At 58.4% G+C, this 57,245-nt stretch carries 50 protein-coding genes and 2 riboswitches (1 of these 52 cut by a window edge); of the genes, 26 read left to right on the top strand and 24 right to left on the bottom strand.

Going from position 1 to position 57,245, the window contains the following annotated elements; all coding sequences use genetic code 11:
- Window positions 1-123 precede the first annotated feature (123 nt).
- Window positions 124-2,877: a LuxR C-terminal-related transcriptional regulator gene (locus tag ACESQ2_RS10735; RefSeq protein ID WP_373170393.1), complete on the bottom strand. Its 2,754-nt coding sequence runs from the start codon at window positions 2,875-2,877 to the stop codon at window positions 124-126.
- A gap of 253 nt (window positions 2,878-3,130) precedes the next feature.
- Here ACESQ2_RS10735 and ACESQ2_RS10730 point away from each other — a divergent pair, with 253 nt between their 5' ends.
- The 4 genes from ACESQ2_RS10730 to lpdA are packed head-to-tail and all read left to right on the top strand — an operon-like array spanning window position 3,131 to window position 8,035.
- The gene (locus tag ACESQ2_RS10730; protein WP_162557587.1) at window positions 3,131-4,090 is read left to right on the top strand and encodes a thiamine pyrophosphate-dependent dehydrogenase E1 component subunit alpha; all 960 of its coding nucleotides are present in this window, start codon (window positions 3,131-3,133) and stop codon (window positions 4,088-4,090) included.
- An 11-nt stretch (window positions 4,091-4,101) separates the two neighbouring features.
- Window positions 4,102-5,121 carry an alpha-ketoacid dehydrogenase subunit beta gene (locus ACESQ2_RS10725; protein ID WP_014229353.1) on the top strand — a complete coding sequence of 340 codons (1,020 nt, stop codon included), beginning with the start codon at window positions 4,102-4,104 and terminating at the stop codon, window positions 5,119-5,121.
- A 3-nt stretch (window positions 5,122-5,124) separates the two neighbouring features.
- Window positions 5,125-6,654: a 2-oxo acid dehydrogenase subunit E2 gene (locus ACESQ2_RS10720; protein WP_373170392.1), complete on the top strand. Its 1,530-nt coding sequence runs from the start codon at window positions 5,125-5,127 to the stop codon at window positions 6,652-6,654.
- A complete protein-coding gene (gene lpdA / locus ACESQ2_RS10715) occupies window positions 6,638-8,035 on the top strand; it encodes a dihydrolipoyl dehydrogenase (protein ID WP_032749104.1) in 1,398 nt (465 codons plus the stop codon). Before ACESQ2_RS10720 ends, lpdA begins: the two co-directional genes overlap by 17 nt.
- Window positions 8,036-8,079: 44 nt before the next feature.
- On the opposite strand, the gene glgX is transcribed toward lpdA, so the two are convergent.
- From glgX to treZ, 3 genes are read right to left on the bottom strand one after another with little or no spacing between them, the layout of a single operon-like run.
- Window positions 8,080-10,149 (bottom strand): glycogen debranching protein GlgX, encoded by a 2,070-nt coding sequence (glgX, locus tag ACESQ2_RS10710; RefSeq protein WP_373170390.1) that lies wholly within the window; start codon window positions 10,147-10,149, stop codon window positions 8,080-8,082.
- Window positions 10,150-10,154: 5 nt separating this feature from the next.
- Window positions 10,155-12,698 (bottom strand): malto-oligosyltrehalose synthase, encoded by a 2,544-nt coding sequence (gene treY / locus ACESQ2_RS10705; RefSeq protein WP_224260184.1) that lies wholly within the window; start codon window positions 12,696-12,698, stop codon window positions 10,155-10,157.
- The gene (gene treZ / locus ACESQ2_RS10700; protein WP_224260185.1) at window positions 12,695-14,482 is read right to left on the bottom strand and encodes a malto-oligosyltrehalose trehalohydrolase; all 1,788 of its coding nucleotides are present in this window, start codon (window positions 14,480-14,482) and stop codon (window positions 12,695-12,697) included. The genes treY and treZ overlap by 4 nt, the downstream gene beginning before the upstream one ends.
- 144 nt (window positions 14,483-14,626) lie before the next feature.
- Between treZ and ACESQ2_RS10695 the strand changes: the two genes are divergently transcribed.
- Window positions 14,627-15,154, top strand: coding sequence for a GNAT family N-acetyltransferase (locus tag ACESQ2_RS10695; protein WP_025108366.1), 528 nt, complete (start codon window positions 14,627-14,629; stop codon window positions 15,152-15,154).
- 116 nt (window positions 15,155-15,270) lie between these two features.
- A complete protein-coding gene (locus ACESQ2_RS10690; RefSeq protein WP_025108367.1) occupies window positions 15,271-16,155 on the top strand; it encodes an SDR family oxidoreductase in 885 nt (294 codons plus the stop codon).
- Window positions 16,156-16,208: 53 nt separating this feature from the next.
- Here ACESQ2_RS10690 and ACESQ2_RS10685 read toward each other — a convergent pair whose 3' ends face one another.
- Entirely contained in the window at window positions 16,209-16,439 is a 231-nt protein-coding gene (locus ACESQ2_RS10685; RefSeq protein WP_004850864.1) for a hypothetical protein, read from the bottom strand.
- A gap of 318 nt (window positions 16,440-16,757) precedes the next feature.
- On the opposite strand from ACESQ2_RS10685, the gene ACESQ2_RS10680 reads away from it, so the two are divergent.
- Window positions 16,758-16,919 (top strand): YqaE/Pmp3 family membrane protein, encoded by a 162-nt coding sequence (locus ACESQ2_RS10680; protein ID WP_004102047.1) that lies wholly within the window; start codon window positions 16,758-16,760, stop codon window positions 16,917-16,919.
- Window positions 16,920-16,976: 57 nt separating this feature from the next.
- On the top strand, window positions 16,977-17,417 hold the full coding sequence (gene ivy / locus ACESQ2_RS10675; RefSeq protein WP_046877563.1) for an Ivy family C-type lysozyme inhibitor: 441 nt from the start codon (window positions 16,977-16,979) through the stop codon (window positions 17,415-17,417).
- An 88-nt stretch (window positions 17,418-17,505) separates the two neighbouring features.
- Here ivy and nqrE read toward each other — a convergent pair whose 3' ends face one another.
- A complete protein-coding gene (gene nqrE, locus ACESQ2_RS10670; RefSeq protein WP_009652200.1) occupies window positions 17,506-18,117 on the bottom strand; it encodes an NADH:ubiquinone reductase (Na(+)-transporting) subunit E in 612 nt (203 codons plus the stop codon).
- 120 nt (window positions 18,118-18,237) lie between these two features.
- Entirely contained in the window at window positions 18,238-19,773 is a 1,536-nt protein-coding gene (locus tag ACESQ2_RS10665) for a cyclic diguanylate phosphodiesterase (protein ID WP_046877562.1), read from the bottom strand.
- 269 nt (window positions 19,774-20,042) lie between these two features.
- Between ACESQ2_RS10665 and ACESQ2_RS10660 the strand changes: the two genes are divergently transcribed.
- The 5 genes from ACESQ2_RS10660 (at window position 20,043) to ACESQ2_RS10640 (ending at window position 26,176) form a co-directional block, all read left to right on the top strand.
- Window positions 20,043-21,371 (top strand): glycoside hydrolase family 10 protein, encoded by a 1,329-nt coding sequence (locus ACESQ2_RS10660; RefSeq protein ID WP_025108371.1) that lies wholly within the window; start codon window positions 20,043-20,045, stop codon window positions 21,369-21,371.
- 51 nt (window positions 21,372-21,422) lie between these two features.
- Window positions 21,423-21,875, top strand: coding sequence for a nuclear transport factor 2 family protein (locus tag ACESQ2_RS10655; RefSeq protein ID WP_373170386.1), 453 nt, complete (start codon window positions 21,423-21,425; stop codon window positions 21,873-21,875).
- A 125-nt stretch (window positions 21,876-22,000) separates the two neighbouring features.
- Complete coding sequence (locus ACESQ2_RS10650; protein WP_224260186.1) at window positions 22,001-22,423, top strand: hypothetical protein; 423 nt, start codon at window positions 22,001-22,003, stop codon at window positions 22,421-22,423.
- A 16-nt stretch (window positions 22,424-22,439) separates the two neighbouring features.
- Complete coding sequence (locus ACESQ2_RS10645; RefSeq protein WP_219675080.1) at window positions 22,440-25,547, top strand: multidrug efflux RND transporter permease subunit; 3,108 nt, start codon at window positions 22,440-22,442, stop codon at window positions 25,545-25,547.
- A gap of 11 nt (window positions 25,548-25,558) precedes the next feature.
- Window positions 25,559-26,176, top strand: coding sequence for a TetR/AcrR family transcriptional regulator (locus tag ACESQ2_RS10640; RefSeq protein ID WP_049070663.1), 618 nt, complete (start codon window positions 25,559-25,561; stop codon window positions 26,174-26,176).
- A gap of 57 nt (window positions 26,177-26,233) precedes the next feature.
- Here ACESQ2_RS10640 and ACESQ2_RS10635 read toward each other — a convergent pair whose 3' ends face one another.
- Together ACESQ2_RS10635 and ACESQ2_RS10630 are read right to left on the bottom strand one after the other, a co-directional pair.
- Window positions 26,234-26,794 (bottom strand): RNA polymerase sigma factor, encoded by a 561-nt coding sequence (locus ACESQ2_RS10635; protein ID WP_014229338.1) that lies wholly within the window; start codon window positions 26,792-26,794, stop codon window positions 26,234-26,236.
- Between the two features lie 5 nt (window positions 26,795-26,799).
- Window positions 26,800-27,225 carry a hypothetical protein gene (locus ACESQ2_RS10630; RefSeq protein ID WP_224260188.1) on the bottom strand — a complete coding sequence of 142 codons (426 nt, stop codon included), beginning with the start codon at window positions 27,223-27,225 and terminating at the stop codon, window positions 26,800-26,802.
- Window positions 27,226-27,279: 54 nt separating this feature from the next.
- Here ACESQ2_RS10630 and ykgR point away from each other — a divergent pair, with 54 nt between their 5' ends.
- A complete protein-coding gene (gene ykgR, locus ACESQ2_RS10625; protein ID WP_224260189.1) occupies window positions 27,280-27,528 on the top strand; it encodes a small membrane protein YkgR in 249 nt (82 codons plus the stop codon).
- A gap of 60 nt (window positions 27,529-27,588) precedes the next feature.
- Here the strand turns inward: ykgR and ACESQ2_RS10620 are convergent, their stop codons facing one another.
- Window positions 27,589-28,731, bottom strand: a complete 1,143-nt coding sequence (locus tag ACESQ2_RS10620) for an alpha/beta fold hydrolase (protein WP_224260190.1) — start codon at window positions 28,729-28,731, stop codon at window positions 27,589-27,591.
- Between the two features lie 168 nt (window positions 28,732-28,899).
- Between ACESQ2_RS10620 and ACESQ2_RS10615 the strand changes: the two genes are divergently transcribed.
- The 9 genes from ACESQ2_RS10615 to ACESQ2_RS10575 all read left to right on the top strand — a co-directional run bounded on the left by ACESQ2_RS10615 (window position 28,900) and on the right by ACESQ2_RS10575 (window position 38,854).
- On the top strand, window positions 28,900-29,934 hold the full coding sequence (locus tag ACESQ2_RS10615; protein WP_014229335.1) for a LacI family DNA-binding transcriptional regulator: 1,035 nt from the start codon (window positions 28,900-28,902) through the stop codon (window positions 29,932-29,934).
- A gap of 184 nt (window positions 29,935-30,118) precedes the next feature.
- Entirely contained in the window at window positions 30,119-31,042 is a 924-nt protein-coding gene (locus ACESQ2_RS10610; protein ID WP_009652232.1) for a sugar phosphate isomerase/epimerase, read from the top strand.
- A 14-nt stretch (window positions 31,043-31,056) separates the two neighbouring features.
- Window positions 31,057-32,229 carry a Gfo/Idh/MocA family protein gene (locus tag ACESQ2_RS10605; protein WP_224260191.1) on the top strand — a complete coding sequence of 391 codons (1,173 nt, stop codon included), beginning with the start codon at window positions 31,057-31,059 and terminating at the stop codon, window positions 32,227-32,229.
- A gap of 152 nt (window positions 32,230-32,381) precedes the next feature.
- A riboswitch (TPP riboswitch) is annotated at window positions 32,382-32,483 on the top strand.
- A 69-nt stretch (window positions 32,484-32,552) separates the two neighbouring features.
- Window positions 32,553-33,248 (top strand): TenA family protein, encoded by a 696-nt coding sequence (locus ACESQ2_RS10600; protein WP_224260192.1) that lies wholly within the window; start codon window positions 32,553-32,555, stop codon window positions 33,246-33,248.
- Window positions 33,245-33,973: an ABC transporter ATP-binding protein gene (locus ACESQ2_RS10595; protein ID WP_224260193.1), complete on the top strand. Its 729-nt coding sequence runs from the start codon at window positions 33,245-33,247 to the stop codon at window positions 33,971-33,973. The genes ACESQ2_RS10600 and ACESQ2_RS10595 overlap by 4 nt, the downstream gene beginning before the upstream one ends.
- Window positions 33,970-34,710 carry an ABC transporter permease gene (locus tag ACESQ2_RS10590; RefSeq protein ID WP_032719074.1) on the top strand — a complete coding sequence of 247 codons (741 nt, stop codon included), beginning with the start codon at window positions 33,970-33,972 and terminating at the stop codon, window positions 34,708-34,710. Before ACESQ2_RS10595 ends, ACESQ2_RS10590 begins: the two co-directional genes overlap by 4 nt.
- Before the next feature lie 24 nt (window positions 34,711-34,734).
- On the top strand, window positions 34,735-35,670 hold the full coding sequence (locus ACESQ2_RS10585) for an ABC transporter substrate-binding protein (RefSeq protein WP_014229330.1): 936 nt from the start codon (window positions 34,735-34,737) through the stop codon (window positions 35,668-35,670).
- A gap of 307 nt (window positions 35,671-35,977) precedes the next feature.
- Complete coding sequence (locus tag ACESQ2_RS10580) at window positions 35,978-37,363, top strand: diaminobutyrate--2-oxoglutarate transaminase (RefSeq protein WP_009652210.1); 1,386 nt, start codon at window positions 35,978-35,980, stop codon at window positions 37,361-37,363.
- A 9-nt stretch (window positions 37,364-37,372) separates the two neighbouring features.
- Window positions 37,373-38,854, top strand: a complete 1,482-nt coding sequence (locus ACESQ2_RS10575) for an aspartate aminotransferase family protein (protein ID WP_162557315.1) — start codon at window positions 37,373-37,375, stop codon at window positions 38,852-38,854.
- A 342-nt stretch (window positions 38,855-39,196) separates the two neighbouring features.
- Here the strand turns inward: ACESQ2_RS10575 and ACESQ2_RS10570 are convergent, their stop codons facing one another.
- Entirely contained in the window at window positions 39,197-39,985 is a 789-nt protein-coding gene (locus ACESQ2_RS10570; protein WP_286114188.1) for an SDR family oxidoreductase, read from the bottom strand.
- Between the two features lie 116 nt (window positions 39,986-40,101).
- On the opposite strand from ACESQ2_RS10570, the gene ACESQ2_RS10565 reads away from it, so the two are divergent.
- On the top strand, window positions 40,102-40,650 hold the full coding sequence (locus tag ACESQ2_RS10565; RefSeq protein ID WP_032749132.1) for a TetR/AcrR family transcriptional regulator: 549 nt from the start codon (window positions 40,102-40,104) through the stop codon (window positions 40,648-40,650).
- Between the two features lie 2 nt (window positions 40,651-40,652).
- On the opposite strand, the gene ACESQ2_RS10560 is transcribed toward ACESQ2_RS10565, so the two are convergent.
- From ACESQ2_RS10560 to ACESQ2_RS10515, 10 genes are all read right to left on the bottom strand, one after another.
- Entirely contained in the window at window positions 40,653-41,396 is a 744-nt protein-coding gene (locus ACESQ2_RS10560) for a glutamine amidotransferase (protein ID WP_373170379.1), read from the bottom strand.
- A gap of 104 nt (window positions 41,397-41,500) precedes the next feature.
- Entirely contained in the window at window positions 41,501-43,420 is a 1,920-nt protein-coding gene (gene mrdA / locus ACESQ2_RS10555) for a penicillin-binding protein 2 (RefSeq protein WP_004850811.1), read from the bottom strand.
- 185 nt (window positions 43,421-43,605) lie between these two features.
- Window positions 43,606-45,402 (bottom strand): allophanate hydrolase, encoded by a 1,797-nt coding sequence (gene atzF / locus ACESQ2_RS10550; RefSeq protein WP_373170377.1) that lies wholly within the window; start codon window positions 45,400-45,402, stop codon window positions 43,606-43,608.
- A complete protein-coding gene (uca, locus tag ACESQ2_RS10545; RefSeq protein ID WP_373170376.1) occupies window positions 45,399-49,004 on the bottom strand; it encodes an urea carboxylase in 3,606 nt (1,201 codons plus the stop codon). The genes atzF and uca overlap by 4 nt, the downstream gene beginning before the upstream one ends.
- A 168-nt stretch (window positions 49,005-49,172) precedes the next feature.
- On the bottom strand, window positions 49,173-49,808 hold the full coding sequence (locus ACESQ2_RS10540; RefSeq protein WP_373170375.1) for an urea amidolyase associated protein UAAP2: 636 nt from the start codon (window positions 49,806-49,808) through the stop codon (window positions 49,173-49,175).
- A gap of 10 nt (window positions 49,809-49,818) precedes the next feature.
- A complete protein-coding gene (locus ACESQ2_RS10535; RefSeq protein WP_014838455.1) occupies window positions 49,819-50,547 on the bottom strand; it encodes an urea amidolyase associated protein UAAP1 in 729 nt (242 codons plus the stop codon).
- A 4-nt stretch (window positions 50,548-50,551) separates the two neighbouring features.
- On the bottom strand, window positions 50,552-51,328 hold the full coding sequence (locus ACESQ2_RS10530; protein WP_014838454.1) for an ABC transporter ATP-binding protein: 777 nt from the start codon (window positions 51,326-51,328) through the stop codon (window positions 50,552-50,554).
- Window positions 51,325-52,140 (bottom strand): ABC transporter permease, encoded by an 816-nt coding sequence (locus tag ACESQ2_RS10525; RefSeq protein ID WP_009652192.1) that lies wholly within the window; start codon window positions 52,138-52,140, stop codon window positions 51,325-51,327. The genes ACESQ2_RS10530 and ACESQ2_RS10525 overlap by 4 nt, the downstream gene beginning before the upstream one ends.
- 24 nt (window positions 52,141-52,164) lie before the next feature.
- Complete coding sequence (locus ACESQ2_RS10520) at window positions 52,165-53,223, bottom strand: putative urea ABC transporter substrate-binding protein (protein ID WP_014838452.1); 1,059 nt, start codon at window positions 53,221-53,223, stop codon at window positions 52,165-52,167.
- Between the two features lie 57 nt (window positions 53,224-53,280).
- A riboswitch (guanidine-I (ykkC/yxkD leader) is annotated at window positions 53,281-53,379 on the bottom strand.
- 212 nt (window positions 53,380-53,591) lie between these two features.
- Window positions 53,592-54,194, bottom strand: coding sequence for a helix-turn-helix domain-containing protein (locus ACESQ2_RS10515; protein WP_014229319.1), 603 nt, complete (start codon window positions 54,192-54,194; stop codon window positions 53,592-53,594).
- A 43-nt stretch (window positions 54,195-54,237) separates the two neighbouring features.
- Here ACESQ2_RS10515 and ACESQ2_RS10510 point away from each other — a divergent pair, with 43 nt between their 5' ends.
- Complete coding sequence (locus ACESQ2_RS10510; protein WP_014229318.1) at window positions 54,238-54,930, top strand: B3/4 domain-containing protein; 693 nt, start codon at window positions 54,238-54,240, stop codon at window positions 54,928-54,930.
- A 45-nt stretch (window positions 54,931-54,975) separates the two neighbouring features.
- Here the strand turns inward: ACESQ2_RS10510 and ACESQ2_RS10505 are convergent, their stop codons facing one another.
- From ACESQ2_RS10505 to ACESQ2_RS10495, 3 genes are all read right to left on the bottom strand, one after another.
- Window positions 54,976-55,608: a LysE family translocator gene (locus ACESQ2_RS10505; protein WP_014229317.1), complete on the bottom strand. Its 633-nt coding sequence runs from the start codon at window positions 55,606-55,608 to the stop codon at window positions 54,976-54,978.
- A 150-nt stretch (window positions 55,609-55,758) separates the two neighbouring features.
- Complete coding sequence (locus ACESQ2_RS10500) at window positions 55,759-56,226, bottom strand: DMT family transporter (protein WP_025108281.1); 468 nt, start codon at window positions 56,224-56,226, stop codon at window positions 55,759-55,761.
- Window positions 56,227-56,235: 9 nt separating this feature from the next.
- Window positions 56,236-56,670: a DMT family transporter gene (locus tag ACESQ2_RS10495; RefSeq protein WP_004850792.1), complete on the bottom strand. Its 435-nt coding sequence runs from the start codon at window positions 56,668-56,670 to the stop codon at window positions 56,236-56,238.
- Window positions 56,671-56,769: 99 nt separating this feature from the next.
- Here ACESQ2_RS10495 and ACESQ2_RS10490 point away from each other — a divergent pair, with 99 nt between their 5' ends.
- Window positions 56,770-57,245 carry the 5' portion of a LysR substrate-binding domain-containing protein gene (locus tag ACESQ2_RS10490; protein ID WP_373170372.1) on the top strand. 457 nt of this gene lie beyond the right edge of the window, so only the first 476 of its 933 coding nucleotides appear in the window; it begins with the start codon at window positions 56,770-56,772; its stop codon lies off the right edge, out of view.

Raw genomic sequence — 57,245 nt, 5'->3', positions numbered from 1 at the left:
AGGAGATGCTAAAGACCTGAACTCAAAATCAGACAGCCCTCGTCGGGCAGCCCGTAAAAAGTCAGCTAATAGATGCCATTGACATATTCACTTATGGATTATATTCGCGCATCACTGACATTATTAATCCAGTAACTTCATTTCCAGAGCCCGACTCATGGCTTGCGTACGACTATTGACTTTGAGCTTGGCGTAGATGTTCTTGATGTGCCATTTCACCGTCTCAGTAGAGATAGTCAGGGAGCGAGCGATTTCTTTGTTCATCTGACCGTCAGCAATGAGCTGTAATATCTGCAGCTCTCGCTCACTGAGCTCCTGGTTAACATCAAGGTTTTCATGCTGAATCCGCTTGCCTTCAGACTCGCTCCCTTTCCCGGGCCAAGGGTCATCCCCTTCGCTGGCTGCCGAGGTTTCGCGTACACGGACAAGCAGAGGCTGCAAGGCATCGCCAGCATCAAGAAAAATACGTTTGAGATGCTGTTGTGCCGCTAATTGCAGGACGGGCTGCAATGCAGCCACGGCAGCCGCGTTTTCGCCACTATTCCACAAGGATAATGACCATAGCGTACGAAGACGCGCTGCGGAGAGCCGGTCGCCCCGACGCTCCTGCTCAGTCACGAGTTCGCCCAGCAAAAGGCTGGCTTGTGGCGCCTGGCCTGACGCCAGAAGCAGGCGGCTGCGGCTGACATTGGCATGCTGAGCTATTGCGCGTTGACAGGGGTTTTCGGCATCAATTGTGGCACGGGCCGCCAGTTGTTCGAGTTGCCGATGCAGCAGCTCCGCGCCTGGATAATTCGCGCGCTGCAGGCGCACTCTCGCCTGCTCTGCTAACAATAAAGCCTGCGGCCTTTGCCATCCTCGAGACACTGCTAGTCGCTGCGCGTGTTCCAGCAGCCGTTCTGCCTCATGCGGCATATCGTCATTCAAGGCCTGGCGCGCAAGGTAGGTATAGCAGCGACTCAGGGCGTCGGGTGGACCAAACCGATCGATGAATTCGAGTCTGTCTGCTAACAGCGTATTTAATGAGTCCAGGTTCATACGTTCGTAAGCCATTTCCGCCAGCAGCGGCGCAAGCGTCGCGCCGCTGGTCGACTGAGGGCCGGTATAACGCTCAGCCTGGCGCAATGCATTCTCTGCATGCCCCCAGGCGTTCTCCAGGTCACCCTGACCAAGATGGCACTGAGTGATGATAAAAGCGCGATAAACCGAGACAAATAGATTGTCTAGTGGACTTTCCGGGCAAGGCATATGCCGTTGAACCTCAAGAGCGTCGCTATAGCGCTGGTTAACCACGTGGCAGTAGCTCAGAATATTGCATATGAGACCGTCGACCCAGGTGTCTCCGCAGGGCACTTTAGCCAGCAACGGCTCAACAATCGCCAGGCTTTCCGGGATTTTCTCGGCAAAAGCTTCGCAAATTGCGCGCACGACACGTAATTTGAGCCAGGCGTTGGGGGTTATATCATCACGATGATTAACGACCATTTGGTCAAGATTATCAAGTAACTGCCTCGATTCATCGAAGCGAAAATAGTGCGCCAGCGCCCAGGCCAGATTGATTTGCAGGTCAATGCGCGAAGGGTCAGTACTCGCAGGTAAGTGATGCATCCAGGAAACCAGGGTATCTATATCCCCTTCTTCCGCCAGCGACTGCGCGCCCGCGCCATCCTGCCCGGGATTATGGATCGGCTTGCCCGCTGCCAGTGCGTGGCGTACCGCCTCGGACCATAATCTCTGCTCAACGAACCAATGACTGGCTAATTCATGTAAGTGCTTGAGGTTGATATCGTTGTTCTGCTGCAATATCGTTCGCAGGGTTTCCTGCAAAAGAGGATGGTAGCGAAACCAGCAGCCTTGTTCGTCCAGTGCTGACAAAAAAAGATTGTGCCGCTCAATCCATGCCAGTATCGCTTCACTATCATCACGCTCTGTAACCCCGTTACATAACCCGGCATTTAAACGATTAAGAAACGATGTTTTGACGAGAAAATCAAAAACTTCCTGTGGCAATGGGTCAAGTACCACCTCTTTCAGATAACGGGCGATAGCGCGGGTTCCACCACGAATATTGCGCAGCAGATGTTCTGGATCATTGAGCAATTCTGGGGATAACGAAGCGATTTTCATGCCGGCGATCCACCCCTCTGTCGCGGAAAGTAGCCGCTGTACATGCTGATTACTGAGTGGTATGTCAATCGTCTGGCTGAAATAGTTTCTGGTTTCTTCAAGCGTAAATTGCAGGTCTCGATCGTAGATTTCCACCAGCTGGTCCTGTGCCTGAAGCAGGCTCAGAGAGAGACTGGGGTGGAAACGGCAGCCAATGATCAGGTGCAAGGCGGCAGGAGCATGCTTGAGCAAATATCCCAGGGCTTCATATACACCAGCATCATTAATCATATGGAAGTCATCAACGATCAGATACAGGTCGTGCGGACAGTAATGTAGTTGGTTAATCAACCCGGCCAGCAACTGTTGAGAACTGGAGGGCGTCTGTTCTTCTATGTTGCGCCAAAAGTCGGCGTCCCAATCGCCATAGAGCGGCCGCAATGCTTGCAGCAGATAAGGAATGAACTGCCATACGCCATCATCATCCTCATCGAGGCTAAGCCAGGCAACGCGTTCGCCCTGGGCAATCATTTGCTGATACCACTGCGCCAACAGCGTGGTTTTGCCAAATCCAGCACCTGCGCAAACGACGCCCAGACGGCGTCGCTGCATGCGATCGAGGAGGAGCAGAAGCCGTGAGCGCTGTAGCAGCCGTATCGAAGAGCGTGGTGGAACGAATTTGGTCAGGATTAGCGGCAAATCTCTCGTCAGCCGCAATGGCCCGGAGACCAGTGAAGTTGCCTGGCGACTTTTCAAATCCGATGGCTTCATCCGTAGTTATCTACTCGTATTATTTTTTTATCAATTGTACGCCAGAGCCCGGGATGGCATGGAGCCACCCCTCTCGATAGATACATAAAATTTATAAAGTTTGACCTCAAGCATGAAAACCCCCTCCTACCCCCCCATGAAGGTGGCTTCGCACCTCCTCGTCGCACTCGTAGATTCATTGCATCGGCGTGGTTAAGGGGCTTCCAGCCTGTCAAACCCCCGCCTGACGACCTTTACTGAGGAGAATTAAGTGATGCTTAACAAACAGGCTTTACTCCAGGCTTACCGTAAGATGCGCGAAATCCGGACGTTTGAGGAGCGTTTGCATCAGGAAAACACCAGCGGGGATATTCCGGGCTTCATTCACCTTTATACCGGTGAGGAAGCCATTGCGGTGGGGGTCTGCGAAAATCTCACTAACGCTGATTTCATTGGGTCCACGCACCGTGGGCATGGCCACTGTATTGCCAAAGGCTGCGATATTCACGGCATGATGGCTGAAATATTCGGTAAGGACAGCGGATTATGCCGGGGCAAGGGAGGCTCTATGCATATTGCCGATCTGTCGAAAGGTATGCTGGGTGCGAACGCTATCGTGGGTGGCGCCCCTCCGTTAGCCATCGGCGCTGCTCTGACGGCCAAAACCCTCAAGACCGGTAACGTTGGGGTCTCTTTTACCGGTGACGGCGGTTCTAATCAGGGCCTGGTATTTGAAGCCATCAACATGGCAGTGGTGCTGCAACTCCCTGCCATCTTTATTTTCGAGAACAACGGTTATGGCGAAGGAACTGGCCATGACTACGCCGTCGGTGGTCGTGATATCGCCGGGCGCGCCGCGGGCTTCGGTTTACCGGCAGTGACGGTTGATGGCACAGATTTCTTTGCCGTTTACGATGCCACCTCAGAGGCCGTCAAGCGCGCCCGAGAAGGTGGAGGCCCAAGCGTGATTGAGGCCAAAGCTTTCCGCTGGCACGGTCACTTTGAGGGCGATCCGGCGCTTTACCGCGCTGAGGGCGAAGTTCAACGTCTGCGCGAACAACATGATCCGCTGAAGATTTTCACCGCCAGGGTCAAACAACACATCTCCCTTGAGGAACTGGCGGCGATCGACGCGGCGGTTGAAGCACTTGTCGATGATGCTGTATTCAAAGCGCGCGCCGCTGCCTATCCGGCTCCGGAAGACCTGCTTACAGACGTTTACGTCTCATACTGAGGGTGATAACAATGCCTATAAAAACCTATCGAGAAGCGGTCAAGGAAGCCCTGGCCCAGGAAATGGAGCACGACGAACGCGTCGTTCTGATTGGTGAAGACTTGCGCGGCGGTCACGGCGGAAATGCGCCCGAAGAAGCAAGGATAGAGGCCTTTGGAGGTGTGCTCGGAGTCACTAAAGGGCTGTGGACGCAGTTCGGCTCCGACCGGGTGATCGACACCCCCATTACGGAGTCGGCGATCGTCGGCATGGCTGCCGGCGCCGCTGCAACGGGTCTGCGGCCGGTGGCGGAGCTGATGTTTATGGATTTTTTCGGTGTTAGCCATGATGCGCTGTACAACCAGGCGGCAAAGTTTCGCTATATGTTTGGTGGCAAGGCCAAGGCGCCGCTGGTGATGCGGGGCATGATCGGTGCTGGTTTTTCTGCAGCAGCCCAGCATTCGCAGTCACCCTATAATATTTTTGCTACCACACCGGGGCTCAAGGTGGTTGTGCCATCGACGCCTTATGATGTCAAAGGGCTGCTGATCCAGTCGATTCGCGACGACGATCCGGTGGTGTTCTGCGAGCATAAAATGCTCTATGACCTCAAGGGCGAGGTACCGGACGAGATTTATACCCTGCCCCTGGGCGTCGCCAACTATACCCGTGAAGGTGAGGATGTCACCATCATCGCGTTGTCGGCAATGGTACATAAAGCAAACCAGGTCGCCGACAAACTGGCCAGAGAGGGGATCTCGGTGGAGGTGGTCGATCCACGTACAATCTCGCCTCTGGACGAAGAAGGCATTCTGGAATCAGTGGCTTCTACCGGCCGCGTGGTCATTGTCGACGAGTCAGCCGCGCGTTTTGGCTTTGCTCATGATGTCGCAGCGCTGATTGCTTCCCAGGCATTCCATTTCCTCAAAGCGCCTGTTGTTCTGGTGACACCACCACACACCCCGGTACCGTTCTCCCCTGCTCTCGAAAAACTCTGGATCCCTGGCGTTGAACGTATCGAAGCTGCCGTCCGTCAAGTGCTGGAGGATTAAGCTATGAGCGATATCAGGACACTTGAAATGCCGAAGTGGGGCCTTTCAATGGAGGAAGGCGTGCTCGCGCGGTGGGCCATCCAGGAGGGTGACCGCTTCGCCAAAGGGCAGGAAATCTGTGAAATTGAGACCAGCAAAATCGTCAATGTTCTGGAGGCCCCCTTCGCCGGTACGCTACGGCGGATAATCGCCCGGGTGGGAGATACCCTCCCGGTCGGCGCTGTTTTGGCGTTGGTAGCTGACTCTTCGGTAAGCGATGCTGAACTGGATGCCTTTGCCGCCAGTCTGGCCGCGGCGCAGCCAGCAGCGCCTGCCATGCAGACTACCGAGCCTGCTGTAGCGGCCGTCGCGCCCTCCATTGTACCAGCCCCCGCCAATAAGCCTGCGGCATCCATTGGGCAGACCGAGGTACCCACCAGCCTGCAAGGCATAACCGATCCGACTCAGGTGAATGCCACTCCCCATGCGTTACGTCAGTCTGCGCGGTTGGGCGTTGACTTGAAAAAGGTCCAGGGTAGCGGGCGTGGCGAGCGTATCTCTGTCGCTGACCTGGAGAGCGCGATCGTTGCCGCAGGCGGCCGCATCGCCTCTCCGCCGCCGCCCGTTCGTTCCGGCAAAGCGCCGCGATCGCATACCGATGATAGCCAGGTATCGGCAACCCCGTTAGCGCGCCGTCTGGCCAACAAACTGGGGATCAACCTGCACGACTGCCGCAAAAGCGGTTCACTCGGACGGGTGAGCCGTGATGATGTGCTGGCGGCCGCTTTGCTGCTTGATGGGCTACCCCAGGCCGGGGCTCCACAAGCCACGTCAGCGACAGCCTTTGAGACGTTGCCGATGTCCAGTATGCGGCGAGCGATCGCTGGCCGTTTGCAAATGTCCAAGCAACATGCACCCCATTTCCGTTTGACCGTCGATCTCGATCTGGAGCGACTCTTAGCATTGCGTAAGGAAATCAACAGCGAAGTACCCGGCGTCAAGATTTCGGTTAACGATATGCTGGTTAAGGCCTGCGCCATGGCGCTGATAACCGTGCCGGACGTCAACATACAGTTTGATGAGGCTACCCAGAGCATCCGCCGTTTTGCCGATGCCGACATTTCCGTGGCCGTTGCGCTGCCAGACGGGTTAATTACCCCTATCGTACGTTCGGCCAACAGCAGGTCGATAAGCGACATATCAAACGAAGTTCATTCTCTGATAACCAAAGCCCGGGCGGGCATGCTCAAGCCCGAAGAATTCCAGGGCGGCACCTTTAGCGTGTCAAACCTGGGCATGCTCGGAGTACGGCAGTTTGATGCCATCATAAACCCACCCCAGGGCGCGATCCTTGCGATTGGCGCAGGCGAGCCCCGAGCGGTAGTTCGCGATGGACAAATCGTCGTCCGCCATCAACTGACCGTATCGCTGTCCTGCGATCACCGGGTCATCGATGGGGCGTCAGGCGCGGCTTTTCTCCAGGCGCTCAAGCGGCTGGTTGAAACACCGACGCTGTTGTTTATCGAGGAGACGAGCTATGCACGACAAATATGATGTACTGATAATAGGTGGCGGGCCTGGGGGGTATGTCGCCGCCATTCGTGCCGGCCAGCTAGGGCTTCGTACAGCATTGGTGGAAAAGCAGCATTTAGGGGGGATCTGCCTGAACTGGGGATGCATTCCAACCAAGGCGCTGCTGCATGGTGCAGAGGTGGCGCACAGTATTGCGCATGCCGATCGGCTGGGTTTTAGTCTCAGAGAGGTGAGTTTCGATGTGCAGAAACTGGTGCAGTTTAGCCGCGCCGTGTCGCAACAGCTGACCGGAGGTGTCGAGTACCTGCTGAAGAAAAATGGCGTTACTGTCATTACCGGCACCGCCCGGCTACGTGGAAAGGGGCAAGTAACGGTCGCCGATCCCCGAGGGGAAGAGCGAGACTATCGCGCTGGTCATGTGATCCTTGCGACTGGCGCCCGGCCGCGAGCGTTACCAGGAGTAGAGCCAGATGGTGAGCGAATCTGGACCTATTTTGAGGCCCTGCAGCCTGAGCGCTTACCGGAGTCTCTATTAATCATCGGATCAGGGGCCATCGGAGTCGAGTTCGCCAGCCTTTATAACGATCTTGGCAGTAACGTGACGCTGGTCGAACAAGCCGCGCAGATTCTGCCCGTTGAAGACGCCGAAGTATCCGCTACCGTGCGTAAATCGTTCGAAAAACGCGGTATACACGTCCATAGCCAAACGCTGCTGACGCAGGTACAGCGCACCGATACGGGCGTGCGCTGCACCTTGAAAACCACCGGCGCCGAACAGACCCTTGAAGTCGAACGTGTGCTGTTGGCAGCGGGCGTACAGCCTAATGTGGAAGGCCTGGGGCTGGAAGCGCTGGGAGTCGAGTTGGACCGCGGGTTTATCAAGACGGATGCAGCTTGCCGAACCAACGTATTTGGGCTCTATGCTATCGGCGATGTGGCCGGCCCGCCGTGTCTGGCGCACAAAGCCAGCCACGAAGGCGCGATCTGCGTCGAGACGCTGGCTGGCGTCAAAGGCGTACGCCCTCTTAACCGCGACTATGTGCCCGGTTGTACCTATGCCCGGCCACAGGTTGCCAGCCTGGGCTTGACAGAGGCGAAGGCTCGCGAGACGGGACGGCCAATCAAGATCGGTAAGTTCGCATATCAGGGGAATGGTAAGGCGCTGGCCAGCGGGGAGACGGAGGGTTTTGTAAAGACTGTTTTCGACGCCGAAACCGGCGAACTGCTGGGCGCGCATATGGTTGGTGAGCAGGTCACTGAACAGATCCAGGGTTTTGGTATCGCGCATCATCTGGAGGCCACAGATGAGAGTCTCTTATCGATGATCTTTGCTCATCCAACGCTTTCTGAAGCCATGCATGAATCCATCCTTGCCGCCAGTGGTCAGCCGCTGCATCAATAATGACAATATAAACCCGGCATTCAACGCCGGGTTTGTCTGAGGCTTTAAGGCCGTCTGAAAAGGGCAATGCTGCGCCCGGCCAGAACAAAATCAATTGTCTCGGTAATGATGACGCCGTCCGTTTTTTCTTCAGCGGTCGACAGCTCAAGAACCCAGCCGCCTTCGCCAAACTGCGGGATCTGGAACGGAACATCGCCCTCAAAGGGATTGAACAGCATCAGCACGTCATGCCAGATGCCCTCCTCCTGTTCAAGATCGGGTCGGCTGATGGCGAGACCTAACGTCGAACCTTCATCCCATTGTTCAGATTGCTGCAGACCGCCGCCGGCGTTAAACCAGCGTATCTCGAGCCCGTCACGCCAGCTTTCACGGCGTAAAAGCGGTTGCTCCGCACGCAGCGCTATCAGACGCTGGGTGAAATGGCGCAACGTATGGTCCTGATCGGACAGTGCTTCCCAGTTGACCCATGAAATCTCGCTGTCCTGGCAGTAGCCGTTATTATTGCCCTGCTGAGAACGGCCAAACTCATCGCCGGCCAGCAGCATCGGCGTACCGTGGGAGAACAATAACGTGGTCAGGAAATTCCGCTTCTGGCGTTCGCGGACGGCGACGATATCCTGGTTTTCTGTCGGGCCTTCTTCGCCATAATTGCAGGAGCGGTTGTCATTATGCCCGTCGTTATTGTCCTCACCGTTGGCTTCATTATGCTTCTCGTTATACGAAACCAGATCGTTCAACGTGAAGCCGTCATGGGCGGTAATAAAATTGACGCTGGACCACGGACGACGGCCGCGTAAATCGTACAGATCGCCGGAGCCCAGTAAACGGGCGGCAAAGTCGTTGGAAACATTATCCCCCTTCCAGTATTCCCGCACCGTATCACGATATTTATCGTTCCACTCGCCCCAGCCAGGCGGAAAACCGCCGACCTGATAACCCCCGGGACCGATATCCCAGGGCTCACCAATCAGTTTAAGCTTCGATAAAACCGGATCCTGGGTTACCGCATCGAAGAACCCGCCTCGCGGATCGAAGCCCTCGGGTTCGCGCCCGAGAATGGTCCCCAGATCAAAACGAAAGCCGTCGACGTGCATGGCTTGCGCCCAGTAACGTAGCGAATCCATGACCATCTGCAGCACCCGGGGATGCGAGGTATTCACCGTGTTCCCCGTCCCGGTATCATTTATGTAATAGCGATGCTGATCCGGCATCGTCCGGTAGTAGGAAAAATTATCGATGCCTTTAAATGAGAGCGTCGGTCCCAGCTCATTGCCTTCCGCGGTGTGGTTGTAAACCACGTCAAGGATCACTTCGATACCGGCATCATGAAATGCGCGCACCATGTCGCGGAAGCCCGAGATACCCGCGGGTCCGTAGTAACGGGACGCCGGAGCGAAGAAGCCCAGCGTATTGTAACCCCAGAAGTTTTTTAGCCCTCTGTCGAGCAGATGCCGATCGTCCGGAAACCAGTGTACGGGAAGCAGCTCAACGGAAGTGATGCCCAGGCTCTTGATATAATCGACGGAAGCCTGATGCCCAAGCCCCTCAAATGTGCCGCGCAGCTCCGGGGGAAGCGCCGGATTGCGCTGGGTAAAACCCTTTACATGCGTTTCGTAGATAACCGCATGCGGCCAGGGGACGTCGGGGCGATTCTCCCCCTGCCAGTCGAAGGCATCCGGGTCGACAACCTTGCATTTTGGCGTAAATGGCGCGCTATCGCGGGTATCAAAGCTCAGATCTTTCTCCTCATGGCCCAGCTCGTAGCCGAAATGCGCATCGTTCCATTCAATATCGCCTTCCAGCTCCCGCGCGTAGGGATCGATAAGCAATTTGTGTGGATTAAAGCGATGGCCGTTCTCCGGATCGTACGGCCCATAAACCCGATAACCGTATAAGGCTCCGGGCTGCAGACCGGGTACGTAGCCGTGCCAGATTTCGTGTGTATATTCAGGTAGTTCAAGCCGGGCTATTTCCGCTTTTCCGCAAGGATCGAATAAGCACAGCTCAACCCGCTCAGCGTGCGCTGAAAACAGCGCGAAGTTCACGCCCTTTCCGTCAAAATTAGCCCCCAGCTGCTGGCCGTCCCCGGGCTCTATTGCAAACGTTTCTTTCATTGACACTATTCCTCTCTACTTTTCTTTTCACTAATAAGCGTTACTAACCACCCCGTTGCTGACGCCAGATCGAGCGCCTCTTCGACAAGACGGTTTTCGCCGGTTAACGCATCGCGATAATGTCGTCCTGCCAGATCTTCGGGTATGGCTACCGCAGTGTTGCCCCACAGCCTGGCCGGGGAATCAGCCAACCCGTGCGCCGCGACGTCAAAGGCCAGGCGAGGAACCACCACGATAAGGGCCTCCTCGTCGTTGATGCGCGCGTAGGCGATAAGATTCTCTTCCCTGTCACCGGTGACCTTTAATGGTACCCAGTCACCATAATGGAAGAGCGCGGAATGTCGCTGCCTTAACCTGAGAAACGACGCGGTGACGTACTGCTTCAGCTGCCCGTCTCGCCATGCGTTTTCGTTATCAAATAACTCTGGGCCTTCGCTATCGAGGTTATGCGCCAGGACGGCGAAGTCAGGTTCACGTCGGTTATCCGGATCGACGAGGCTGAAGTTCAGCGCCTCGCTCCCCTGATAAATATCCGGCACGCCGGGCGCGGTCAGTTTGATGACCGTCTGGCTGAGGCTGTTCACCAGGCCGGCACGGATAAAAGGCTGCAGGGCGGTGTAAAAATCGTTGAGAAAGAGCGAATTATCCGCAGCGAACAGCTGTTGCGCATAGTTCAGCACAACGCTTTCATAGCTTTCATTGCTGTCGATCCAGTCGGTTCTTTGCTTGGCCTCGCGCAGCGCTTTTTCCATAAAAGCAAGAAAACGCGTCTCGAGTTCTTTCAGCCCTGCGGTATCGTCGGGCAGCAGCGTTGCAGGCCACACGCCGGCGAGCGCCTGATAGATCATCCACGTATCCGCCGCGTTCGGCGCCGTACCATCGTTCAAAAAACGCACCTGGGTTTGATTCATCTGACGCCAGCGCGCAAGGTTTTCCGCCCACAGCTGCGGGGCTTCCGTTAGGGTGTAAAGCCGGGCGCGCGCATCTTCCCCGCGTTTAGTATCGTGCGTCGACGTTCCCAGCAGCGCGTCGGGCTGGCGGGCAAGACGAATGCGCATCTCCTGGTGAAAACGAGAGAGAGAAAAAGCGCGAGGAGTAGGATCGGCCCCGACTTCGTTCAATGCCAGGTCGAGGTTATGGCGAAAGAACAGCGTATCCTCGACCGATTTAGCCATCAACGGCCCCGTCAGCTGCTGAAAGCGGGTCCTGAAGAGTGACGCGGTGTCGAGGCTACTTTCGTGCAGATTGCCGGTCAGGATGGCGATAATGACCTCAAGCGCCCTGGCATCGGGTTTGTCTTCCCTGGCGTTCACCTGGTCAACCACCCGGTTTAACAGCGTAATATCGCCTGCGGTCAGCCCTTCGGCGGTGCCGTAGGTACGATAGACCGGGAAGGCCAGCAGCAGTTCACGCAAGGCATGGCGCAGCGCGTCGCTCTCAACCGCCATGCTATTACGCTCCGCCAGTTCGGTGGCCAGCCGCAATAAGGTGGTAAATTCACCCTCAAAATTGCGATCCACCATCAGTCCTTTCGCCTCGCGCAGCGCGGTATGGCGATCTATCGCTCCGCCGAGCGCTTCATCATGAACCTGCTGCAGCAGATCGAGGTTATTGTTATCCACCAGCACTTCCGCCAGCGAAGCGATAAACTCATATCCTGTGGTGCCGGAGACGGGCCAGTCGGCGGGCAGCTGCTCGCCTTTGGCGAGGATTTTTTCCACCGTAATGTAGCAATCTGGCCCGGTTGCCTGGCGCAGGCGCTGCAAATACCCCAGCGGGTCGGCAAGGCCATCGATATGGTCAATGCGCAGACCATCGACGATGCCAGAGTGCACCAGTTCAATGATAAGGCGGTGGGTGTCGTCAAACACCGCCGGGTCTTCAACCCGGACGCCAATCAGGCCGGTAATTTCAAAAAAACGCCGCCAGGAGAGCTGCCTGGGCGCCTCCCGCCAGGACATCAGCCGCCAGCTTTGCGCCTTGTGCAGCGCCAGAATGGCGTCGCGATCCGAGGATGTTAGTAGTTGCTCACCTGTCGCCAGGGTTTGAGGATTCAGGGGCCAGGCCTGGTCATAGTAGACGAACGCCGGCTTCCCGGTTTCCGGATCGCGTTTTAGCGCGAGAGCCCCGCTCTCCAGCTCTGCCTCAAAGGTGTCCCCCAGAAACGGCAGCGTAACGGGACGCGTCCAGTCAATATCGAAATAATGGGCCCAGGCGCTGTTTTTGCCCTGCTCGATGACGTCCCGCCACCAGCGATTCTCCAGCGAGGTCGCCATATGGTTGGGAACAATATCCAGAATCAGGCCAATTTGCGCGTTTCGCAGCGCCTTCACCATCCGGTCAAACCCTTCGCGGCCCCCGATGGCCGGATCGATCTCGTTAGGATCGGTAATATCATAGCCATGGGTTGACCCGCTGGTTGCCGTAAAAATCGGCGAGGCGTAAAGATGGCTGATACCCAGGTCTTTGAGATATGGCGCCAGCGCCGCCGCGCGATCGAAGGTCATGCCGTTACGGAACTGAATACGATAGGTTGCGGAAGGGATCATGATGAGGCTTCTCCATGTGCAAAACGGACAACAATACTGTTTGGCGATAACGCCTCCTGCCGCTCCGGCCAGCTAAAAATGACCTCGCCCGGTATTTCCGGCATCGCGGCCCGCTCCTCGCCGATATTCAGCGCCACGGAGAGCGTGCCGCCGGAGAATTGCCAGCTCACCGCCAGCGCCTGCGCCGCCGCGTGCAGGATCATGCCCTCCACGGCCCCTCCCGCCGCGAGCAGCGGGACAATGTAGCGATGGCGCAGCTGGATAAGGTGGCGCGTAAAGCGCAGCCAGGCTTTCCCCTCCTCGCTTGCCGCCTTCTGCCAGTCGAGCTTAGAACGGATAAAGGTCCGGGGATCGTTCGGGTCAGGGACTGATGCATCGTGTCCCGCGTGCCCGGCAAACTCTTTAGCCCGCCCTTCCCGCACCGCCTTCGCGAGGTCGCCATGAAAATCGGTAAAGAACAGAAAGGGGTTCGTCTCCGCAAACTCTTCGCCCATAAACAGCAAAGGAATGTGGGGCGACAGAAGCAATGCGGCGAGAAGAACGCGCGTTTTCCCGGCGCCGGCAAGAGAAATCAGCCTCTCCCCCTGCGCACGGTTCCCGGTCTGATCGTGATTCTGAATAAAGTCGACAAAAAACTGCGGCGGCTGAGCGGCGCAGGCCACGCCGCGTGGCTTTCCGGTTTGCGCAGAAAGCTCACCCTGGTAGACAAACCCTTCGGCCAGCGCCCTTGCGACATTCTTTGCCGGCTGATGCGCAAAATCCTGATAATAGGCGTGCGTTTCGCCGGTCGCGAAAACGTGGGCGGCGTTATGAAAGTCATCGTTCCACTCGGCGGTAAAGAGCGGCGTCTGTCCGTTCTCATCGCGCGGATGGAGGAAAATCACGTTCCGGCTGTCTTCAGTGGTGAGGTGGATATGGCGGTCGGGAATCGCGGCGCGGATATTTTCGGCTATTTCTATCAGTACGTGCCTGGCGGAGCGATCTTCAATCTGATCGATAGCATCAAAGCGCAGCCCATCGAGCTGGTATTCGGTCAGCCAGAACAGCGGCGCCTCGGTAATATACTGCCGCACGGCCTCGGTTTCATAGGCGATAGCGTTACCCCACGGGGTCATCCGGTCCTGATGAAAAAAGCCCGGCGACAGCAGAGAGAGATAGTTGCCTTCCGGGCCAAAATGGTTCAGCACGATATCGAGAACCACCGATAGCCCTAACCCGTGGGCGGCATCAATAAAGGCTTGAAAATCCTCCGGTGCGCCATACGCTGCGTGCGGCGCATAGAGTAATACGCCGTCGTAACCCCAGCCGCGGGAACCGCCAAACTGGGCTACGGGCATGACCTCTATCTGGGTGATCCCCAGCTCCGCCAGATAAGGCAGCTTTTCGATGGCAGCCAGAAAGGTGCCATCCGGCGTAAAGGTGCCCGGATGAAGTTCATATATCACGGTTTCTTCCCACGGACGCCCTTTCCAGCCAGCGTTAACCGGCTGAAAACGCCTGGGGTCGATGACCACCGAAGGGCCGTTAACATCATCGCGTTGCGCGCGCGACGCCGGGTCCGGAATGCGCGTGCCGTCGGCTAAACGGAGCATATATTCATCACCATGCTTTACGCCGGGGACGTCAATCTGGAACCAGCCCTCTCCCGCAGCGTCCATCGGAATATCCCGGCCCGTCAGGCTCAGCGTCATCGTTTTTTGACCTTCGGCCCAGACGCGAAAGCGGACCGTGTCCGCGGCAATGAACTCCGCCCCCCAATGTTTTTTAAATACTCTGGATTCCATTAAATATCCTCAAATGACCTGTGGAAAATGCGGCATGAATATAAGATTAGACCAGGTTTAAACGCGTGCGCTGTTGATGGCGAGGCTGTTATTTTTAAAGACGTTGTCTATGATTAATAAATCGCTTAAAAAACAAGGAATGCTATGCAGATTCGTAAAGGATTAAATTCCGACCTGGCTCGCCTGGAATATTGTGATTTTTCCTTCACCGTCAGCCAGATTGCCACCGGCCCCTTTGTCAATAATGATCTGAAAATTGAAACACTTCCCAGCGCTTATAATAAAACCTATGAACTGGACATCCAGACGCTGGAAAACCACTGCGTTAATCCGGATGCTATATTTTTAATCGCGGAAACCGACGCGGGGCAAGTGGCCGGATTTATTACTGCTTCCTTGATCTGGAACAAGTTTATTTCCGTGGATTATATCGCCATCGAGCGCTCACAGCGCAGAACGGGCGCGGCCAACAAGCTCATGGCGGCAGCCCATATATGGGCTCGGAGCATGAGCGCGGCGGGATTAAAGCTGGAAACCCAGAACGTCAACGTTCCCGCCTGCCTTTTCTATCGAAATTATGGCTTTACCCTGGGCGGATACGATCGTTATCTCTACAGCGCGTTACCGGAAAAAGATGAAATTGCGTTGTTCTGGTATTACATGTTGACTTAAAAGCCAGGTAAATAATTCCTGGTTTTACGATGTTAATTATTCCTGGTTTGCGCTTTTTTTATCGCCCAAACGCAGTCATTGACTAATCTTAAATTTCATTTATTAAGGAGGCCGGTATGACAACAGGAAATAACCCAACGCTACACTATCCACTTCCGCCGTTTGTCGAGCAGCCGCAGCAACCCCCGGGGCTGGCATCCGAAATGAAGCCCCTTCCCGATCACGGAGAGACCAGCTATACCGGTTCCGGAAAGCTGGCGGGGAAAAAAGCGCTGATTACCGGCGGTGATTCGGGAATTGGTCGGGCTGTCGCGATTGCCTACGCGCGGGAAGGCGCGGATGTCGCTATCGGCTACCTGCCGGAGGAGGAGTCCGACGCGGCTGCCGTTATCGCGCTGATCCAGGCCGAGGGAAGAAAAGCCGTCGCCATTCCCGGCGATATTCGGATTGAGTCATTTTGCGATACCCTGGTTGAAAAGGCGGTCGCTGAGCTGGGCGGGCTGGATATTCTGGTTAACAACGCCGGCAGGCAGCAGTATTGTGAATCCATTGAGACGTTAACGACCGCCGCGTTTGACGCCACGTTTAAAACCAACGTTTATGCGCCCTTCTGGATAACCAAAGCCGCGCTTCGTCATCTCTCGCAGGGGGCGGCGATCATTAACACCTCTTCCGTGCAGGCGTTTAAACCCAGCGAGATCCTGCTGGATTATGCCCAGACCAAAGCCTGCAACGTGGCGTTTACCAAATCGCTGGCTAAGCAGCTTGGTCCGCGCGGTATCCGCGTTAACGCCGTGGCGCCCGGCCCGTACTGGACTCCGCTGCAATCAAGCGGCGGCCAGCCGCAAGAGAAAGTTCAGCATTTTGGTGAGGATACGCCGCTCGGCAGACCGGGACAGCCGGTCGAGATTGCGCCCCTTTACGTTCTCCTCGCCTCAGATGCCTGCTCGTACGCTTCCGGTCAGGTCTGGTGCTCAGACGGCGGTACCGGCGTCGCATAAAAGAAGCGCTCGTCGCTGTCGCGCGCTGTTCCAGCTCGCCGCAGCGGCGAACGCTAGCCGCAGAGAAGAAACTGGATGAGGGTAATCAGCAAATAAAAACCGCAGACGATTTGCAAAACTCTCCAGCCCCACCTGAAATAACGCCACTGATAACGCTCCCTGGCATTCGCCTGCGCAATAGCGGGTTCCAGGACCTGCTTTTTCTGCTTCCTTCTAAGCATGCTCCAGCCCCACCCGACAATGGTCAGGATGACGATAACTTTATAAAGGATAATGTTGTCCATGCCGCCGCCATTTCATGATGGGATAAATCTCCCCGCCAGTGTAGCGCACTTCCCGCCTCGTTACCTGCATTCCTTATTTACGTTTAAATGCGTTTACGATGGAACACTCTTGCTTTGTCAGCGTTGCTGACGCAAGCATCACCCTGGAATAATCTTATATATGTCAGAAAGGTGAATTGGGACTTTTCTATTTATTAAATATGTAGTATCGAGGCGCGGGTAATATTAGCAGTCTTATTATTCAAAAAGTTAAAATTTGCAAAAACAGGCGCAACCGCTAAAATAATTATGAGCTAACTCACTTAACAGGGAGATATTATGGGTTTTTGGCGAATTGTGTTGACGATTATTCTACCCCCGCTTGGCGTACTGCTGGGTAAAGGCTTTGGTTGGGCGTTTATCCTCAATATTATTTTAACGATCCTCGGCTATATTCCAGGCCTTATCCACGCTTTTTGGGTTCAGACCAAAAACAGCTAATCAGAGCCATTATCACCGGTCATCACAAGGAATCAGAAAGTTCGCAGGAGCAATTTTATGCTTAAACACTTAACCGCTATCGCTTTTCTGGCTGCATCCACCCACGCCATGGCGCAAACCGATATGACGCTGGACGGTCTGGCCAAAAAGGAACCGGCAGCCTTTAGCCAGATGGTTAAAGGGCATACCCTGCCCGCCTGGATAAAGTCCGGCGGCACGGGCTCGCCTGCCCGGACGGTGAAGCTTGGCGCCGAGGTCTATCAGGTATTCAGCGTCTGCAAACCCCACGACTGCGCAGCGGAGCGCTTCGCCGTGCTGTGGTCGGAAAAATCCGGACAGATGTCCGGGCTTTATTCCGCCGTTGACGAAAAAACCGCCCAGGAGACACTGACCTGGCTGAATGTTAGCGATGAGCGCTCAATCGATGGCAAGACGGTGCTCTTTGCCGCCCTGAGCGGCAGCCTGGAGAACCATCCGGATGCGTTTAACTACCCGTAGTAAAACGCTGAGGCAATAATTTCGCGCCTTCTGCCGTACAACCCCAGGGTCTGGACGGCAGAAACTCTCCCCCGACGTTCAGCGCAGCCTACAGCGAGATGCCGGCGAACGACATAAACCCCAGCGACATTAAGCCGGCGGTAATAAATACGCTGCCTAAACCGCGTAAGCCTTTCGGCATATTGGCATATTTCAGCTTTTCACGAATGCCGGCCAGCGCCACAATCGCCAGCGCCCAGCCAATACCGCATCCGGTGCCATAAGTCAGTGATTCAAGGAAGCTGTATTCACGCTGCACCATAAAAATCGTCGCGCCGAAAATGGCGCAGTGGATAGTTAACAGCGGCAGGAACGGCCCCAGAGCATGGTTTAACGCGTGGAAATATTTGTCGATCACCATTTCGAGGATCTGCACCAGCGCCGCAAGAACGCCGATAAACGTGATGAAATCGAGGAAGCTCAGGTCAACCCCTTCGATCAGGGCGTTCTCTTTCAGCAGGTAATGGTAAATCAGGTTGTTAATCGGCGTCGCAATGGCCAGCAGCGCCGTCACGGTTACCCCGAGGCGAAATGCGACATCGATTTTTTTGGAGATAGCGAGAAAAGTACACATCCCGAGGAAAAAATTGAGCGCCATATTTTCAACGAAAACCGCGCGGATAAAAATATTGAGATGAGATTCAAACAAGACAACCTCCATGTTGTTGAGTTGTTTCTCAATAATGCCAAATTTTCAGCTTGAACGGGTTATTATTACTCGGTTTTGCCGAGTCGATCACCTTTTAATTTCCTGTGTTTTGCGTGGGCAAGAGCGTCGCCTTTAGCGCCTTCCTGACTCGCTAAACGAGCGAGGAAGCATCTGAATAAACGCATCGACCGGCACCGGTTTAGAAAAGTAATAGCCCTGATAGAGGGTAATCCCCATATTTTTGAGCATCGCGAGCTGCTCCTTATCCTCGATGCCCTCAGCAATAATCTGGCAATGAAACTTCCTGGCCAGATTAACCATATTCTTCACCACCAGCGCGGAAGCCGTGTTGGTCACAATGTTGAGGGTAAAGACCTTATCGATTTTGATAATCTCAGGATTAAATTGCTGGATGTAGCTGTAGTTCGCGTAGCCGGTACCAAAATCATCCAGCGAAAACTGGACGCCGATACGCCTGAGTTTGTCCGTCACCGCTGATGTTTGCCGGGTATTCTCGATCGACTCGCGCTCGGTTATCTCCAGAACAAGGCGGACTTGCGCCTCTTTCATCTGCTGGATAAACGTCTGGCACAGGGTCACTATTTCGTCGTCCTGAAAGTTTACCGAACTGGTGTTAAAGCAAATAAACAGACCTCCAGGAATAACGGATTGATGGCGCCGAAGCTGACGGATCACCTCGGCAAAGCAAATCGCCGTCACGTCTTTAATCAAGCCGGTCTGCTCTGCCACGGAAATAAATTTATCCGGCGCAATAAATCCCTGCTTCGGATGTTCCCAGCGCACCAGCACCTCACCGCCGATAACCGCTCCGCTATCATTGTTGATAATCGGCTGAATATAGGGCTTGAGCTGCTTCAGTTCGATAGCCTTTCTGAGCTGATACTCAATCGTATTCCGGTAGCGGAGGTAGTTCCTGAATAAAAAGGTGAGCAGCAAGGAGGCCAGAATAATGGCGATAAGCGTGTGTTGCTCATAGCGGATAAACGCCCCGACGCCAGAGGCGTAGCCGCGGTCGGCAATAACCGAATAGGTAAACAGCTCAGAGGCCAGGCGCACGGGAACCTTGATATCCGGCGTCGCCGTCACTTCCCCTTTGCGGGTCATTATCCGATCGCCAACCTGAAGATAGAGATGCGCATCGCCATCAAGAACGGTCAAAATGTTGTATAAATAATAGCCGTCAACGCCAACCAGAATCGTATTTCCCCGCTCATCCTGTTCGCTGTAAACCATCAAGGGATGAAACGGCGTGATTTCGCTGCCGCTCAGCAGGCGCAGAGCGCCATGCGTATACTGGCGACGATCGAACTGAAATTTACGCCCGCCAAAAACCGAGGTGCAGTATATTTCGTTATCCTTACCTAAATTCACCGTGCGCACATCGGGAATGGTGGCCACCAGCGTGCGCAGCTCCGTCAGGACATTCTCGCTACAGCTTTTACCATAAAAAGGCTCAGCCAGATCGGCTGCCTGTTCCGCATGGGAGACGGTCACATCAAGGCTGGCTATCGCCTGCTGCAGGCGCGAATGGATATCTTGATCCACCTTTTTTTGCATTTGCCAGTAGCAAAGCCCGGTGCCCAGGCTCAGTAACGCAAGCAGAAACAGGAGTATCCACAGACGATGGCGTGATGATGAGTAGTTCATTGTGCTAATCCAGTTTGACTCGCCGGAAAAGGCCAAAGGTCAATTGTTTGGCCAAATTTTAATAAATCCTGTTTATACTCGCCCTGAACCGATCAAGTTTTAATGCATATCAATGATATATCATGGCAAACCATTGCGCGGCGCAGGAGGCGCTTTCTGCGTCTGAGGTTTGCGTGCTTATGCCGCCGCATCTGTAGCTAAATGATTGACTTAAAGCCGAATAATACGAAAATGACTCTTTTGTGCGATGACCAGAAAAGCTGGCAAATATGATGACGATCCGCTCTCGTAAGTTTATTCTGAACAAGGTGAAAATATCCGCGGTAGCTATAGCTGCCGCGCTGCTGTTAGCCCACTGCGGTAGCAAACCGCCCGTTTCTCTTGTCACGCCCATGCCGCCCGCGGCCCGCCAGCCGACGTTGCCCAAAAGCCAGGAGCCGGTGCGCGGCGTCTGGCTGACGACCGTGTCGCGCCTCGACTGGCCGCCGCTGGAATCCGTCAATGGCGGTATTAGCGCCGAACGGCGCATCGCCCTGCAGCAGCAGGCGCTGGTTGCCAAGCTGGATAATTTAAAAAGCCTCGGCATTAACACCGTCTTCTTCCAGGTGAAACCGGATGGCACCGCGCTCTGGCCATCGAAGATTCTGCCGTGGTCCGATATGCTGACCGGCAAAATCGGTGAGGATCCGGGCTACGATCCGCTCAAGTTTATGCTGGATGAAGCCCATAAGCGCGGCATGCGCGTTCATGCCTGGTTTAACCCCTATCGCGTCTCGGTCAATACGCGGCCGAAAACCGTCACCGAACTGAACAGCACGCTGTCGCAGGTTCCCGCCAGCGTATACGTCCTGCACCCTGAGTGGATTCGCACCTCCGGCGATCGCTTCGTGCTCGATCCGGGCATCCCGGAAGTCCGCGACTGGATCACCAGCATCGTGGCCGAGGTTGTGGAGCATTACCCGGTTGACGGCGTCCAGTTCGACGATTACTTCTACACCGAATCACCGGGATCGGCCCTTAACGACAACCGGACGTTCCAGCAGTACGGCCAGGGCTTTGCCGCGAAAGCGGACTGGCGGCGGCACAACACGCAGCTGCTGATTGAGCAGGTTTCCCGCACCATCAAGCAGCTGAATCCCGATGTTGAATTTGGCGTCAGTCCGGCAGGCGTCTGGCGCAACCGCTCCCACGATCCGGCGGGTTCGGATACCCGCGGCGCAGCGGCCTACGATGAGTCGTATGCGGATACCCGCCTCTGGGTCCAGCAGGGATGGCTGGACTACATCGCGCCGCAGATTTACTGGCCTTTCGCCCGCGACGCGGCCCGCTACGATGTGCTGGCAAAGTGGTGGGCTGACGTGGTGAAACCCACCCATACCCGCCTCTATATTGGCGTGGCGCTGTACAAAGTTGGCGAGCCATCGAAGAATGAACCTGACTGGATGATTAGCGGCGGCGTGCCGGAGCTGAAAAAGCAGCTTGATCTGAATGAATCCATGCCGCAAATTCAGGGCACGATTTTATTCAGAGAGAATTACCTCAACCAGCCGCAAACCCAGCAGGCCGTTAACTACCTGAAAAGCCGCTGGGGAAGCTGATGCACTCACCTGACAGGCCAGGAGCCTGGTATCAACCCCACCGGAGGATGTATGTTGAAAAAATCGATCGTCGCCTTTTCCTTGTTCTGCGCTCTGACGCCCGCCGTTTTTGCGGGCAACAGTGAAAATGAACAGCTGAATAAAAAGAATGTTATTGATTTTTATAATAAAGCGTTAAATGACAAAGACTTTGCCGCCGCCAGACCCTATCTGGGAGACCGCTACGAACAGCATAACCCGATGGCGAAAGACGGCGTTGCAGGCTTTGAGCAATTTATCGCCTTCCTGAAGAACAAATATCCCGACTCGCACAGCGAAATTAAGCAGGCGTTTGTCGACGGCGATCATGTGATCCTGCACGTTGAGGTCACCGGTCGCGAGCCGGGCGTGACGCGGGCGATTATCGATATCTTCCGCGTCGACGAGCAGCATAAAATCGTTGAACACTGGGACGTGACCCAGAACGTTCCGCAAAAAACCGCCAGCGGCAACGGCATGTTTTAAATCCTGGGCAGGCGTATCCTGCTCATCCCCCTCGCTTTCCCCGTTTACTCTTCGTACAGATGAACGCTTGTTTAAACAGTTTATTTACTTTACTGTAAAGTAAATAAACTGGCGGAGTGAATCTGATGATTAGCAAAGAAAAATGGGGAAAGCTTTTTTATTTCATTGCATTAGCCATTTTCCCCTGCGCGATGAACGCCGCTTTACCCAGCCTGCCCGCGCAGGGCGCCCCGCTCTATGACGCCTGCTCGCACCTACAAGAACCGTCCGAGGCCTGGCGCTGTCGCGCCCTGCTCATTAGCCAGCGCGTGGAACAGCGGCAACGCTATCTGCACTTTTTACTGCAGCAGAATATTTTCAGCATTCAAACCTACGACTATCTGTGGAGTGAGTACCAGCGTACGACGTCATGTTCTGAGATCGGCGCCTTCTTGATGAGCAAAGTCCACGATGAGGCATTCCATGGGCTGCCCTTTACCCCGCTTCCGCCCGACGATGCGATAAACGCGCCGCCCGCCGTGTTTGCTCTGCAAGCATCCCTTAACTGACCGAAGGTGCACCACGATGCTGGCTCGCTTTTTTGTGTTTCGCCCGGTTTTCGCCGTCGTCATCGCCATCTGTATTATGGCGGCCGGCGCCCTTGCCCTGCTGACCCTGCCGGTTGAACAGTATCCGGATATCGCCCCGCCCGGCGTCAACGTCACGGCAAACTACCCCGGCGCCTCGGCTGAAACCGTGGAAGACAGCGTGACGCAGGTGCTGGAGCAGCAGATTAAAGGCATCGACGGCCTGCTTTATTTTTCCTCCAGCAGCAGTTCAGCGGGCCAGGCGCGCATTAGCCTCAGTTTTGATCAGCGCATTAACCCTGACATGGCGCAGGTACAGGTGCAAAACGCCGTCAATCAGGCTATCACGCGCTTACCGCAGGAGGTGCAGCAGCAAGGGATCGCGGTGACCAAATCACAGGGAGACAGCCTGATGGTGGTGGCCCTGTATGACCAAAGCCGGTCGTTAACCAGCCTCGATATTAGCGACTTTCTCGTCAGTTCCCTGCAGGAGCCGCTGAGCCGGGTTGAAGGCGTCGGAGAAACCACCGTTTTCGGCGCCCAGTATGCAATGCGCATCTGGCTCAATCCGCTGCAGCTGACCAGCTACGGTCTGATGCCCTCCGACGTGCAGGCCGCCATCGAGGCGCAGAATTCGCAGGTCACCAGCGGTGAAATCGGTTCGCTGCCCACGCTGGAGGGGCAGTATCTGAACGCAACGGTCACCACCCAGTCCCGCCTTGAGCGTCCGGAACAGTTCGAAAATATTATCCTGCGTACCCACAGCGACGGCTCGGTGGTCTATCTGCGCGATGTCGCCCGGGTGGAGATCGGCGCGGAAAACTATCAAAACCAAACCACGCTCAACGGTTTCCCCTCCGCCGGGATCTCAATTCAGCTGGCCTCGGGGGCTAACGCGCTGGCGACGGCGGAGAAGATCCGGGCGGAGGTCGAACGCCTGACGCCGCGCTTTCCGCAAGGCGTTGTCGCCGCTTACCCGCGCGACAGCACGCCGTTCGTGACGGTCTCTATTGAAAGCGTGGTGCGTACGCTGATTGAGGCGATTCTTTTTGTGGTGGCCGTCATGTACCTCTTCCTTCAAAGCTGGCGGGCTACGCTGATCCCGACGCTCACGGTGCCGGTGGTTCTGCTCGGCACCTTCGGCATCCTCAGCCTGCTGGGCTATAGCATTAATACCCTCACCCTGTTTGCGATGGTTCTGGCAATCGGTTTACTGGTTGATGACGCCATCGTGGTGGTGGAGAACGTTGAACGCCTGATGGCGGAGGAGGATCTTACCCCGCCTGAAGCCACCCTGCGCTCGATGAATGAGATCACCGGCGCGCTGATTGGCATCGCGCTGGTTCTCTCTGCGGTATTTATCCCGATGGCGTTTTTCGGCGGCTCGGTGGGGATTATCTACCGCCAGTTCAGCGTCACCATCGTCTCGGCAATGGCGCTCTCTGCGCTGGTGGCGTTAACCCTGACGCCGACGCTGTGCGCCCATCTGCTTAAACCCGGGCACCTTAAAAAAGGGCGATTCTTCACCTGTTTCAACCGCGGCGTCGCCGCCAGCCAGAACCGTTACCTCGACATACTCCGGCGGATAATCGTTCGCCCGCTCCGCTTTGTGCTGCTGGCCCTGACGCTGACGCTTTTGATGCTCTGGCAGTATCAGAAGCTGGCCAGCGGCTTTCTGCCCGAAGAGGATCAGGGCGCGGTGATGGTTCAGTTTACGCTCCCATCCGGTTCGCCGATGGCGATGACCGAGGCGGTCGGCGCGGACATTACCCGCTATTTCATGGCCGAGGAGGAAGATAACCTCAACGTCATCTTTATGGTCACCGGCAGAAACAACGCCGGCAGCGGGCAGAACGTCGGGATGGCCTTCGCCGAACTAAAGCACTGGGACGCGCGTCCCGGGGAACAGAACAGCGCGCAGGCGATTATCGCGCGGGCGAACCGGTACTTTTTAAAAAACGCCCGGCTGGCCACCATCAGCGTCATGTCGCCGCCTACCGTACGCGGACTCGGGCAGTCGAGCGGCTTTGAACTCTGGCTGCAGGACAGCGCGGAAAACGGCCGCCAGGCGCTCATCGAGGCGCAAACCACCCTCCTCACTGCCGCCAGGCAAACGCCGACGCTGGACGCCGTGCGAATTAATAGTCTGGAGGAGAAAGCGCAGCTGCAGGTGGATATCGACAGACAAAAAGCCCAGGCCCAGGGGCTGGATCAGGCCGCCATCAATAGCACCCTTTCTGCGGCCTGGGGCGGCGTGTACATCAACGATTTTATCGACCGCGGGCGCGTTAAGCGCGTGTATATGCAGGGGGATGCGGCCTGGCGTTCGACGCCGGATAATTTATCCGCCTGGTTTGTCCGCGGCGACAGCAACAACATGGCCTCCTTCGACAGCTTCTCATCATTCCGCTGGACCACCGGGCCGCAAATGCTCCAGCGGTTTAACGGACTGTCGGCCGTGCAGTTTCAGGGAAACGCGGCGCCGGGCGTCAGTTCCGGTGCGGCGATGGCGACGATGTCCGAACTGGTGGGCGAGTTGAGCGGGTTTGAAAGGCAATGGAGCGGTTTATCCTGGCAGGAGCAGACCTCCTCAGTGCAGACGTTATGGGTATACCTGGCGTCGCTGGCCTTTATGTTTTTGTGTCTCGCCGCCTTATATGAAAGCTGGTCGATTCCTGTCGCCGTACTGCTGATCGTCCCGTTAGGCATTCTGGGGGCCGTGAGCGCTTCGTTGCTCGCCGGATACGAAAACGATATCTACTTTCAGGTCGGTATGCTGACGACCATGGGGCTTTCCGCCAAAAACGCGATTCTGATCGTTGAGTTCGCCCTGGCGCGGTTTCAGCAAGGTAAAACGCTGGCCGACGCGGCGCTGGAGGGCGCTCGCCTGCGCTTGCGCCCCATCGTGATGACCTCACTTGCATTTGTTGTCGGCGTTATCCCTCTGGTACTCTCTACCGGCGCCGGCGCTTCCAGCCAGCGTGAGATTGGCGCCGCGGTGATCGGCGGTATGCTCACCGGGACGCTGCTGACCTTGCTCTTCGTTCCACTCTTTTTCCTGCTGGTACAGCAAGGAATGATGCGCCTTAAAGGGCGCAAACGGTAAGGACTCAATTGATGGGAAATCAACGCGGGCGGCCAATGAAAGCCCGCCCACGCATTTTACAAACCGCCCGTGAGCTGTTTCTCAGCCACGGGCTTGATGTGTCGCTGGATACCATTGCCGCCGAAGCGGGTACCACGCGCCCGACGCTGTACAGCCATTTTCCCGGCGGTAAAGACGCGCTGCTGCTGGAGACGTTCGCGTTTCTCAATGACACCATGCAGCCGCCCCTGCGCCAGCTTTTGCAGGATCGTCAGCAGGATCTTCCCGCGCTGCTGCGCGGGTTTGCGAAAGTGGTGCAACAACACTTTTATGCGCCGGAGAATATTCACTTTCAGCGCCTGCTGATCCAGGTGCTGGTGCAAAAGCCCGAGCTTTACGTCACGCTCGAACAGCGCCCCTCAGGCCGCGTACTGCAGGCGCTGAGCGATATCCTGGCGCAGAAACAAGACGAAGGTCTGCTGACCCTCAGCGACCCGGAGCTAGAGGCGACGGCGTTTCTCGGCGCGATTATGGGCTATCCGCTGCCGGGGGCCTTAATTGCGCAAAAAGCGGTGGCGTCAGAGAGGCTGGAGCAGCTCGCCGAATGCGCGATTAGCGCCTTCCTCACGGCCTGGGGCTACAGGCAATAATTCAATCAGCGGCTTAAACGCACCTCTCCGGCCCCTGCAGCAGGAGCCGGAGAACGCCTAACTGGCCAGCAGTTCATCGTACAGCGCGCGCAGGCGGGTACGAAGGTAGAGTACCGCTTTATGCTTACGTGAGAGCAGCGCCTGTTCGCTGACGCCGGACTCCTCTGCCAGCTCCCGGTAGCTGTAGCCATGCAGTTCGGTTTTCTCAAAGGCTTCACGCTGGGCGGGCGGCAGCTCCGAGAGCGCCTGACTTAATTCCTCCCAGAGCAGCGCTTTCAGATACTCATCCTCCGGCGTTTGCGCAACGCCAAACAGCGTTTCGGCCAGCTCATCCTCGGGAAAATCGCCCTCCTCCTCGTCGCTGAAACCGCCCGCCAGCGGCAGCTCGCGCTTTTTTCTCGCCCTGTCGGTCATCTCGTTACGCGCCGCCCGGAACAACCAGGCGGCGATATTCTCCACCGGCTGCTCGACGCGAATGAGCTGATACGTCACTTCCTGCAGGATATCGTCCGCCTCATCGCGCAGCGGGGTCCGTCCGCGAATAAAAGCCTTCAGCCGCGACCGGCAGGCATCGAGGGCGGAAACAAGCCGTGATGGCGCCACGATCCTGTTTTTCATTGTGCTCACTCGGGATCCGCGCTTTTAGGCGAACTCTCCTGCTGCGGAGCATGCTCGCTGCGGCGGTCGCGCCAGCCGCAGTGGCCGCGATGCCCGCGGTGGCCAAAGCGCTGCACAAACTCATCGCGCTGCTCCGGGCTCATGTTCATCCAGCGTTCATGCATCCGACGCCGCGCGTTACCGATGCCGAACATTCCCGGGCGAAAGCCGAGGCCGCCGAACAGGATCCGCGACAGCGCCAGCACACCTAACGCCTGCCAGAAGCCAATGCTCTTCACCCCAAGGATGGCCGGCAGCAGCGCATTCCACAGCGACATCACCAGCAGCCCAAGAATGGCGATTAGCGCCACGCCGATAAGAAGCGGCTTCGCCATTCTGTGGCGGCCAAAGCGGTGATGGTGGTGCTGACCGTGCTTATCGATATCTCTCATCGTCTGTTTACCTCATTACGCTATTGAATAATTACCCTGTGCGGAGGTAGACGAATGAGCGGGCAAAATATTGCTGAGAATAGTAAAAAAATTGACACGCTTTATTTGTATGACAAATATTTTTTATGTGATCTCCATCACCTACATGCAGGCGCGACGGCGGTAACGTTACCCGGTGATTCATTGAAAAAAGAGGAACTTATGAACGCGGTAAAATCACTAAAAGCCGACTGGGCGATTATTACGCTGATGATTGTTGTCGCCGTCGTTATGTATGGCTATCTGATCCCCAAATACTGGTAATCGACGCCATACCTGTACTGAACCGCCCCTTGCTCAGGGCGGCTCATCATCCCTTCGCCGCTACCGCTTATCGTTGAGCGTCTTAATCAAAAACGGCACCGAGTCGCGTAAAGACGGGTTAACCGTACCGCTATGATCCAGCCCCTCATAAATATGCACGTCCGCACGGGTTCCCGCGCTTTTCACCGCGTCCGCAAAGCGTTTTTGCATTGCCGTCGGCACGTTAATATCCGCGCTACCAATACCGATAAACACCGGGTGATCGATTTTCAGCGTCGGGTAGAGCATGGCGCCCACGCTGGCGTTTAACAGCGAATCCACCCCCGGCTTCAGGGCATTAGCCGCATTCAGACCGGCGTTCATCACTTCATCGTTGAGCGGCGTAATGCATAAATTGCTCGCCTCTTTCAGCAGCGGCAACGCTTTATCCTGGAAATAATCAGCCGGATTGAGCTGCGGGTTGCTATCGGCAGCCGAGAGGTAAATATAGAAAATATAGGGTATTTTCGGGTCGCCGCCGCTCGGCGCTTTGCCGCCTGCCGGCGGAAGAATGTCGGCTGCGGTGGTCCCCTTCTCAAAATACGGCGTTCCGGTCAGCACCGTTGCGCGAACATTCAGCTCCGGCGCGTAGTGGGGTTGATATCCGGCGCTGGCGAACGCGGCGTGCGCGCCCTGCGACTGTCCGACCAGAATGAGTTCATTTTTCAGCGGGAACTGTTTCAGGGCGGCGCGAACGCTATCAAGCACGCTCCACGCTTCGCCGCGGGCATTAAGATAGTGGTGCAGGCCAGACGAACCCAGACCGGCATAATCCGGCGCGACCACCGCGTAGCCCAGCGACAGCCAGGTGTTCAGGTACTGCTTATCGCGATCGCTGCGCGGGTTTAACGACGGCGCGCAGTGATTAGCCACGCCCACGGTACCATGGGCCCAGACCACGACCGGCCATCCCCCTGCCGGGGTGGCGCCAAACGGAATAAAGACCGCGGCGGTATCTTCGCGGGCGGTTTTGCCGTCCACGCCGCTGCGGGAGGGATAGCGCAGGAGATACTGCTTTGCCGCTTCGCTTAAGCCATTTCCGGCGCTGAGCGGAGAGACCGCGTCGCTATTATCGGCGGCGGCGCTGGCCGGGATCGCGCTCATGGAGAGCAGTAGCAGCGCAGAGGTGGCGGCGAGGAATTTTTTTGAGAGGGAATACGTCATAACATCCTGTTCCTGAGTGGGGATGCACTTAGTGTAGACCCTGGCGGTTGAATATCAGGTCAATGAAGCCAGCGCGGCGAAATGATTTTCCTGAAGTCTGACCCGCCTCGCTGTTTGCCTGTCACAATAATGATAGCTTTTTATCATTACCCTCAAAGGAAGAGAATCATGTCAGCAAAAAAAGTCACCATGGCGGATATCGCCAAAGAGGCCAGAGTCGGTATCGCGACGGTGGACAGGGTGCTCAATAAACGCACGCCCGTGAAAGAGAGCACCGAACGTAAAGTGCTGGAATCCGCGCGGCGCTTAGGCTTCGCGCTGGAGCAATCCCGCTATCGGCTGGCGGCGGATCGGCCGGCGGTAGCCCTCAGAATGGGCTTCATTCTGCTACAGCAGTCACACTCGTTTTACCATCAGCTGGCGCAGGCGCTGGAGCAGGCGGCGTTACCGTGGCATAGCCCGGCGCAGGCCCCCGCTTTTCTGCATTACGATATTAACGCCATCGACGATATGGCCGCCGCGATCGCCCGTCTGAGCGATACGGTCGACGTTATCGGTATTGTCGCGCTGGATAATCCGCTTATCCGCCATGCGGTCGTGCAGGCCATCGAGAAAGGCGTCCGCGTCTTCACCCTGCTCTCCGATATGAGTATCCCGCAGCGTACCGGCTATATCGGGCTGGATAACCAGAAAGCGGGCCGCACCGCCGGTTGGGCGGTGGACAGGCTGTGCCACGACGACGGCGAAATTGGCATTATCGTCGGCGATAACCGGTTTATTTGTCAGGAAAGCTGCGAGATAAGTTTCCGCTCCTACCTGCGTGAACAGGGCAAAGGCGATCGGGTGCTTGAACCGGTGCGCAGCCACGAACGCGCCGATGTCGCGCGCCAGGTCACGGAAGAGATGCTGCAACAGTACCCCGATCTGAAGGCCATTTACGCGCCCTGCGGCGGCGTGGAAGGGATTGTCGCCGCCCTGCGCGCGCGCCAGCGCCAGCATCAGGTCACCCTGATTTGTCATGGCCCGGTGGATAGCGGCGAGCTGGCGCTAATTGACGGCACTATCGATCTCATGCTTACCCATCGGCTTGATGAATTTGCCGCCGCCACCATCAACGCGTTTGTCCACGCCGCCAGCCAGCCGCAGGCGGCGTTTATCAACGCTCTGCAGCCGTTTGACCTCCTCACTAAAGAAAACCTCTGATTGCCGCAGGCGCGGGTAAAGTCGCCGCGCCCCGCTTCAGTGCTGCATTTGATAAAAAACTATCATTTACGCTATCAAAATAAACCTTGAATCCCATCAAAGAATTTAAATTTCATCATTGTTGGATATGAAATTTTCATTCAATACTGGTCATGTTTTCTCCTCATCTGAAAAGGAAGCCATCATGACCATACATATTGCCAACGCGCCGTGCAGCTGGGGCGTCGATGATCCCAAAAATCCTTATCTGCCGCCGTGGTCCAAGGTACTGGAAGAAGCGGCGACCGCCGGTTATAAAAGCATTGAACTGGGCCCGTGGAGCTATCTGCCGACCCGGGCCGATGAACTCAGCGCAGCGCTGAATAAACAGGGGCTGTCGCTGGTTGCCGGAACGATCTTCGACGATCTGGTCAGCGAAGAGAATTTCGCAAATATTGTCGAACTGACGCATAACCTCTGCCGCAACCTGTCGCAGGTGCCGTCGGCGGAAAAGACGCCGGGCAACCCCTTCCAGCCGCCTTATCTGGTCATTATTGATTTCGGCAATCCGCAGCGGGCGAAATATGCCGGGCGCGGCGAGCTGGCTCCCCGCCTGTCACCCGCCGACTGGCAGCGGATGGTCGACCACATTGTGACCATCAGCCGACTGGCGTGGCAGGAGTACGGCGTTCGCCCGGTTATCCATCCTCACGCCGGCGGCTGCATTGAGTTTGCCGATGAAATCGATCTGCTGGCGGCGCAAATCCCCCATGACGTAGCCGGTTTATGTCTCGACACTGGCCATCTCTTCTATTCGGGCATGGACCCCATCAGCTGGCTGGATCGCCATTTTGACCGCCTTGACTACCTGCACTTTAAAGATGTCGACCCGCAGGTATTCAGGAGCGTGATTTCCCGCGGCATCGACTTCTTCTCCGCCTGCGCGGAGGGGGTGATGTGCCCGCTCGGCAGCGGCGCCATTGATTATCCGGCGGTGCGCGCCTTTCTCGATAAGCGGGGCTATCAGGGCTGGATCACCATTGAGCAAGAGCGCGATCCGCGCAACGTCGAGGGCAGCCTGCAGGCGGTCACGGAAAGCCTGCGCTACCTGCGCTCGGTTGGTTTTTAATCGGGAGAAAACACATGATTAACGGTATTAAACCTGTTGGCCGCTCCTTGCGCTGGGGCATGGTGGGCGGCGGCGGAAGCAGCCAGATTGGCTATATTCACCGCTCTGCGGCGCTGCGTGACGGATCGTTTACCCTGCTAGCCGGAGCCTTTGATATTGACCCCCAGCGCGGGCGCGAGTTTGGCCAGCAGCTGGGCGTGGAGGCCGGACGCTGTTACCCCGACTACCAAACGTTGTTTCGCGAAGAGGCGGCGCGGGAAGACGGCATTGAAGCGGTCTCCATCGCCACGCCAAACAACACCCACTACGCTATTTGCCGCGCGGCGCTGGAGGCCGGACTGCATGTGGTCTGCGAAAAACCGCTCTGTTTTACCGGCGAAGAGGCCGATGCGCTGGTGGCCCTGAGCGAAAAACAGCGCAAAATCATCGGTGTCACCTACGGCTATGCCGGGCATCAGCTGATTCTGCAGGCGCGGCAGATGATTGAACAGGGGCTGCTGGGCGAGATCCGCATCATCAATATGCAGTTCGCCCACGGTTTCCATAACCAGCCGGTAGAGCAGGATAACCCCAGCACCCGCTGGCGGGTGGACCCGAAATTTGTCGGTCCCAGCTACGTGCTGGGCGATCTGGCCACCCACCCGCTGTTCCTGGCGGAGACCATGGCGCCGAAGCTCAATATCACTCGCCTGATGTGCTCCCGCCAGAGCTTTGTCAAAAGCCGCGCGCCGCTGGAGGATAACGCGCATGTGCTGATGGAGTACGACAACGGCGCCGTAGGGTCGATGTGGTGCTCGGCGGTCAACAGCGGCTCAATGCACGGACAGAAAGTCCGCATCGTCGGGGAGAAAGCCAGCCTGGAGTGGTGGGATGAACAGCCGAACCAGCTGCGCTACGAAATTCAGGGCGAGCCGGTGCGCATCCTCGAACGCGGAATGTCCTATCTCGATCCGCTGGCCCTGCAGGACGACCGGATCGGCGGCGGCCATCCCGAAGGGCTGTTTGAGGCCTGGTCGAATCTGTATCGCCGCTTTGCCATCGCCATGGATGCAACCGACCGTCGCGACGCGGCTTTGCTGGAAAACTTCTGGTATCCGGATGCCAAAGCCGGGGCGCTCGGCGTGCACTGGGTCGAGAAGTGCGTACGTTCAGCAGACAGCGGCGCCAGCTGGGTAGAATTTCACTGATCCTTTGATAATACGCGCCCGGCAAGGCATCAGCCGCCGCCGGGCTGCCACGATGCAAAAAGCCCTTACTCGCGACTCTCACACGTGACAACGTCACCTTTCCTCATAAAATTCACAGCATTGTAATCAAAAAGGGAATGTCGTATAACAGGGGCCAAACCGAGGGGTGTCCCGTGAGGGCTGAGATGGCGTAAGCCGAACCCTTTGAACCTGATCTGGGTCATGCCAGCGAAGGGACGGGTCGGCATTTCCGCCAGTTTTGCGCCATTGCCTGTTCACACTTCTTTTAGCACGCCCGGATCTCCCTTTTTTCAGGAGGTCCTGTGATTCTTCCCGCGTTTACCCAGGGTATTTATGGTCGTCTGCGTCAGCAGGCCGGCGCCGACTGGCAGCACTACGTCGCCCACCCCTTCCTGCGCCAGCTCGCCGACGGTACCCTCCCCGAGCCCGCTTTTCGCCGCTATCTGACGCAGGACTATCTGTTTCTGATCCACTTCGCCCGCAGCTACGCCCTGCTGGTCAGCAAGCTGCGCACCCTGGCGGAAATGCGCGCTGCCGCCGCGTCGATGAACGCCATTCTCGACGAACTGCCTCTGCACGTTGGCTACTGCCGGGAATGGGGGCTGGATGAAGCGACGATGGCCGCCGAAGCGGAAGCCGCGGAAACCGTCAACTACACCCGCTACGTACTGGACATCGGCCACTCCGGCGACGCCCTGGATCTGCTGGCGGCGCTGATGCCCTGCGTTGCCGGCTACGCGGAAATCGGCCTCGGCCTGCTGCACGATCCGGCGACCCGGCTGACCGCCAATCCTTATGCCTCGTGGATCCGCAACTACGGCGATGAGGGTTACCTGAACGGCGTCAATAACGCCATCGGCCTGCTGGAAACCCTCTGGCGGCAGCGCGGCGGCGAGGCGCGTTTCGCTGAACTCAGCGCTATTTTCACCACCGCCACGCGTCTGGAGGCTAACTTCTGGCAGATGGGCCTTAACGCCGTCGCGGAGCGCCCGGCGTGACGGCTCCCGGAATTGAGGTGCGCGGCCTGGGCCTGCGCTTTGGCTCGCGGCAGATCTTCGATAATCTGACGTTCACTATCCCCGGCGGCCAGTGGGTATCGCTGCTGGGGGCCAGCGGCGCCGGAAAGACCAGCCTGCTGCGTATTATCGCCGGGCTGGCAAAAGCCACCGCCGGTGAGGTTCGCGCCAGCGACGGGCAGGCAATAGACAAGCGGCTGGCGTGGATGGGGCAAAAAGATCTGCTGTATCCGTGGTTAAGCGTGCGCGACAACGTCTCGCTTGGCGCGCGTCTGCGCGGGGAGCGCGTGGACCATCGGCGGGTTGCCGCGCTGTTACAGCAGGTTGGCCTTGAACACTGCGCCGACGACCGCCCGGCCGCCCTCTCAGGCGGCATGCGCCAGCGTGCGGCGCTGGCGCGTACGCTCTACGAAGACCGGCCCATCGTGCTGATGGACGAGCCCTTTTCCGCGCTCGACACGATTACCCGCACGCGCATTCAGACCCTGGCCGCCGGGCTGCTGGTAAACCGCACCGTCGTGCTGATCACCCACGACCCGATGGAAGCCTGCCGCCTGAGCCACCGTCTGCTGGTCCTTTCCCCCGCTCCCGGCGGGATTGACGACGGGCATCACCTCTCCGGCATGCCGCCGCGCGCGCCGGACGACCCGGCGCTGTTGGCCAGCCAGGCGGAGCTGCTGCAACAGCTCATAAGGGCTAACGGATGAGCGCAAAACTGTTTCGCGCCGCCGTGGTGTTCTGCGGCCTGCTGCTGCTCTGGTGGCTGGCGACCCGCAGCGGCATTCCCGCTTTCCTGCTGCCTCCCCCCTCGGCGGTGGCAAGCGCTCTGTGGGTCAACCGCGCGTACCTCGGCGAACACACGCTGATCACATTAAGCGAGATCCTCAGCGGCCTCGCGCTCGGCGTTCTGCTCGGCGTGATCCTGGCGCTGTGCATGATTGTCTCGCCTCGCCTTCAGCGCTGGCTGATGCCGCTGGTGCTGACCAGTCAGGCGATCCCGGTTTTCGCCCTTGCCCCGCTGCTGGTGCTGTGGTTCGGTTTCGGCATGAGCGCCAAGGTCATGATGGCGGTGCTGGTGATTTTCTTTCCCGTCACCTCGGCGTTTTTTGACGGTCTGCGCCGGGTTAACCACGACTATCTCGATCTGGCACGCACGATGGGGGCCTCTTTTGGCGCGCAGCTGCGCCACGTTCGCCTGATGGCTGCCCTTCCGGCCCTCGGTTCCGGCCTGCGGATGGCGGCCGCCGTCGCCCCCATCGGGGCGATCATCGGCGAATGGGTCGGTTCAGCCGAAGGATTGGGCTACGTGATGCTTAACGCCAACGCCCGTCTGCAAACCGATATCTGCTTTGCGGCCCTGTTTATTCTGGTGCTACTGACCGTCCTGCTCTGGCTGGCGGTGGATGCTTTCTTACACCGGCTGATTAACTGGACGCCGGAATAACGCTCTTAAATAAAAGGACTAACCATGCGTAAACGTGTTTATGCCGGTATGACGATTGCCGCGCTGTTCAGCGGTCAGGCGCTGGCCAACGAGAAACTCACCCTGGTGCTGGACTGGTATATCAATCCCGACCACGCGCCGATCCTGGTGGCCGAACAGATTGGCGCCTTTAAAGACGCGGGGCTGGACGTCAACATTGTGCCGCCGTCCGACCCGGCGCTGCCGCCGCGGCTGGTCGCCGCCCGCCAGGCGGACCTGGCGATTACCTACCAGCCGCAGGTGCATTTTTTTGCTGATGAAGGGCTGCCGCTGGTCCGCGTCGGCACGCTGATTAATTCGCCGCTGAATACGGTGATCGCGCTGGATAAAAGCATAAAATCTCCCGCCGATCTGCAGGGCAAAAAAGTAGGATATTCGGTGAGCGGCATCGAACAGGCGACGCTGGCCACCATGGCGCAGCATGCGAAAATCGATCCCAAAAGCATCAAGCTCATCAATGTTAACTTCCAGCTGACCAGCGCCCTGCTGGCCGGACAGGTCGACGCGGTCATTGGCGGCTATCGTAATATCGAAGCGCTGGAGCTGAAGCTGCAGGGGAAAGATCCGCAGGTGATGAACGTTGAGGATTACGGCGTACCGGCCTACGACGAGCTGGTGATTGTCGCCAACCGGGATGAAGTCCACGCGGCGAAAATCAGGGCCTTCCTCAAGGCGCTGCAAAAAGGCGTCGCTTACCTGCGCGCTCACCCGCAGGAGACCTGGCAGGCGTTTGCCGCCGCGCATCCCGAGCTCAACACCGAACTGAACAAGCAGGCATGGCTGAAAACCCTTCCTCTGTTTGCCAGCGATCCGGCGGCGCTGGATAAACCACGGTATGAAGCTTATGAACAGTTTTTATATAACAATAAGTTGGTGAAAAAAGTTACACCTTTAACGAATTATGCGGTTGAGCTGCATTGAGTCATGCCATTGCTGGCGGAAACTTTTCGCCAGCAATGCCCGCGCGGCAGTATTAAAAAACGAGAAACTTCCTCACTAATAATTACAATTTTAAAGGTCTTTTATCCTTTAAAACACCTGATTTAAATCAAATGGTTACGTTGGTTTTTGCCTGTGTAAAAATAACGTAAATATACCTTAATCAATAAAACGTTGAATGCGTATCTAAAAAGCCATATATTGTGCCCGCTTTAATGCATGGCGATTCAATTTCTTACACCAATTTATTCAACCAGCGCTCAACCGTAACGCTGGTTGTGGGAGTGATATGATGACGGATAAAGTCCGTATTGATACTTTAGGCGCAGATTTATTAGATGCAAACAACGATACCTTTTTGGCCCGTCAGGCTGAATTCGAATCGAATGTCAGGAGCTACCCGCGCAAGCTGCCCCTTGCGATTACCAAAGCGGAAGGCGTCTGGCTGACCGATGCGGATAATAAACAGTATCTGGACTGCCTTGCCGGCGCAGGTACTCTGGCACTCGGCCACAACCACCCTGATGTGCTGCAGAGCATCCAAAGTGTCATTACCAGCGGCTTGCCGTTACATACTCTCGATCTGACCACTCCGTTAAAAGATCGCTTCTCTGAATACCTGCTTTCCCTGCTGCCGGGCGAAGGCAAAGAATACTGCCTGCAGTTCACCGGTCCGTCCGGCGCTGACGCCGTGGAAGCGGCGCTGAAGCTGGCGAAAAAATACACCGGCCGTTCTTCCGTGATCAGCTTCTCCGGCGGCTACCATGGAATGACCCACGGCGCGCTGTCCGTCACCGGCAACCTGTCGCCAAAAGCGGCGGTTAACGGCATGATGCCGGAAGTGCAGTTTATGCCTTACCCGCACCAGTACCGCTGCCCGCTGGGTATCGGCGGTGAAGCCGGCGTGAAAGCGCTGACTTACTACTTCGAAAACCTGATCAATGACGTCGAAAGCGGCGTGCGTAAACCGGCGGCGGTGATCCTGGAAGCCGTTCAGGGTGAAGGCGGCGTGAACCCGGCTCCGGTCGAGTGGCTGCAGCGCATCCGTAAAGTGACTCAGGAACACGGCATTCTGCTGATCATCGATGAAGTTCAGGCTGGCTTTGCGCGTACCGGTAAATTCTTCGCCTTCGAACACGCGGGCATCGAGCCGGACATTATCGTGATGTCGAAAGCCGTTGGCGGCGGTCTGCCGCTGGCCGTTCTCGGTATCAAAAAGCAGTTCGACGCCTGGGAACCGGGTCACCATACCGGCACCTTCCGCGGCAACCAGCTGGCGATGGCCACCGGCCTGACCACCCTGCGCCACCTGAAAGACAATAACATTGCGGATAAAACCGCCGCTCAGGGCGAATGGCTGAAAGGCAAGCTGGCCGAGATGCAGAAACGCTATCCGGTTATCGGCCACGTTCGCGGTCTGGGCCTGATGATCGGCATCGAGATCGTTAAACCGAACGAAGCGCCGGACCACATGGGCTGCTACCCGGCGGATGGCGAACTCTCCGCGCTGCTGCAGAAGAAATGCTTCGAAGCGGGTCTGATCCTCGAGCGCGGCGGCCGCCACGGCTGCGTGCTGCGTCTGCTGCCGTCCCTGCTGATCAGCAACGCTGAGCTGGAAATTTTCTTCGACAAATTTGAACAGGCCCTGCTGGCCGCCGGCGTAAAACCGGTCTGAGTGGAGTAAGTGACCGCAATGTCCAAGTTGAATCCGATTCTTGCTGGTTCCGCGCAAAGTATTGATGCCTACCAGCAAGCGATCGCCCAGACCAGCCAGGCGGTAGCGCAGTGGCTGCAGCAGCCTGAAATGTATCAGGGGAAAAGCGTTGACGAACTGCGTGAGCGCATCACCCTTGATTTCAACGAACAGGGTCTGGGCAACCAGGCGGCGATTGAACGTGCGATCGAGTACTTCCTTAAAGACAGCCTGTCGGTACATCACCCGCAGTGCGTGGCGCATCTGCACTGCCCGAGCCTGGTGATTAGCCAGGCGGCGGAAGTGCTGATTAACGCCACCAACCAGAGCATGGACTCCTGGGACCAAAGCCCGTCAGCCACCATCATCGAGATCAAGCTGATTGAATGGCTGCGCGCTCAGGTCGGCTACGGCGCCGGCGATGCGGGCGTTTTCACCAGCGGCGGCACCCAGAGCAACATGATGGGCCTGATGCTGGCGCGCGATGCCTTCTTTGCCCGCCGGGGTCATTCCATCCAGCAGGATGGTTTGCCGGGCGATATTCGTCAGTACAAAGTGCTGTGTTCAGAAAACGCCCACTTCTCGGTGCAGAAGAACATGGCGCTGATGGGCCTCGGCTACCGTTCCGTGACGCTGGTGAAAACCGACGAATTCGCGCGGATGGACGTGGCGGATCTGAAAGCGAAAATCGCCGAGGCGCAGGCTAACGGCGAACAGATTATGGCCATCGTTGCCACCGCCGGCACCACCGACGCGGGGGCAATCGACCCGCTGCGCGAGATTGCGGCCGTCGCGGCTGAGCACCAGATCTGGCTGCACGTTGACGCGGCCTGGGGCGGCGCCCTGCTGATGTCCGACAAGTATCGCGATCGTCTGGACGGCATTGACTTAGTGGACTCCATCACCCTGGATTTCCACAAGCAGTTCTTCCAGACCATCAGCTGCGGCGCGTTTCTGTTAAAAGAAGCCCGCCACTATGAGCTGATGCGCTATCAGGCGGCCTATCTGAACTCTGAGTTTGATGAAGAGCACGGCGTACCGAACCTGGTATCCAAATCGCTGCAGACCACCCGCCGCTTCGACGCGCTGAAGCTGTGGATGGGCCTGGAGGCGCTGGGCCAGAAGCAGTACGCGGAAATCATCGATCACGGCGTGACGATGGCGCTGAACGTGGCGGATTACGTCAAAACGCAGCCGACGCTGGAGCTGGTCATGCAGCCGCAGCTGGCGAGCGTGCTGTTCCGTTCCCGTCCGCAGCAGATGGCGGGCAGCGACGATGCCGCGATCGCCCTGCTCAACCAGCGGGTTGGCGATGCGCTGCTGGCTTCCGGTCGCGCTAACGTCGGCGTGACCGAGCACAACGGCGTCACCTGTCTGAAGCTGACGCTGCTGAACCCGATCGTGACGTTAGAGGACGTGAAGGTGCTGCTGAGTCTGGTAGAACGTACCGCCCAGGAGCTGCTGGCGCAGTAAATTTGTTTTCGCATTAACCTTGAAAGCCGATAACTCACCTTATCGGCTTTTTTATTGGTTTTTCGCCCTGAATTTGTGACGTTGTCACGATACTGAGGCTACCGGCCTGAAGATGGCTGTGAACCTGTAGCCCGGACAGGTGCGCAGCACCGCCTCCGGGTATTCTGCCACTCAGCGCTCTTCTCCCAGGGGCGGCGCAAAGCGCCTGCCCGGGCTACCGGCCCGATGATAGCTGTGCGCAGCACTGCCTTCCAGAGGCGTTGTATCCGTGCCGGGCGCGACATGGCGGGATGTTATCGCACCGTGTATCGACTCTCCTTTCCGATACACGGTGCGACAAACTCACGATCGGGCCAGGTAACGGGCCGCGGGTTCAGATTGCGCAAAGCCGGGGAGCATGGCCTGACGCGTCGCGTTCAGCGTCTGCCACTGCGTTTCATCATGCAGCGGCGGTATGGTCACCGATTCGCGGCGGTCGAACCCCACCAGGGCGGCATCCACCAGTTTATCCACCTCCATGACGCCGGGAATGGTATCCACGTCTTTGCCGCTGTGCTGCCAAATCTCGGTGCGCGTTGCCGCCGGCAGTACCGCCTGAACGTATACGCCTTTCGCGCTCAGCTCAACGTCGAGTCCCTGCGAGAGAAACAGCACAAAGGCTTTCGTGGCGCCGTAGACGGTCAACCCCATTTCCGGACCCAGCCCAACGACCGACGCAATGTTGACAATCGCCCCCTCTCCGGCCTCTGCCAGACGCGGCGCGATCGCGTTCGCCAGGCGAGCCACAGAGGTCACGTTGAGGGTAATCAGGCGAGTGATATCGTCACTGCTCTGGTGGAGGAAATCACCGGGAATCGAGGTGCCGGCATTGTTGACCAGAATCCTGATACGCGCGTCTTCCCGCAGCCGCTGCTCCACGGCGGCGATGTCGCTATCCTGGGTTAAGTCGGCCTGCAGGATGTCGACCTGAACGCCGGTTTCGTCGCGCAGCCGCTCGGCCAGCGCCGTCAGCCGCTCGTGATTACGCGCGACAAGCACCAGGTCATGGCCGCGGCGGGCAAAACGTTCGGCATAGACTGCGCCAATTCCGGTCGATGCGCCGGTTACCAGCACCGCTGATTCACTGCTCATAGGTGTACTCCTCAATTTATACATGATGGTCGTCATGTATAATGGCACGGGCTGGGTATGCTGTAAATAATGTTATATGATGGTCATCATAAATAATTTCGCAGCAGGACGACGCCATGAGAGTGAGCAGAAAACAGGTTGAAGAGAATAAGCAGACAATCCTGACCGCCGCCGGGCGGTTGTTTCGCGAGCGGGGTTTTGACGCGGTCACGGTCACCGATATTATGAAATCAGCCGGTCTGACCCACGGCGGATTCTACGGCTACTTCAAATCGAAGGATGACCTGATCGCCCAAACCCTCGCGGAACTGAAGATAGAGAACGACGCGGCGAAAAACGACGTCGTCGCGCAAATCGAGCGTTATCTTTCCCCCGAACATCGGGATAATTTTGCCAGCGGCTGCCCGCTGGCGGCGCTGGCGGCGGAAACCATCCGCCAGTCCGAACCCGCGCGTGACGAAATGAGCGCGCGGCTGCAGCAGCAGATAGCGCAGCTCAGTGAAGCGATGGATGATCGGGATGCTGAAGCCAGCCGCCGCGCGGCGATTGGCAGCTGGTCGGCCATGGTCGGCGCGTTAATTCTGGCGCGGATGACCGCGGATTCAACGTTTTCCGACGAAATCCTCGGTGAAACGGCGGCCTGGCTCGCGGAAAAACAGCGCTGAGGTTAAGCCGGGTTCAGGTCTGGCTGCAGGTAGCCTGCGACAAAGCGGGTCAGAATCGCCGAGGCCACCGGGCTCTCCACAACGTCACGACTCAGCCTGTCCGGGTCAACCCCCTCGTTGCGCAGCGCCGCCTGGCGGAACGCGATAAGCGAGCGGGCAATCGCCGGGGTGATCTCCGGATGAAACTGCGTAGAAACGGCATGCGCGCCGTAGCGTACAATCTGATGAGGATCGTGCTGCGACGAAGCCAGCACCTTCGCCCCTTGCGGTAATCGGGTGACCGTTTGCATATGCGTGAGGTGCGCGCTGAACGGCGCCGGGTGGTCAGCCAGCAGACGATCCGCCAGGCCGTGTGCGGACAGCGAAATGGTTTTACTTCCGGCTTCGCGTCCGGCTGGATGGTAGTCCACCTCACCCCCCAGGGCGTGCGCCATCAGCTGATGCCCGTAGCAGACGCCAAACAGCGGCATCTCTATCGCCATCGCCTCGCGGATCCAGGCCGCGGTCATTTCACTCCACGGCAGGCGTTCGGTCACCATATCCCAGGAGCCGGTAATCACCGCGATGGTCGCGTTATCCGGCGCGGGAAGCGGCTCTCCGGCATAGACGCGCGCCACGCTGATTTTTTTGCGCCACGGCGCCAGTAAATTGCCAAACCAGAGGGGAAGATCGCCGTGGTCGGAGACGATTTCATCCGGCGGAGTCCCGGTTTGTACAAGAAGAAGCGTATTTCGGCTTAACGACATCAGAGCGCCTTTTTTCACAGCAACACAGAACGCTACTATGAGCAAAAGCGCCGGCGGCGGCAAATAACCAATCCGCTAACGCTTATGCTCAGAGTGAATAACGTTTACTGCGCGTCGGCGCTCTCCACCTGCGGCACCGTCGACGTCGCGCCCTGTTCCGCCGGCGCGTTGGCCGGGTCGAAGATATGGTCGAGGATGGCGCGCGCCGTCGGTCCCGCAACCACGCCATCGCCGCCGCCGTTCTCCAGAATCAGCGCCATCGCCACCTTCGGATGCTGATAGGGGGCAAACAGGGTATAGAAGATATGGTCGCGCAGGCGCACCGGGATCATCTTCGCGTTGTAGGTCTGGTTCTCCTTCAGGCTGAAGACCTGGGACGTCCCGGATTTTGCGGCGATCTGGTACGGCGCGGTATGGAACAGCTTATAGCCGGTGCCGTTTGGCAGGTTCGCCATGCCGTACATGCCGTTGCGCACCACGCCCCAGTACGGCGAATGCGGATCGCCAACCTGCGGCAGATCCTGCGGCGGCTGATAGCGCTCGACCTTATTACCCTGCTTCATGGAGTAAAGCAGATGCGGATTTTGCACTTTGCCGTTGTTAATCAGGGTCGTCAGCGCCTTGACCATCTGGATCGGCGTGGCAATCCAGTAGCCCTGACCGATACCGACGGAAATGGTATCCCCCTGATACCACGGTTTTTTATGCACCCGCTGTTTCCACTCCCGGCTCGGCAGCACCCCGGCATACTCTTCGTTAAGATCAATGCCGGTAGACTGACCGTAGCCAAACTTGCTTAGCCACTCGTGAATGCGGTCGATACCCATCTCAAACGCTACCTGATAGAAGAAAGTATCCGCCGATTCTTCTATCGCTTTGGTGACGTTAAGCATGCCGTGGCCGCTCTTCAGCCAGTCGCGGTAGCGGCGCTGGGTCCCCGGCAGCGTCCAGGTCGGCGCGCCGAAGAAGGAGGTGGTTGGCGTGATTACGCCCGCCGACAGCGCCGACAGCGCCATGTAGGGCTTCACCGTCGACGCGGGCGGATAGAGACCCTGGGTGACCCGGTTAATCAGCGGCCGGTCCGGGTTATCGAGCAGCGAACGGTAGGCCTGATAGCCGATGCCCCTGACAAAGGGATTGGGATCGTAGCTGGGGCTCGACACCATGGCCAGCACGCCGCCATCGCGCGGATCGACGGCCACTACCGCCGCGCGCTGCCCCTTCAGCACCGACTCGATATACTGCTGCAGGTGCAGATCCAGCGTCAGGTAGATGTTCTTCCCGGCCACCGGCGGGACCTCTTTTAGCAGACGCACGACCCGCCCGTGGTTATCCACTTCCACTTCCTGATAGCCGGTGGTGCCGTGCAGCGCTTTCTCGTAGTAGCCTTCAATGCCCTGCTTGCCGATATTGTGGTCGGCGGCGTAGTTCTCTTCTTCCCCGGCTTTGGCCAGCTTTTGCAGATCGCTGTCGTTGATCTTCGAGACATAGCCAACCACGTGCGCCAGTTCGGCGCCGTAGGGATAAGCGCGCTGCTGATAGCTCTCCACCGTGACGCCGGGGAAATGAAACTCATTGACCGCAAAACGCGCCACTTCAACATCGCTCAGGTCCGATTTTAACGTCACCTCTTTGTAGCGGCTGTTGTGGTGCATATCGTCGCGGAAGTCGGCGATATCCTGCGGGGTTAAATCAACGATCGGCGTCAGCTGCTGCAGCAGCGCCGTCATATCGGCGATTTTGCTCGGGATCACCTGCAAACGGTAGAGGGTAATATTTTGTACCAGCGGGATGCCGTTGCGGTCGAAAATCAGCCCCCGGCTCGGCGCGATGGGCAGCATTTTAATGTCGTTCTGGTTTGAACGCGTCTGATAAAAGTCGTGCTGATCCACCTGCAGGCGGTAAAGATTAAGGATCAGGATGGCGAAGCAAATCACCACCAGTAGAAACGCAATGACGGCACGGCGGATAAATAGCATCTTTTCCGCTGAATGGTCGCGAATTTCATCTCTCATTAGGGACATTAGCGGTCATTTACCTGGGTTACAAAGTGCCTGAAAAGGGAAAAGCGGGGAAGAATAGCGTTATCGCAGCGGGAGCCCTACCGAAAGGTTGCTAATGATCTGGCAGAAATGTTTCAGCATGTTAGAAATTTAAGGTGACACTGTCACCAATCCCCTCCATCAAAAAGCGATGGAGGGGTTGTAGTTTAGCGTGCCAGCCAGGCGCGCCAGCCGCCGTAGGCGGTAATCTCCGTGGCTTCGCCTAATCCGTTGGCTTCGCAGATAAAGCCCGCTAACCGGCGTCCGTCGGCAAGCTCAACTTTTCCCAGGCCCAGCGGCGCGGGGATGGCCGCCAGCAGCGAACCGACCTCCGCGCTGGGTAGCTCCCACACTTCAACCGCGATCGACGCCCCGCCGCTATCGGCGCGAACCATCGCCGGGCGTTTGCCGTCCGCGAGAGCGTATAAACGATAGTGCGGCGCGCTGCGGGTCGCCTGCAGCAGCCGACCGCCCCGCGCCAGCAGCTGGCCGTTAAGCGGCAGGCCAGAGAGATGAGCGCCGCAAACAACCAGCGCCATTCGGTCATGGCCGGCGACGCGTTCAGGCGGCGGGGTCTCCAGCCGCGCTCCGCCCGCCAGCGGCAGCCGCTCAGCGCGCTGAAACGCATCGGCCAGGCCCAGTAAATACTGGTCGGTAAAGGCCCGGCCAAACAGCGTGACGCCCGAAGGCAATCCGTCCGGCATAAATCCGCATGGCACGCTCACCGCGGCATAGTCCAGCAGGTTCATAAAGTTGGTGTAGTACCCGAGATCGGCGTTACGCGCGATCGGCTCCGCCTCCAGCTCGTCAAGCGTCACCGGGCGCGGATAGGTTGGCGTCAGCACGCAGTCCAGGGTCTCGAGTATCGCGTCGCAACGGGCTTTGTACTGCTGTAGCTGATAGATCGCCGTAAAGGTCGCCGTGGCGTCGGTGCCCGGCGCTTTTGCCAGCACGTCGCGAATAACCGGCAGTACCGCCTCCGGCTGCCGCGCCATCAGCGGGCCGACCACCGCGTAGCGTTCGGCGACCCACGGCCCGTCATACAGCAGCCGGGCTGCCGCCAGAAACGGCGTGAAATCAATCTCAACTGCCACCCCGCCCAGCGCCGTCAGCCGTTGCCGGGCCTGGGAAAACAGGCGTTCGCTTGCGCGGCAGCCGAGGAAATTGAGCTCGCGCGGAACGCCAAAACGAAACCCCGCGGACGGTCTGCCGAACGCCTGACGGCTGTTCCACTGAGGATTACGGCGGCTCCAGGCGTCCTGCGGATCGCACTGTGCGACGAGCGCCAGCAGCTGGCTGACCTCGTCGGCGGTGGGGCTGAAAACGGTCACGCAGTCTAACGTACGACAGGCGGGGACCACCCCTGCGGTGGATATCAGCCCTTTACTGGCCTTCAGACCCACCAGGTTATTCAGCCCTGCCGGGACGCGGCCGCTACCGGCGGTATCCGTGCCCAACGAGAAGCTGGCAACGCCCAGCGCCACCGCCAGCGCGGAACCGGCGCTGGAACCGCCGGAGGGATACTCCGCATGATAGCTATTGCGGCAGCGACCGTACGGCGATCGGGTACCGTTCAGACCGGTAGCGAACTGATCGAGATTGGTTTTACCGACCGGCACGGCGCCCAGCGCAATCAGCTGAGCGACAATCGTCGCGCTCTGCTCCGCCCGATACGCAAACGCCGGACAGGCCGCGGTGGTGACAATCTCCGCCAGATCGATATTGTCTTTGATGGCGAACGGCACGCCGTACAGCGGCAGCGCGGCCGGCGAGAGGTCATCCAGCGCCGCCAGAAACGGCTCCTGCTCCTCTTCGCTCAGAATATGGATAAACAACCGGAACTCGGGGTTAAGCGCCTGCGCCCGCTGGCGGATGTCCGCCAGCACGCTGCGCGGTGTGGTTTTACCGGTGCGGTAACGCTCCGCCAGGGTTGCCAGGCGTAAATCAAACGTCTGCTGCATCATGCCTTCTCCTCAATAATCACCGCCACCCGCTGCCCGGCGCGTACCGCGCTGCCCGGCTGCACGTGAACCTGTTGAATAACACCATCGCAGGGGGCCAGCAGCGGGATCTCCATCTTCATCGACTCCAGCACGACCAGCACATCCCCCGCGCGGACCCGGCTGCCTGCCGCCGTTTGTACTTGCCACAGGTTTCCGGAAATCGGGCTTTCCACCCCCTGTTCGCCCTGCCGCAGCGGCGCGTCTCCGCCCTCATCCACGGCGCTCTCCTGGCTGTCAAAATGGGCCTGCCCGCTGGCTATCCAGCGATCGCGTTCGGCGTTAAACGCCTGCTGCTGATGCTCGCGAAACGCGCCGATGCTGTGCGCTTCACGGCGGAGAAACTGCTGGTATTCCGCCAGCCGCAGCGTGCTGTGCTCAATGCGCAGCGGGTAGCGTCCGAGCGGGAAATCGCGGCGAATCTGCAGCAGCTCTTCGGCCGAAACCGGATAGAAACGCAGTTGGTCGAAGAAACGCAGCAGCCAGGGTTTGCCGGCAAAATCCGCTACTTCGCGATAGCGATTCCACATCTGCAGGGTCCGGCCAACGAACTGATAGCCGCCGGGCCCCTCCATGCCGTAGACGCACAGATAGGCCCCGCCGATGCCGACCGAGTTTTCCGCCGTCCAGGTGCGCGCCGGGTTGTACTTGGTGGTAACCAGGCGATGGCGCGGGTCAAGCGGCGTCGCCACCGGCGCGCCGAGATAAACATCGCCCAGCCCCATCACCAGATAGCTGGCGTCAAATACCGTATTCCATACCGCCTGTTCATCGGGCAGATCGTTGATGCGACGTATAAATTCCAGATTACTCGGGCACCAGGGCGCGTCCTGGCGCACGGTGGTCATATATTTATCGATTGCCCTGCGGCAGGCCGGATCGTCCCAGGAGAGCGGCAGATGCACCACGCGCGTCGGCACCTGCAGATCGTCACTCAGGCAGACCGTGGACCACTCGCTGCGCACCCACGCCAGCAGCGTCTCAAGGGGCAACGTTTCCGGCTGAAAATGGATTTGCAGCGAGCGAATCCCCGGGGTGATATCGATCGCGCCGTCTCTTGATTGCGCTTCCAGGGCCTGCATCAGGGCGTGAATGCGGAAACGCAGAACCAGATCCAGCTCCGGCTCCCCGGCTTCCAGCAGCAGATGCGTATCGCCGGAGAGTCGCGCCACCAGGCGTTTGTCCGCCTCGCCGCAGGTCATCACGACAGGCGACGTCAGCGGCGCGGGCTGCCAGGCTATCGCCTGGTGACTTAGGGTCGCCAGCTCGGCGCGCCGCCCTTCCGCCAGCCGCCGGGCGGTGGGTAAATCCACCGCCACGAAACGTACCTTATCCCCGGCCTTGAGCTGGCCTAACTGCCAGAGGTCGGCTTCAATCACCGTGACCGGGCAGACAAAACCGCCGAGGCTCGGCCCGTCCGGTCCAAGGATCACCGGCATATCGCCGGTAAAATCGACCGCGCCCACCGCGTAAGGGTTATCGTGAATATTCGACGGATGAAGCCCCGCTTCGCCGCCGCTGTCGCGGGCCCACAGCGGCTTGGGGCCAATCAGGCGCACGCCGGTGCGGCTGGAGTTAAAGTGGACCGCCCACTCCGTGGCGAAGAACGTCGCAATATATTCCGGCGCAAAGAATTCCGGCGCGCCGTGGGGGCCGTAAATCACCCGCAGCGTCCGCACTTCAGCCAGCGCTGTGCGTAGCGCGGCGGGTAGTTGATCCCCGCTTCTGGCGGCGGCGTGCGGCGCCAGATGCAGCACGTCGCCTCCGCGCAGCGCCCGTCCACCGTGGCCGCCAAACTGTCCGAGGGTAAAGGTGCTTTTACTCCCCAGATAGTCCGGTACCTGAATGCCGCCGCTCAGGCAGAGATAGCTTCTGACCCCAGCGCCGCTTATCGCGCCCAGCTTCAGGGTCGCCCCCGCCGGAATAGTCAATATGCAGTCCAGCGGCTGGTCTACGCCATCGAGCGTCACCGCCAATGGCGCGCCGCACACCACCGCCTGAACGTCGGTATTAAATTTCAGGGTCGGCCCGTTGAGGGTGATTTCCAGCGCGGCCGCTCCCTCGGCATTGCCCAGCAGGCGGTTGCCGAGACGCAGGGCGCGATCGTCCATCGGCCCCGACGGCGGTACGCCCACCGCCCAGTACCCCAAACGTCCCGGATAGTCCTGCACGCTGGTCTGGGTTCCGGCGCTCAGCACCTCCACGGTCGCCGCGCGGTAGCGCAGCTGCTCAAGGCAGCGGGTCCAGGGCTCGCCTTCGGTAAAGGGCGCAAAGCCAAGAATTTGTTGCAGGTACACGCGGTTAGTTTCTACGCCGTACAGGCGGGTCTCCGCCAGCGCCTGCGCCAGGCCGGCGATAGCCTCATCGCGGCTGGGGCGCCAGGCGATCGCTTTTGCCAGCATCGGGTCGAAGAACGGCGGGACTTCGCACCCGGCCTCCACCCAGCGGTCAATACGCAGGGCTGCGCCGTCCGCCGGCGGAAAGAAGACGTCCGTTAACAGTCCGGGAGAAGGCTGGAATTGCCGCCCCGGATCTTCGGCGTAAATTCGCGCCTGGATAGCATGGCCCTGGGGCCGTAACCCGGCGGCCAGCTCAGGTAGCGGAGGCAGTTCCCCCGCCGCCAGCTCAATCATCCAGCGCACCAGGTCAACGCCCCACACCTGCTCCGTGACGCCGTGTTCGACCTGAAGCCGGGTATTTACCTCGAGGAAATAAAACTGCCGCGCCGCGCTGTCATAGACAAACTCCACCGTCCCGGCGCTGCGGTAGCTCACCGCTTTACCCAACGCGATAGCCGCCGTGCATAGCGCCTGCGCCATCCCTTCAGGCAGATTCGGCGCGGGCGTCTCTTCAATCACTTTCTGGTTACGCCGCTGGACTGAACAGTCGCGCACGCCGAGCGCGATGACCTCTCCCCGCCCGTCGCCGAAGATTTGTACCTCCAGATGGCGGGCGCGTTCGATATATTTTTCGAGAAATACCCCGCCGTCGCTGAAGTTGTTTTGCCCCAGCCGCTGCACCGCGGCAAACGCCTCAATCAGCTCACGGGCGTCGCGACAGACGCGCATGCCAATCCCGCCGCCGCCGGCGGTGCTTTTGAGCATCACCGGATAGCCCACCGCCTCAGCCGCCCGGCAGGCTTCGCCGCTGTCGGCCAGCAGTTCGCTGCCTTCCAGCAGCGGCACGCCCTCGGCTTTGGCTAAGGCGCGAGCGGTATGCTTCAGGCCGAAGGTGCGCAGCTGCTGTGGAGTGGGGCCGACAAACGCCACCCCCGCCGCCTCGCAGGCCTCGGCGAAGGCCGCGTTTTCAGACAGAAAGCCGTAGCCGGGGTGGATCGCTTTGGCGCCGCTCTGCTGCGCGGCGGCAAGGATCTTCTCCGTCACCAGATAGGTTTGCGCCGCCGGGCCGTCGCCGAGGCTTAACGCTTCATCCGCGTCGCGGATATGCAGACTACTCAGGTCGGCTTCGGAATAGACGGCGACACCCTTCACCTGCATCGCGCGCAGGGTGCGCAGAATGCGGCAGGCGATGGCGCCGCGGTTGGCAATCAGTAAGGTATCAAACATAAGCGCAACTCACAGGGTCGCGGGTCGTCCCGCAATAATTCGATTTTCCCCTGAGGTCGTCCCCGGGGTGAACCGGCGCTTAAGGTTTGCGCGTCGGCGTACTGTTCAGGCGGTCTGCGCGGACGGCGAAGAGCCGAAAGGCCAGCAGACGCCAGCGCTGCCAGCGGGTCAGTTCCATACCAGCACCTCGGCGGGCGTGGGGTTCCAGCCGTTGCAGGGATTATTTAACTGCGGACAGTTGGAAATCAGCACCACGGCGTTGCACTCGGCGCGCAGCTCAACGTATTTCCCCGCCGCCGATATTCCGTCCTCAAAGGTCAGACCGCCTTCCGGCGTCACCGGGACGTTCATAAAAAAGTTAATGTTGGCGCCGATATCGCGCTTATGCAGGCGGCCATCGTGCAGGCAGGCGCAGAGGAAATTATCCCGACAGCTGTGCATATAGCGTTTATCCTGGGCGTAGCGCACGGTGTTGCTCTCCTGGGCACAGGCGCCGCCGAGGGTATCGTGGCGACCGCAGGTGTCGGCAACGATGGTCATCAGCGGATTGCCCAGATTGGAATAGAGTACGCTGCCGGTGGTCAGATAGGCATTGCCCTGGCGGCGCAGCGTGCGCTGCGGATCGTAGCGTTCTCGGGGGTTATCGGCGTTGTAAAACAGGGTATCAATGGCCTGGTTGCCTTCGAGGTCAAGCAGGCGCAGGGTTTGCCCTTTTTGTACCTCAAACAGCCAGGGTTCCCCTGCCGGGATCACATGGCGATAGACGGCATCTTCGGGACGACGGTTACTGGCGATCAGGGTCATCGCAGCCTCCTTACAGGGCAAAAAGTTGGGTGTTGAGGAACGCGCGCTGGTTTTCATCGCGGGTAAAGAGCGCTTCCGCGGCCGCCTGCGCATCGTCAGCCTGGTACCAGCTCAGCTGGATCGGCCGCGGGGCGTACTCCGCGGCAGGGTCCTGAGGATGCGGCAGCGCGGTCAGCACCATGAGGACATCCATCGGCGCAAACAGCTCAACGTAATCTCCGGCGCGGCTGTTGGCGGAAATAAACTGAAAACGGCCATCCTCATCGACGGTGACTTTGCTGAAGAAGTTAACCACCATCAGCAGGTCCTCCAGGCCCAGATCCCATTTACCCATTTCAACCAGCAGGTTATCGACGCCGTTGCGGTAGAAGCCGTTGCGCAGCTCCTGGTAGCGTCCTGCGCCATATTTTTCACGCGTCTCGTCGGCGTTGAGTATCCCGCCGAACGGGTCGTGCCAGCCGCAGCTGTCGGCAACAATCCCGGCCAGAACGCGCCCCATATCGGAGTAGAAACAGTGCCCGGCGGTCAGGCGCGCGGTGTGCTGCCCCTTGAGGGTATCCGGCAGATTCAGGCGCTCACTCTTCTCATGGGGATTCAGCATCATCATGCTGACGTTGGCTCCGCCGTCGATATCGGTCAGGCGCAGAATCTGCCCTTTGCGCAAAATCAATGAGGTGTGCGCCCCGCCGGGTAGCCGCTCTTCGCGCAGGCTGGGGGATGAGTGAAAAAGTGCGGTCATCAAACTATCTCCTTAATGCGTAAACGTTATTGTCGCTGCCGGTGGTCATCTGCGACATCCGCGCTTCATTGAGCGGAATATCGTAGGTAACGCGCGCCCCCCAGGCGTTGGGCGCCTGCGGATCGATGCGCACTTTGTCGAAAACCAGCAGCCGGGTGCCAAGGTTGAAGCCCTCCGCGAGGTCGTGAGTGACCATAAAAACCGTCATCCGCGTTTCGCTCCACAACTGGAGCAGCAGCCCGTGCATATCCTTGCGAATACCGGGATCCAGCGCGCCGAAGGGTTCATCAAGCAGCAGTACGCGCGGCTGCATGACGAAAGCCTGGGCGATCGCCAGCCTCTGCTGCATCCCGCCGGAGAGCTGCGCCGGATATTTATTCAGCGCGTGCCCCAGCCCGACTTTCTCCAGCATCCGCTGCGCCCGTTCGCGCGCGTCGCGTTTCCTGCCGGCAAACAGCCGGCCAAACAGCGGTGACGCCGGGAGTTCGAGGCCAATGGCGACGTTATCCAGCACGTTGAGGTGCGGAAAAACCGAATAACGCTGAAACACCACGCCGCGGCTGCGGTCCGGCTCCGCCGCCAGCGGCTGGCCGTCGAGGGTGATTTCCCCGCGAGTCGGCTTTTCCTGGCCGAGCAGCAGGCGTAAAAACGTCGACTTCCCGCAGCCGGACGCGCCGACCATCGAACAGAACTCGCCCTCTTTCACCTGCAAATTGATGCGCTCCAGCACCACGTGGTCGCCGTACTCCTGCCAGATATTTTTGATGTCGATAAAGCTCATGCCCGGCCTCCTTCCGCCCACGGGAAACAGGCTTTGTGCAGCTGGCGCAGAGCCAGATCCATCAGCCATGCCAGCAGGGTTATCCAGATGACGTAAGGAATAATCACATCCATCGCCATATAGCGGCGGACGAGGAATATGCGATAGCCGAGACCGGCGGTGGCGGAAATGGCCTCGGCGGAGATCAAAAACAGCCATGCGGAGCCCAGCAGCAGGCGCAGGGAGGTTATCAGCCGCGACAGCAGCTGCGGCAGCACTACCCGCAGCACCACCGTCCAGCTATTGGCGCCGAGGGTTTGCGCTTTGATAAACAGCTCCGCCGGGATTTCCCGCGCCCGCTGTTCAAGGTCGCGCGCCAACATCGGCGTAATGCCAATGACGATAAGCATCACTTTTGATAGCTCATCCAGGCCGAAGACGATAAACAGCACCGGCAGGATCGCCAGCGGCGGGATCATCGACACCACGGTCATCAGCGGCGACAGCGCCGCGCGGTACATCGGGAACACGCCGGCGGCGATGCCGATGCCCAGGCCAATCAGCGACGAGAGCGCCAGACCAATCAGCAGGCGGCTCATACTAATCAGCGTGTCGGCCCACAGCAGATACTCGCCGCTGCGTTTATCCGGGGTGAAGGCCATCCGATCGATGGCCGCGATCATCTGCGACAGGCCGGGCAGCAGCTTATCCTGCGGGTTGGCTTCCAGCCGCACCGCCGAACCGATAAACCAGGCGGCGATCATCAGGACGAAGGGCAATAGCATCAGCGTCAGGCGCATACCCTGCCGGGGATAGCGGTTAATGTGGCGCATGGCGTGGACTCCCAAGGTCAATCATTACAGCTGCCCCGCCGCGGCCAGCTTCAGATAGCTGTCGTCAAAGCGCAGTTTGCTGTTGGCGGTATCGCCGACGGTGACGCCGCCGGGGAAGGTCATGCCGATAAAGTCAGCGCTCTGCGCCCCCTCTCCCAGCAGCCCTTTATCAAAAGAGAACTGCGCTACCCGCTGCATGGTTTTTGCCAGCGCCGGCGAGGAGATAAACGTCAGGGTATCGGCAGGCGTCCAGAAGAGATGGGTTGTTTTTAGCTGCGCCCGGTAGCCCGCGAGGTCGGTGCCGGAATCGGCGGCCATTGCGCTTAGCGCCTGCGTATCTCCGGCCTGCATTTTGGCCATCATTTCGAACCAGGCGCCGGTCAGGGCTTTACCCAGCGCCGGGTTATCTTTCAGGGTCTGAGTATTCACCACCATCATGTCGATCAGCTCGCCGGGAACCTGCGAAGAGCTAAAGACCTCCGTGGTTTGCGGCGTCTTTTTGATAACCGAAAGCTGTGGATTCCAGGCCACCGCCGCGCGTACGCCGCTGGTGCCAAAAGCCGAGACGATATCCGCATCCGAGGTATTGACCACTTTGACGTCTTTTTCCTGCAGCCCGGCTTTTTCCAGACCGCGAACCAGCAGGTAGTGCGATACCGAAAGCTCCGGGAGATACACCGCCATGCCTTTCAGATCGCTGAGCTTTTTATCCGCCCCCTTTAGCACCACGCCGTCGTTGCCGTCGGAGTAGCTGCCGGTAATGAGCGCCGTGGTATCCACGCCCCCCGCCGCCGGAATGGTCAGGGCATCCATGTTGGTCATGGTGCAGCCGTCAAACTGGCCCGCGGTGTACTGGTTAATGGATTCGATGTAGTCGTTCAGCTGAACGATATTGATTTTGATACCGTATTTGCTGGCCCATTTATCGATGATCTTTTCGTTGCTGATGGTGCCCCAGGGCATCCATCCGGCATAGATAGTCCAGCAGATGTTGAACTCTTTTTTGACGGCGGCAAACGAGGGGACGCTGGCCAGCAGCGCCAGCGACAGGATAAGAGAGCGGAGGATCGGCGGTGTCTTCATGGTGGACCTCTGGTTAGCACGAGAAACGGGGGCAGCGCGACACCCAACGGTGCTGCTGTCTCCCGGGCTTTTGTCCCGCCGTGTAACCTCGCAGAGGTCGCCAGCTCTCGGACCAGACGTTCACCTGAGTGAACCGGAACCCTAGCCAGCTATTGTGTTATCTCAATTGTCTGTTGCGCTGCCTTCTGAACAGGAGCGTGCAAGGTCTATGCCAGGCGCGCAGCGCGCGTAAAATCAGCCCTACGACGGTAGGCGCCGCCGCGGCTCCCAAAAATGGGGAGTGATGATGGGGCATTGCATGGATTTGGTGCGTATGGCGTGAAGGCGGCGAGCGGTCGGGACGATAGCCGCTCGCCGGGAAACGCTTGCTAGCGCGCTTTTTCGCTCACCGTCATGGTGAATCGCGCGATCTTATCCCCGGCGTTAGCGTAGCTATGCGGGGCGTCGGTACGCGCGACGGCGGAATCCCCCTCTCGAATCAGATAGACCCCGTCGTTAACCGTCAGGGTTAAGGCGCCCTCGGTCACGAAAAGCAGCTCAGTCGTCCCCTCCCCGTGCCCCGGCGATGTGAACATTTCTCCCGGATTGAGGCTCCACTGCCAGAGCTCAACCATATCCGGACCGCTGGTACCGGCAAGGAGCCGCGCCTTGCCGCCCTGCTCGCCCTGCCACAGCGTGGGAATCTCGCCTTCTGCAATCACCTTTACCGGCGGCGCGGTGGCGACATTGACAAAATCGGCCACGGAAACGCCCAGCGCCGAGGCCAGACGGCACAACAGCGCAATGCTGGGATTGGCCCTGCAGGCTTCAATGTCTACCAGCATACCTTTGCTGACGCCCGCGCGTCGCGACAGCTCATCCAGGGAGATCTTCTTTTCCGCCCGGTAGCGCTTAATGCGCGCCGCAACGGCTTCATTAATCATGGCGGCATCGGCGCCCGCGTCGGTCGTTATATTGACTTTATTGGTCATCGGTCGATATTATGCTTTAAAATGGTCGTTACAGGATTATCCAATGAATAGCGTATTACCGTCAATCAGCCCGCAGGTCTCCGCGCTGGCCCCCGGCTTTCGCGCCCTGAGCATTGATGTCGTTTCCGCCGCCGTACGCGCCCCCCTGGTCGGGTCCGATGCGCTCCGCTCCGCCTGCCAGGCGGTTATCGCCGGCGAGCCGCAGTGGGCGGAGGCGCACCTGCAGGCCTGGAACGAGGTATTCCGCGCCTTTGGCGCAAAACCCAAGCGGACGCCCTGCTCGGCGGAAGCCTTGCGCAGGCGGGTGCTGCGCGATGGCGAGATGGCTGCGATCGATCCCATCGTCGATCTCTATAATGCGGTGAGCCTGCGCTACGCCGTGCCGGTCGGCGGCGAAAACCTGGCGGCTTACGTTGGCGCCCCGCACCTCAAGCTCGCGGACGGCAGCGAACCGTTCGATACCGTCAAAGAGGGGCAGATCGTTCACGAATATCCCGACGCGGGAGAAGTGGTCTGGGGCGACGATCGCGGCGTGACCTGCCGACGCTGGAACTGGCGACAGGGAGTACGTACTCGTCTGAGCGTGGAGAGTCCGCGGATGTGGTTTATTCTTGAAAGCCTGCCGGAAATGCCGCTTAGCGCGCTGCAGGAGGCGGGAGAGATGCTGAGCAACGGCCTGCTGGAGATGATGCCGGAGGCGACGATCCGCTCACAGCTGATAGGGCCAGGAGCCTAAAGCCATTCCTTGCGCCCGGCAGCGTAGCACCGCCGGGCGCAGCGATTACTTCCGCGCCTCGAAGGCAATTTTCACCGCCATCCCCGCCAGCACCGTCGCCATCAGCCAGCGCTGAAACTGCTGCCATAACGGGCGCCCCGCGAGAAACAGCGACACCTGCCCGGCCATCACCACAATCAGCGCATTAACCGCTACGCTAATGAGCGCCTGCGTCCCTCCCAGCACCAGCGACTGCGCAAGGATGCTGCCGTGTCCGGGCGAGATAAACTGCGGCAGCAGTGAGAGATACATGATGGCGATTTTAGGGTTCGCCAGGTTAGTAATAAAGCCCATCATAAACAGCTTACGGCCGCTATCGGCAGGCAGGTCGCGCACCGCAAAGACCGAGCGCCCGCCGGGCTTCACCGCCTGCCAGGCCAGATAAAGCAGATAGACCACGCCGCTGATGCGCAACGCGTCGTAAGCGTAGGGAACGGCGAAGATCAGTGCGGTAATACCGAACGCGGCGCACAGCATATAAAACACAAACCCCAGCGCCACCCCGCCGAGGGAGACCAGTCCGGCCCTTCTTCCCTGGCAAATCGAGCGCGAAATCAGATAGATCATATTCGGCCCCGGGGTCAATACCAGGCCAAGGGCAACAAGCGCGAAGGTCAGCAGCGACGGTATCTCAGGCATAGCGTATCTCCGGTAAAGTGATGTGATGCCCAGGCGCGCGGCGGCGATACCCATGCTCCCCGACAGTAACCTGTCTAAAGCGCCAGTCACAGGGTGACGAACAGTATGACCGCGGTTGGCGATGCGCGACAACTCACCTGAACAGGTGGGCTAACTCTCCTTATCTTCAGCTTTTGCCGCCGCGCTGGAGCGGTAAATAAAGAACAGCGCCAGCCCCAGACAGACGATGGCCCCCAGCCGCCCCGCTGAAAAGGCAATGGCGTCGTTACCCAGCCAGCCAAAATTATCGATCAGCAGACTCATGGCCAGTTGGCCAAAAATCACCGCCACCGTGGCCGTCGCGGTACCGATACGCTGCACCGCCACCACCATAATTACGATATAGGGAACCCCGCAAAATGCGCCCAGCAGCTGCCATTTCGGCACATCCAGCAGCGTTGTCGACTGATGGGGGGCAAAATAAAAAATCAGCAGCGCCGTGATCAAGGCGCCCACCGCAAACGTGAGAAACGCGCTGCGAAATACGCCCACCTGGCTGCCCAAACGGCCGTTAATCGCCGCCTGCATACTCAACATCGCGCCGCCGACCAGCGCCAGCAAAATCATTATGCTACTCATGTTAACTCCTCAGCTTGTGGCGATCAGAATCAGGGCGACGATGATAAACAGCAGCGCGATAACCCGCCGTCCATCGATTTTACGTTTTGCCGAACCAAACAGACCGTAGTGGTCAATCAGCAGGCTTTTGCATACCTGACCGGCCAGAATGCCGATCATCGTCATGGCGATACCGATAACCGGTACGGCGATGGTTAAGATGACGACGTAAATGGGCCCCAGTACGCCCCCGGTAAGCTGCCAGCCCGGTAAGGAGAAGAACGAGGGACCCTGCCTGGGGCCAAACAGCAGCATCAGCAGAAAGGTTAGCGCGCTCCCGACGCTAAAAATGCTAAAGGTGGCCCACAGGTCCCCTACCTGACCGGCAAGCGGCCCGAGTAGTCCGGCTTCCACGGATAACCCCATGCCGCCGGCAATCACAAGAAAAATAAGTAATAACTGCATCGTTGATATCCGATTATTGATTGGGTGGCAGAGCATAAAGCAGCGAAGTAATGTGAAAAACGATACAATCAGGGAAACACTTTTGCGGATATTGCATTAATGAGCGATGCGGGTAATGTGAATTTTCGGGCGCTACAGCTGTTTATCGCCGTCTATGACAGCCAGAGTTTCTCCGTAGTGGCGAGGCGGGAAGGCGTTTCGCCCTCGATGGTATCGCGCGTCATTCACCAGCTTGAGGATGCGCTCGGCCAGCAGCTCTTTTATCGTAATACCCGGGCGGTGGTTCCCACCGAAGCGGGACGCCTGTTTGCCGAACATGCCAGAGGGCTCGGCGAACGGTTCAGCGTTGCCAGGCGCGACCTGCAGGACCGTCGTCTTGAGCCGGGTGGACTGGTGCGGATCAACGCCCCGGTCTATTTTGGCCAGCGCCATATCGCGCCGTGGCTGCCGGGGCTGACGCAGCGCTATCCACAGATGCAAATTGCGCTGGCGCTGACCGATGACTTTATCGATCCGCACCGCGAAGCGACCGACCTGATTTTCCGCATCGGCAGCCTGCCGGACTCCAGCGTTCA

This window comes from Klebsiella sp. Q11 (assembly GCF_964241505.1).
GTDB lineage: Bacteria > Pseudomonadota > Gammaproteobacteria > Enterobacterales > Enterobacteriaceae > Klebsiella > Klebsiella michiganensis.
The sequence above is the reverse complement of the archived record's forward strand: the minus strand, read 5'-3'. Positions and strand labels throughout refer to the sequence as shown.

Coding starts and splice junctions, on each gene's coding strand:
- ACESQ2_RS10735 (WP_373170393.1), bottom strand. CDS start 2,877: ATGAAGCCATCGGATTTGAAAAGTCGCCAGGCAACTTCACTGGTCTCC.
- ACESQ2_RS10730 (WP_162557587.1), top strand. CDS start 3,131: ATGCTTAACAAACAGGCTTTACTCCAGGCTTACCGTAAGATGCGCGAA.
- ACESQ2_RS10725 (WP_014229353.1), top strand. CDS start 4,102: ATGCCTATAAAAACCTATCGAGAAGCGGTCAAGGAAGCCCTGGCCCAG.
- ACESQ2_RS10720 (WP_373170392.1), top strand. CDS start 5,125: ATGAGCGATATCAGGACACTTGAAATGCCGAAGTGGGGCCTTTCAATG.
- lpdA (WP_032749104.1), top strand. CDS start 6,638: ATGCACGACAAATATGATGTACTGATAATAGGTGGCGGGCCTGGGGGG.
- glgX (WP_373170390.1), bottom strand. CDS start 10,149: ATGAAAGAAACGTTTGCAATAGAGCCCGGGGACGGCCAGCAGCTGGGG.
- treY (WP_224260184.1), bottom strand. CDS start 12,698: ATGATCCCTTCCGCAACCTATCGTATTCAGTTCCGTAACGGCATGACC.
- treZ (WP_224260185.1), bottom strand. CDS start 14,482: ATGGAATCCAGAGTATTTAAAAAACATTGGGGGGCGGAGTTCATTGCC.
- ACESQ2_RS10695 (WP_025108366.1), top strand. CDS start 14,627: ATGCAGATTCGTAAAGGATTAAATTCCGACCTGGCTCGCCTGGAATAT.
- ACESQ2_RS10690 (WP_025108367.1), top strand. CDS start 15,271: ATGACAACAGGAAATAACCCAACGCTACACTATCCACTTCCGCCGTTT.
- ACESQ2_RS10685 (WP_004850864.1), bottom strand. CDS start 16,439: ATGGACAACATTATCCTTTATAAAGTTATCGTCATCCTGACCATTGTC.
- ACESQ2_RS10680 (WP_004102047.1), top strand. CDS start 16,758: ATGGGTTTTTGGCGAATTGTGTTGACGATTATTCTACCCCCGCTTGGC.
- ivy (WP_046877563.1), top strand. CDS start 16,977: ATGCTTAAACACTTAACCGCTATCGCTTTTCTGGCTGCATCCACCCAC.
- nqrE (WP_009652200.1), bottom strand. CDS start 18,117: ATGGAGGTTGTCTTGTTTGAATCTCATCTCAATATTTTTATCCGCGCG.
- ACESQ2_RS10665 (WP_046877562.1), bottom strand. CDS start 19,773: ATGAACTACTCATCATCACGCCATCGTCTGTGGATACTCCTGTTTCTG.
- ACESQ2_RS10660 (WP_025108371.1), top strand. CDS start 20,043: ATGATGACGATCCGCTCTCGTAAGTTTATTCTGAACAAGGTGAAAATA.
- ACESQ2_RS10655 (WP_373170386.1), top strand. CDS start 21,423: ATGTTGAAAAAATCGATCGTCGCCTTTTCCTTGTTCTGCGCTCTGACG.
- ACESQ2_RS10650 (WP_224260186.1), top strand. CDS start 22,001: ATGATTAGCAAAGAAAAATGGGGAAAGCTTTTTTATTTCATTGCATTA.
- ACESQ2_RS10645 (WP_219675080.1), top strand. CDS start 22,440: ATGCTGGCTCGCTTTTTTGTGTTTCGCCCGGTTTTCGCCGTCGTCATC.
- ACESQ2_RS10640 (WP_049070663.1), top strand. CDS start 25,559: ATGGGAAATCAACGCGGGCGGCCAATGAAAGCCCGCCCACGCATTTTA.
- ACESQ2_RS10635 (WP_014229338.1), bottom strand. CDS start 26,794: ATGAAAAACAGGATCGTGGCGCCATCACGGCTTGTTTCCGCCCTCGAT.
- ACESQ2_RS10630 (WP_224260188.1), bottom strand. CDS start 27,225: ATGAGAGATATCGATAAGCACGGTCAGCACCACCATCACCGCTTTGGC.
- ykgR (WP_224260189.1), top strand. CDS start 27,280: ATGAGCGGGCAAAATATTGCTGAGAATAGTAAAAAAATTGACACGCTT.
- ACESQ2_RS10620 (WP_224260190.1), bottom strand. CDS start 28,731: ATGACGTATTCCCTCTCAAAAAAATTCCTCGCCGCCACCTCTGCGCTG.
- ACESQ2_RS10615 (WP_014229335.1), top strand. CDS start 28,900: ATGTCAGCAAAAAAAGTCACCATGGCGGATATCGCCAAAGAGGCCAGA.
- ACESQ2_RS10610 (WP_009652232.1), top strand. CDS start 30,119: ATGACCATACATATTGCCAACGCGCCGTGCAGCTGGGGCGTCGATGAT.
- ACESQ2_RS10605 (WP_224260191.1), top strand. CDS start 31,057: ATGATTAACGGTATTAAACCTGTTGGCCGCTCCTTGCGCTGGGGCATG.
- ACESQ2_RS10590 (WP_032719074.1), top strand. CDS start 33,970: ATGAGCGCAAAACTGTTTCGCGCCGCCGTGGTGTTCTGCGGCCTGCTG.
- ACESQ2_RS10585 (WP_014229330.1), top strand. CDS start 34,735: ATGCGTAAACGTGTTTATGCCGGTATGACGATTGCCGCGCTGTTCAGC.
- ACESQ2_RS10580 (WP_009652210.1), top strand. CDS start 35,978: ATGATGACGGATAAAGTCCGTATTGATACTTTAGGCGCAGATTTATTA.
- ACESQ2_RS10570 (WP_286114188.1), bottom strand. CDS start 39,985: ATGAGCAGTGAATCAGCGGTGCTGGTAACCGGCGCATCGACCGGAATT.
- ACESQ2_RS10565 (WP_032749132.1), top strand. CDS start 40,102: ATGAGAGTGAGCAGAAAACAGGTTGAAGAGAATAAGCAGACAATCCTG.
- ACESQ2_RS10560 (WP_373170379.1), bottom strand. CDS start 41,396: ATGTCGTTAAGCCGAAATACGCTTCTTCTTGTACAAACCGGGACTCCG.
- mrdA (WP_004850811.1), bottom strand. CDS start 43,420: ATGTCCCTAATGAGAGATGAAATTCGCGACCATTCAGCGGAAAAGATG.
- atzF (WP_373170377.1), bottom strand. CDS start 45,402: ATGATGCAGCAGACGTTTGATTTACGCCTGGCAACCCTGGCGGAGCGT.
- uca (WP_373170376.1), bottom strand. CDS start 49,004: ATGTTTGATACCTTACTGATTGCCAACCGCGGCGCCATCGCCTGCCGC.
- ACESQ2_RS10540 (WP_373170375.1), bottom strand. CDS start 49,808: ATGACCCTGATCGCCAGTAACCGTCGTCCCGAAGATGCCGTCTATCGC.
- ACESQ2_RS10535 (WP_014838455.1), bottom strand. CDS start 50,547: ATGACCGCACTTTTTCACTCATCCCCCAGCCTGCGCGAAGAGCGGCTA.
- ACESQ2_RS10530 (WP_014838454.1), bottom strand. CDS start 51,328: ATGAGCTTTATCGACATCAAAAATATCTGGCAGGAGTACGGCGACCAC.
- ACESQ2_RS10525 (WP_009652192.1), bottom strand. CDS start 52,140: ATGCGCCACATTAACCGCTATCCCCGGCAGGGTATGCGCCTGACGCTG.
- ACESQ2_RS10520 (WP_014838452.1), bottom strand. CDS start 53,223: ATGAAGACACCGCCGATCCTCCGCTCTCTTATCCTGTCGCTGGCGCTG.
- ACESQ2_RS10515 (WP_014229319.1), bottom strand. CDS start 54,194: ATGACCAATAAAGTCAATATAACGACCGACGCGGGCGCCGATGCCGCC.
- ACESQ2_RS10510 (WP_014229318.1), top strand. CDS start 54,238: ATGAATAGCGTATTACCGTCAATCAGCCCGCAGGTCTCCGCGCTGGCC.
- ACESQ2_RS10505 (WP_014229317.1), bottom strand. CDS start 55,608: ATGCCTGAGATACCGTCGCTGCTGACCTTCGCGCTTGTTGCCCTTGGC.
- ACESQ2_RS10500 (WP_025108281.1), bottom strand. CDS start 56,226: ATGAGTAGCATAATGATTTTGCTGGCGCTGGTCGGCGGCGCGATGTTG.
- ACESQ2_RS10495 (WP_004850792.1), bottom strand. CDS start 56,670: ATGCAGTTATTACTTATTTTTCTTGTGATTGCCGGCGGCATGGGGTTA.